The organism is Peribacillus sp. Bi134 (genome assembly GCF_918698065.1).
Taxonomy (GTDB): Bacteria; Bacillota; Bacilli; order Bacillales; family DSM-1321; genus Peribacillus.
The window spans coordinates 173,014-230,684 of sequence record NZ_CAKKLN010000008.1 but is presented as its reverse complement, the minus strand read 5'-3'; the positions used below and the strand labels follow the sequence as shown (position 1 = coordinate 230,684).

The 57,671-nt window shown below is 41.1% G+C and carries 55 protein-coding genes, 2 pseudogenes and 1 riboswitch (1 of these 58 running past the window's edge); of the genes and pseudogenes, 38 read left to right on the top strand and 19 right to left on the bottom strand.

Annotated features, from left to right (window positions below; genetic code table 11):
• The first annotated feature begins 114 nt into the window (after positions 1 to 114).
• From LQ188_RS19450 to LQ188_RS19440, 3 genes are all read left to right on the top strand, one after another.
• Positions 115 to 1,440, top strand: a complete 1,326-nt coding sequence (locus tag LQ188_RS19450) for an aspartate aminotransferase family protein (protein WP_101224905.1) — start codon at positions 115 to 117, stop codon at positions 1,438 to 1,440.
• Positions 1,441 to 1,452: 12 nt separating this feature from the next.
• Positions 1,453 to 2,892, top strand: a complete 1,440-nt coding sequence (locus LQ188_RS19445; protein WP_290370128.1) for an aldehyde dehydrogenase family protein — start codon at positions 1,453 to 1,455, stop codon at positions 2,890 to 2,892.
• A 215-nt stretch (positions 2,893 to 3,107) separates the two neighbouring features.
• Positions 3,108 to 4,628: an aldehyde dehydrogenase family protein gene (locus tag LQ188_RS19440; RefSeq protein ID WP_230177866.1), complete on the top strand. Its 1,521-nt coding sequence runs from the start codon at positions 3,108 to 3,110 to the stop codon at positions 4,626 to 4,628.
• Positions 4,629 to 4,975: 347 nt separating this feature from the next.
• On the opposite strand, the gene LQ188_RS19435 is transcribed toward LQ188_RS19440, so the two are convergent.
• Complete coding sequence (locus LQ188_RS19435) at positions 4,976 to 7,024, bottom strand: molybdopterin oxidoreductase family protein (RefSeq protein ID WP_230177865.1); 2,049 nt, start codon at positions 7,022 to 7,024, stop codon at positions 4,976 to 4,978.
• A 151-nt stretch (positions 7,025 to 7,175) separates the two neighbouring features.
• On the opposite strand from LQ188_RS19435, the gene putP reads away from it, so the two are divergent.
• The 4 genes from putP to megL all read left to right on the top strand — a co-directional run bounded on the left by putP (position 7,176) and on the right by megL (position 12,657).
• Positions 7,176 to 8,645: a sodium/proline symporter PutP gene (putP, locus tag LQ188_RS19430; RefSeq protein ID WP_230177863.1), complete on the top strand. Its 1,470-nt coding sequence runs from the start codon at positions 7,176 to 7,178 to the stop codon at positions 8,643 to 8,645.
• Positions 8,646 to 8,759: 114 nt separating this feature from the next.
• Positions 8,760 to 10,085, top strand: a complete 1,326-nt coding sequence (locus LQ188_RS19425; protein ID WP_230177861.1) for an ATP-binding protein — start codon at positions 8,760 to 8,762, stop codon at positions 10,083 to 10,085.
• Between the two features lie 47 nt (positions 10,086 to 10,132).
• The gene (locus LQ188_RS19420) at positions 10,133 to 11,269 is read left to right on the top strand and encodes a DEAD/DEAH box helicase (RefSeq protein WP_101224899.1); all 1,137 of its coding nucleotides are present in this window, start codon (positions 10,133 to 10,135) and stop codon (positions 11,267 to 11,269) included.
• A 212-nt stretch (positions 11,270 to 11,481) separates the two neighbouring features.
• The gene (megL, locus tag LQ188_RS19415) at positions 11,482 to 12,657 is read left to right on the top strand and encodes a methionine gamma-lyase (RefSeq protein WP_230177859.1); all 1,176 of its coding nucleotides are present in this window, start codon (positions 11,482 to 11,484) and stop codon (positions 12,655 to 12,657) included.
• Here megL and LQ188_RS19410 read toward each other — a convergent pair.
• Complete coding sequence (locus LQ188_RS19410) at positions 12,654 to 13,391, bottom strand: TspO/MBR family protein (protein WP_230177857.1); 738 nt, start codon at positions 13,389 to 13,391, stop codon at positions 12,654 to 12,656. The genes megL and LQ188_RS19410 overlap by 4 nt on opposite strands.
• 202 nt (positions 13,392 to 13,593) lie before the next feature.
• Positions 13,594 to 13,724, top strand: a riboswitch (FMN riboswitch).
• 146 nt (positions 13,725 to 13,870) lie between these two features.
• Here LQ188_RS19410 and ribE (LQ188_RS19405) point away from each other — a divergent pair.
• The 4 genes and pseudogenes from ribE (LQ188_RS19405) to LQ188_RS19390 all read left to right on the top strand — a co-directional run bounded on the left by ribE (LQ188_RS19405) (position 13,871) and on the right by LQ188_RS19390 (position 17,268).
• Positions 13,871 to 14,509, top strand: coding sequence for a riboflavin synthase (gene ribE, locus LQ188_RS19405; protein ID WP_101224897.1), 639 nt, complete (start codon positions 13,871 to 13,873; stop codon positions 14,507 to 14,509).
• Positions 14,510 to 14,527: 18 nt separating this feature from the next.
• Positions 14,528 to 15,166: pseudogene (gene ribB / locus LQ188_RS19400) on the top strand (3,4-dihydroxy-2-butanone-4-phosphate synthase); the annotation flags it as partial.
• A 77-nt stretch (positions 15,167 to 15,243) separates the two neighbouring features.
• A complete protein-coding gene (gene ribE, locus LQ188_RS19395) occupies positions 15,244 to 15,714 on the top strand; it encodes a 6,7-dimethyl-8-ribityllumazine synthase (protein ID WP_048685088.1) in 471 nt (156 codons plus the stop codon).
• 387 nt (positions 15,715 to 16,101) lie between these two features.
• A complete protein-coding gene (locus LQ188_RS19390; RefSeq protein ID WP_101224895.1) occupies positions 16,102 to 17,268 on the top strand; it encodes an oligoribonuclease in 1,167 nt (388 codons plus the stop codon).
• Between the two features lie 62 nt (positions 17,269 to 17,330).
• Here LQ188_RS19390 and LQ188_RS19385 read toward each other — a convergent pair whose 3' ends face one another.
• The 4 genes from LQ188_RS19385 to LQ188_RS19370 all read right to left on the bottom strand — a co-directional run bounded on the left by LQ188_RS19385 (position 17,331) and on the right by LQ188_RS19370 (position 20,983).
• Complete coding sequence (locus LQ188_RS19385; RefSeq protein ID WP_230177856.1) at positions 17,331 to 18,197, bottom strand: YihY/virulence factor BrkB family protein; 867 nt, start codon at positions 18,195 to 18,197, stop codon at positions 17,331 to 17,333.
• Positions 18,198 to 18,636: 439 nt separating this feature from the next.
• Entirely contained in the window at positions 18,637 to 19,863 is a 1,227-nt protein-coding gene (locus tag LQ188_RS19380) for a cation:proton antiporter (RefSeq protein ID WP_230177854.1), read from the bottom strand.
• A 6-nt stretch (positions 19,864 to 19,869) separates the two neighbouring features.
• Entirely contained in the window at positions 19,870 to 20,367 is a 498-nt protein-coding gene (locus tag LQ188_RS19375; RefSeq protein ID WP_101224892.1) for a cation:proton antiporter regulatory subunit, read from the bottom strand.
• Positions 20,368 to 20,419: 52 nt separating this feature from the next.
• The gene (locus tag LQ188_RS19370; RefSeq protein WP_101224891.1) at positions 20,420 to 20,983 is read right to left on the bottom strand and encodes a tyrosine-type recombinase/integrase; all 564 of its coding nucleotides are present in this window, start codon (positions 20,981 to 20,983) and stop codon (positions 20,420 to 20,422) included.
• A 195-nt stretch (positions 20,984 to 21,178) separates the two neighbouring features.
• Between LQ188_RS19370 and LQ188_RS19365 the strand changes: the two genes are divergently transcribed.
• A complete protein-coding gene (locus tag LQ188_RS19365; RefSeq protein ID WP_230177852.1) occupies positions 21,179 to 21,325 on the top strand; it encodes a hypothetical protein in 147 nt (48 codons plus the stop codon).
• A gap of 235 nt (positions 21,326 to 21,560) precedes the next feature.
• On the opposite strand, the gene LQ188_RS19360 is transcribed toward LQ188_RS19365, so the two are convergent.
• On the bottom strand, positions 21,561 to 22,133 hold the full coding sequence (locus LQ188_RS19360) for a VanZ family protein (protein ID WP_230177850.1): 573 nt from the start codon (positions 22,131 to 22,133) through the stop codon (positions 21,561 to 21,563).
• Positions 22,134 to 22,175: 42 nt separating this feature from the next.
• Complete coding sequence (locus tag LQ188_RS19355; RefSeq protein WP_230177848.1) at positions 22,176 to 22,598, bottom strand: hypothetical protein; 423 nt, start codon at positions 22,596 to 22,598, stop codon at positions 22,176 to 22,178.
• Positions 22,599 to 22,962: 364 nt separating this feature from the next.
• Here LQ188_RS19355 and LQ188_RS19350 point away from each other — a divergent pair, with 364 nt between their 5' ends.
• Positions 22,963 to 23,160, top strand: a complete 198-nt coding sequence (locus LQ188_RS19350) for a hypothetical protein (RefSeq protein WP_101224888.1) — start codon at positions 22,963 to 22,965, stop codon at positions 23,158 to 23,160.
• Positions 23,161 to 23,774: 614 nt separating this feature from the next.
• Here the strand turns inward: LQ188_RS19350 and mreBH are convergent.
• Positions 23,775 to 24,782: a rod-share determining protein MreBH gene (gene mreBH, locus LQ188_RS19345; RefSeq protein WP_101224887.1), complete on the bottom strand. Its 1,008-nt coding sequence runs from the start codon at positions 24,780 to 24,782 to the stop codon at positions 23,775 to 23,777.
• Between the two features lie 125 nt (positions 24,783 to 24,907).
• On the opposite strand from mreBH, the gene LQ188_RS26855 reads away from it, so the two are divergent.
• The 7 genes from LQ188_RS26855 (at position 24,908) to map (ending at position 29,887) form a co-directional block, all read left to right on the top strand.
• Entirely contained in the window at positions 24,908 to 25,036 is a 129-nt protein-coding gene (locus LQ188_RS26855) for a hypothetical protein (protein WP_286141446.1), read from the top strand.
• A 40-nt stretch (positions 25,037 to 25,076) separates the two neighbouring features.
• Positions 25,077 to 26,174: an AbrB family transcriptional regulator gene (locus LQ188_RS19340; protein WP_230177846.1), complete on the top strand. Its 1,098-nt coding sequence runs from the start codon at positions 25,077 to 25,079 to the stop codon at positions 26,172 to 26,174.
• Between the two features lie 349 nt (positions 26,175 to 26,523).
• Positions 26,524 to 27,315, top strand: a complete 792-nt coding sequence (motA, locus tag LQ188_RS19335; protein WP_230177844.1) for a flagellar motor stator protein MotA — start codon at positions 26,524 to 26,526, stop codon at positions 27,313 to 27,315.
• The gene (gene motB, locus LQ188_RS19330) at positions 27,308 to 28,063 is read left to right on the top strand and encodes a flagellar motor protein MotB (protein WP_101224884.1); all 756 of its coding nucleotides are present in this window, start codon (positions 27,308 to 27,310) and stop codon (positions 28,061 to 28,063) included. Before motA ends, motB begins: the two co-directional genes overlap by 8 nt.
• A gap of 49 nt (positions 28,064 to 28,112) precedes the next feature.
• Positions 28,113 to 28,388 (top strand): late competence development ComFB family protein, encoded by a 276-nt coding sequence (locus LQ188_RS19325; RefSeq protein WP_230177842.1) that lies wholly within the window; start codon positions 28,113 to 28,115, stop codon positions 28,386 to 28,388.
• A gap of 130 nt (positions 28,389 to 28,518) precedes the next feature.
• The gene (locus LQ188_RS19320; RefSeq protein ID WP_076370894.1) at positions 28,519 to 29,034 is read left to right on the top strand and encodes a type 1 glutamine amidotransferase domain-containing protein; all 516 of its coding nucleotides are present in this window, start codon (positions 28,519 to 28,521) and stop codon (positions 29,032 to 29,034) included.
• A 106-nt stretch (positions 29,035 to 29,140) separates the two neighbouring features.
• A complete protein-coding gene (gene map / locus LQ188_RS19315; protein WP_101224883.1) occupies positions 29,141 to 29,887 on the top strand; it encodes a type I methionyl aminopeptidase in 747 nt (248 codons plus the stop codon).
• Positions 29,888 to 29,927: 40 nt separating this feature from the next.
• Here map and LQ188_RS19310 read toward each other — a convergent pair whose 3' ends face one another.
• From LQ188_RS19310 to LQ188_RS19295, 4 genes are all read right to left on the bottom strand, one after another.
• A complete protein-coding gene (locus tag LQ188_RS19310) occupies positions 29,928 to 30,170 on the bottom strand; it encodes a DUF2164 domain-containing protein (protein WP_063234700.1) in 243 nt (80 codons plus the stop codon).
• A gap of 11 nt (positions 30,171 to 30,181) precedes the next feature.
• Positions 30,182 to 30,697 carry a molybdopterin-guanine dinucleotide biosynthesis protein B gene (mobB, locus tag LQ188_RS19305; RefSeq protein WP_230177841.1) on the bottom strand — a complete coding sequence of 172 codons (516 nt, stop codon included), beginning with the start codon at positions 30,695 to 30,697 and terminating at the stop codon, positions 30,182 to 30,184.
• Positions 30,685 to 31,950, bottom strand: coding sequence for a gephyrin-like molybdotransferase Glp (gene glp, locus LQ188_RS19300; protein WP_101224881.1), 1,266 nt, complete (start codon positions 31,948 to 31,950; stop codon positions 30,685 to 30,687). Before glp ends, mobB begins: the two co-directional genes overlap by 13 nt.
• 97 nt (positions 31,951 to 32,047) lie before the next feature.
• Positions 32,048 to 32,272 (bottom strand): DUF1128 domain-containing protein, encoded by a 225-nt coding sequence (locus LQ188_RS19295; protein WP_034305672.1) that lies wholly within the window; start codon positions 32,270 to 32,272, stop codon positions 32,048 to 32,050.
• A 221-nt stretch (positions 32,273 to 32,493) separates the two neighbouring features.
• On the opposite strand from LQ188_RS19295, the gene LQ188_RS19290 reads away from it, so the two are divergent.
• Positions 32,494 to 32,886, top strand: coding sequence for a YtxH domain-containing protein (locus LQ188_RS19290; protein ID WP_101224880.1), 393 nt, complete (start codon positions 32,494 to 32,496; stop codon positions 32,884 to 32,886).
• A gap of 16 nt (positions 32,887 to 32,902) precedes the next feature.
• Positions 32,903 to 33,742 carry a YihY/virulence factor BrkB family protein gene (locus LQ188_RS19285; RefSeq protein ID WP_101224879.1) on the top strand — a complete coding sequence of 280 codons (840 nt, stop codon included), beginning with the start codon at positions 32,903 to 32,905 and terminating at the stop codon, positions 33,740 to 33,742.
• 236 nt (positions 33,743 to 33,978) lie between these two features.
• Here the strand turns inward: LQ188_RS19285 and LQ188_RS19280 are convergent, their stop codons facing one another.
• Together LQ188_RS19280 and LQ188_RS19275 are read right to left on the bottom strand one after the other, a co-directional pair.
• A complete protein-coding gene (locus LQ188_RS19280) occupies positions 33,979 to 35,898 on the bottom strand; it encodes a heavy metal translocating P-type ATPase (protein WP_101224878.1) in 1,920 nt (639 codons plus the stop codon).
• A gap of 333 nt (positions 35,899 to 36,231) precedes the next feature.
• Positions 36,232 to 37,398 carry an MFS transporter gene (locus tag LQ188_RS19275; protein WP_101224877.1) on the bottom strand — a complete coding sequence of 389 codons (1,167 nt, stop codon included), beginning with the start codon at positions 37,396 to 37,398 and terminating at the stop codon, positions 36,232 to 36,234.
• A gap of 187 nt (positions 37,399 to 37,585) precedes the next feature.
• Between LQ188_RS19275 and cax the strand changes: the two genes are divergently transcribed.
• Together cax and LQ188_RS19265 are read left to right on the top strand one after the other, a co-directional pair.
• Positions 37,586 to 38,644, top strand: a complete 1,059-nt coding sequence (gene cax / locus LQ188_RS19270; RefSeq protein WP_230177963.1) for a calcium/proton exchanger — start codon at positions 37,586 to 37,588, stop codon at positions 38,642 to 38,644.
• A gap of 469 nt (positions 38,645 to 39,113) precedes the next feature.
• Positions 39,114 to 39,926, top strand: a complete 813-nt coding sequence (locus LQ188_RS19265) for a YfkD famly protein (protein ID WP_230177840.1) — start codon at positions 39,114 to 39,116, stop codon at positions 39,924 to 39,926.
• 36 nt (positions 39,927 to 39,962) lie between these two features.
• Here LQ188_RS19265 and yfkAB read toward each other — a convergent pair whose 3' ends face one another.
• Positions 39,963 to 41,090 (bottom strand): radical SAM/CxCxxxxC motif protein YfkAB, encoded by a 1,128-nt coding sequence (yfkAB, locus tag LQ188_RS19260; protein WP_230177839.1) that lies wholly within the window; start codon positions 41,088 to 41,090, stop codon positions 39,963 to 39,965.
• A gap of 149 nt (positions 41,091 to 41,239) precedes the next feature.
• Here yfkAB and LQ188_RS19255 point away from each other — a divergent pair, with 149 nt between their 5' ends.
• Both LQ188_RS19255 and LQ188_RS19250 read left to right on the top strand, forming a co-directional pair.
• Positions 41,240 to 41,425, top strand: coding sequence for an SE1561 family protein (locus LQ188_RS19255; protein WP_101224874.1), 186 nt, complete (start codon positions 41,240 to 41,242; stop codon positions 41,423 to 41,425).
• A 290-nt stretch (positions 41,426 to 41,715) separates the two neighbouring features.
• Positions 41,716 to 43,284, top strand: coding sequence for a fumarate hydratase (locus LQ188_RS19250; protein WP_101224873.1), 1,569 nt, complete (start codon positions 41,716 to 41,718; stop codon positions 43,282 to 43,284).
• A gap of 47 nt (positions 43,285 to 43,331) precedes the next feature.
• On the opposite strand, the gene LQ188_RS19245 is transcribed toward LQ188_RS19250, so the two are convergent.
• The gene (locus LQ188_RS19245; RefSeq protein WP_230177838.1) at positions 43,332 to 43,469 is read right to left on the bottom strand and encodes a hypothetical protein; all 138 of its coding nucleotides are present in this window, start codon (positions 43,467 to 43,469) and stop codon (positions 43,332 to 43,334) included.
• Positions 43,470 to 43,578: 109 nt separating this feature from the next.
• On the opposite strand from LQ188_RS19245, the gene LQ188_RS19240 reads away from it, so the two are divergent.
• The 6 genes from LQ188_RS19240 (at position 43,579) to LQ188_RS19215 (ending at position 49,334) form a co-directional block, all read left to right on the top strand.
• Complete coding sequence (locus tag LQ188_RS19240; protein ID WP_101224872.1) at positions 43,579 to 43,764, top strand: hypothetical protein; 186 nt, start codon at positions 43,579 to 43,581, stop codon at positions 43,762 to 43,764.
• A gap of 388 nt (positions 43,765 to 44,152) precedes the next feature.
• Positions 44,153 to 44,929, top strand: coding sequence for a delta-lactam-biosynthetic de-N-acetylase (pdaA, locus tag LQ188_RS19235; protein ID WP_230177962.1), 777 nt, complete (start codon positions 44,153 to 44,155; stop codon positions 44,927 to 44,929).
• Between the two features lie 122 nt (positions 44,930 to 45,051).
• Positions 45,052 to 45,936 carry a DNA-3-methyladenine glycosylase gene (locus LQ188_RS19230; RefSeq protein WP_230177837.1) on the top strand — a complete coding sequence of 295 codons (885 nt, stop codon included), beginning with the start codon at positions 45,052 to 45,054 and terminating at the stop codon, positions 45,934 to 45,936.
• On the top strand, positions 45,933 to 47,321 hold the full coding sequence (gene rlmD, locus LQ188_RS19225) for a 23S rRNA (uracil(1939)-C(5))-methyltransferase RlmD (protein WP_230177836.1): 1,389 nt from the start codon (positions 45,933 to 45,935) through the stop codon (positions 47,319 to 47,321). Before LQ188_RS19230 ends, rlmD begins: the two co-directional genes overlap by 4 nt.
• Before the next feature lie 395 nt (positions 47,322 to 47,716).
• A complete protein-coding gene (locus LQ188_RS19220; protein ID WP_101225034.1) occupies positions 47,717 to 48,679 on the top strand; it encodes a tRNA-dihydrouridine synthase in 963 nt (320 codons plus the stop codon).
• Between the two features lie 127 nt (positions 48,680 to 48,806).
• On the top strand, positions 48,807 to 49,334 hold the full coding sequence (locus LQ188_RS19215; RefSeq protein ID WP_230177834.1) for a DUF1456 family protein: 528 nt from the start codon (positions 48,807 to 48,809) through the stop codon (positions 49,332 to 49,334).
• Between the two features lie 149 nt (positions 49,335 to 49,483).
• Here LQ188_RS19215 and LQ188_RS19210 read toward each other — a convergent pair.
• Positions 49,484 to 50,381, bottom strand: a pseudogene (locus LQ188_RS19210) (3-hydroxyacyl-CoA dehydrogenase).
• A 287-nt stretch (positions 50,382 to 50,668) separates the two neighbouring features.
• Between LQ188_RS19210 and LQ188_RS19205 the strand changes: the two are divergent.
• Positions 50,669 to 51,937: an S-adenosylmethionine decarboxylase related protein gene (locus LQ188_RS19205; RefSeq protein WP_101224866.1), complete on the top strand. Its 1,269-nt coding sequence runs from the start codon at positions 50,669 to 50,671 to the stop codon at positions 51,935 to 51,937.
• A 435-nt stretch (positions 51,938 to 52,372) separates the two neighbouring features.
• On the opposite strand, the gene LQ188_RS19200 is transcribed toward LQ188_RS19205, so the two are convergent.
• Positions 52,373 to 52,513, bottom strand: coding sequence for a hypothetical protein (locus LQ188_RS19200; protein ID WP_202190642.1), 141 nt, complete (start codon positions 52,511 to 52,513; stop codon positions 52,373 to 52,375).
• Between the two features lie 375 nt (positions 52,514 to 52,888).
• Here LQ188_RS19200 and LQ188_RS19195 point away from each other — a divergent pair, with 375 nt between their 5' ends.
• From LQ188_RS19195 to coaA, 5 genes are all read left to right on the top strand, one after another.
• Positions 52,889 to 54,079, top strand: coding sequence for a glycine C-acetyltransferase (locus tag LQ188_RS19195; RefSeq protein WP_101224865.1), 1,191 nt, complete (start codon positions 52,889 to 52,891; stop codon positions 54,077 to 54,079).
• A gap of 44 nt (positions 54,080 to 54,123) precedes the next feature.
• Positions 54,124 to 55,083 (top strand): L-threonine 3-dehydrogenase, encoded by a 960-nt coding sequence (locus LQ188_RS19190; RefSeq protein ID WP_101224864.1) that lies wholly within the window; start codon positions 54,124 to 54,126, stop codon positions 55,081 to 55,083.
• 328 nt (positions 55,084 to 55,411) lie between these two features.
• The gene (locus LQ188_RS19185; protein WP_101224863.1) at positions 55,412 to 56,806 is read left to right on the top strand and encodes an amino acid permease; all 1,395 of its coding nucleotides are present in this window, start codon (positions 55,412 to 55,414) and stop codon (positions 56,804 to 56,806) included.
• A gap of 178 nt (positions 56,807 to 56,984) precedes the next feature.
• Entirely contained in the window at positions 56,985 to 57,278 is a 294-nt protein-coding gene (locus tag LQ188_RS19180) for an RNA polymerase alpha subunit C-terminal domain-containing protein (RefSeq protein WP_101224862.1), read from the top strand.
• 96 nt (positions 57,279 to 57,374) lie between these two features.
• Positions 57,375 to 57,671: the beginning of a type I pantothenate kinase gene (coaA, locus tag LQ188_RS19175; RefSeq protein WP_101224861.1), read on the top strand. 624 nt of this gene lie beyond the right edge of the window; 297 of the gene's 921 nt are visible here — the first part of the coding sequence; the start codon lies at positions 57,375 to 57,377; its stop codon lies off the right edge, out of view.

Here is a 57,671-nt window from a genome sequence, read left to right as displayed (position 1 = left end):
ACCTTTAATATAAGGCTCATATAATTTGGCATGCATCTTGCTATATCTATATATATAAATATAAAAAATAAACTAGCTTGAAAAAAATCCATACATGAGAAGGGTGTTTTTTACATGATTAAAGAGACTACGGGTATTCAGGAATTAATCGATTTGGATAAAAAGCATTTTATCCATCCGACTACGTCAATTGAGCAACAGCAGGCAGATGGTCCAAGTTTCATCTTTAAGGAAGGAAAGGGAATATATCTTACGGATGTAACGGGTAGGACTGTCATTGATGGCATGGCTTCACTTTGGAATGTGAATATTGGACATGGACAAGAAGAGATGGCTGATGTCGCAAAGGAACAAATGGCGAAGTTAGCTTTCACCTCAAGTTTCGCCACTTTCAGCAATGAGCCGGCAATCCGTTTAGCGGCCAAAATCGCTTCCATCGCTCCTGGGGATTTGAATGCAGTTTTCTTCACTTCAGGTGGATCGGAGTCGAATGATACGGCAATCAAGCTTGCTCGACATTACTGGCTTTTGAAAGGGCAGCCTAACCGTCAAAAAATCATTTCCCGCTCGAAATCCTATCATGGAGTGGCAATGGGAGCCACAAGTGCGACTGGCCTGAAGCCGTTCCGAGACTTCACGAATTCAATCGCACCGGATTTTTACCATGTGGACGGTTCTTCCATTGAGGAGTTGCGTAAGGTCATAGAACAGGAAGGACCGGAAACGATTGCGGCATTTATCGCTGAACCGATTCAAGGGGCCGGCGGCGTGAACCTTCCTCCTGAAGGCTATTTTAAAGAAGTAAGGGAGATTTGTAATGAATACGGCATTTTAATGGTGACGGATGAAGTCATTACAGGTTTCGGAAGAACAGGGACTTATTTTGGGATTGAACACTTTGGTGTTGTACCTGATATGATGTGCTTTGCAAAAGGTGTGACAAGCGGATATGCACAGTTAGGCGGGGTCGTCCTGAATGATAAGATGCATCAGGATTTCATTGCCCTTTCAAAAGGCACGCTTTTACACGGCTACACATACAGTGGCCATCCTATGGCTTGTGCGGTTGCTTTGAAAAATATTGAAATAATTGAACGTGAAAACCTGATAGAAAACTCGAAACAGCGTGGTGAAGAGTTGCTTGCCGGCTTTAAGAAGCTTCAAAGCAAACATCCGATTATTGGTGATGTCAGGGCACTTGGATTAATTGGAGGCATCTCCATCGTAAAGGACAAACAAACAGGCGAAGGCTTTGAGACTCAGCTTGCTCCAAGGCTGGTTGCTGAAGCGGCTAAGAATGGTTTGATTTGCCGGTCTGTTACGTTTGATCAAGATACACTCGTATTCGCACCGCCTTTAATCATTACTAAATCGGAAGTCGAAAGAATAATTGAAATCCTTGATGAGACATTTACTGCTGTCGAAAAAGAAATTTTATAAGAGGTGAAAGTGATGGTCATGACTGAAACGCTGAAAAAGAAATTATTCATTAATGGTAAATGGCAAGAAGCTGAAAAATTCACGACACTAAAGTCTCCCTATAGCGGGGAAGTTCTAGCGGAGATTCCTTCGGCAAGCCTTGAAGATGTCGAGTTGGCAATAGAATCAGCCTATCAAGCTAGAAAATCAATGGCAGCTTTACCTAGTCATAAACGTGCTGCCATACTTGAAAAGCTTGCGAGCCTTTTGGAAAGCCGCAAAGATGAGGCAGCTGAAATAATTGCTAAAGAGGCAGCGAAACCGATTAAAACGGCAATGGTTGAAGTATCCCGGACGATTGCCACATATAAATTTGCAGCAGAGGAAGCAAAACGGATTCATGGAGAAACATTGACGATGGATGCTACAGCTGACGGAGAAGGAAGAATAGGATACACAGTCCGTGAGCCTCTAGGTGTCGTAGGTGCGATTACGCCTTTTAATTTTCCGATGAACCTGGTTGCCCATAAAGTAGGCCCGGCGATTGCTGCCGGAAATACACTTGTCCTGAAACCTGCGAGCCAAACACCGCTATCTTCGCTATTCCTTGCTGAACTATTAGCTGAAACGGATTTGCCGGCAGGTGCGTTTAATTTAGTTACCGGAAGCGGCTCGGTAATCGGTGATAAATTAGTCACAGATTCACGGGTAAAGAGCATTTCGTTTACAGGAAGTCCGGCTGTCGGAATCGGGATCCGCAATAAGGCCGGGTTAAAGAAAGTGAGTCTTGAACTAGGTTCGAATGCGGCTGTCATCGTTGATAAAGGGATCAATATCGATAAAATCATCCAACGCTGTGTATCCGCAGCATTCGCTTTTCAAGGGCAGGTCTGTATTTCCTTACAGCGTGCATATGTTCATGAAGAGGTATATGATGAGTTCGTCAAAAAATTCACAGAAGCAACGAATGGCTTGAAACTTGGAGATTCTTTGGACCCATCGGTGGATATTTCGGCATTGATCAGCGCTGGCGATGTACAGCGAAGCCTGGATTGGATCGCTGAAGCTAAACAACACGGTGCGATTGTTGCAGCAGGAGGCAAATCTGAAGGAAATATCCTGCATCCAACTGTGTTGCTGGAAGTGGATGCAATGCTTAAGGTATCTTGTCAGGAAGTCTTCGCTCCAATTGTTTTGATCAATAAGGTTTCTTCCGTTGAGGAAGCGATTGACTTGGTCAATGATTCCGAATTCGGATTGCAGGCCGGGATTTACACAGAAAATATCAATCTGGCTCTTTCTGCCGCAGAAAAATTGGAAGTCGGCGGTGTTATCATTAATGATATCCCAACTTACCGTGTCGACAACATGCCATATGGCGGAGTCAAAAAAAGCGGAACTGGCCGCGAGGGGCTGAAATATGCAATTGAAGAAATGACGGAAATGAAATTGGTCATTATTAACCGGAATTAATCAGAAAAGAGGTGAGCAGCTGCTCATCTCTTTTTTCTATGAATCTTGAAAGAGTTTGGCCCATGAGTTATGCAAAAATGAATAGGTAATTCACCACTGAATTTAAATGAGACAGGAAAGGGCAAAAAACCGTGAGTTACCTAATATTTCAAACTGGCATGAATCTTGCTCATATAATATATAGGTAGATAACTTAAAACCGAGGAGGAAATTACATGCAGGAAACTTTGCAAAATAACAAGAAAAAAGAAGGAACGGGAGCACTGGACTTAAAGATGTTCATCAATGGGGAATGGGTGAATTCGACTTCAGGCGAGAAGAGGGATGTATTGAATCCGGCTACAGGGGAAGTTATTGCCAAAGCTGCGGAAGGAACACAGGAAGATGTGGATGCAGCGGTCGAGGCAGCAAAATATGCTTTCTATGAAGGTGGTTGGTGGGGAACTCCTGCAGTGGAAAGAGCTCGCATTTTATTCAAAATAGCCGACAAAATAGAAGAAAAAGCTGAAGAACTAGCTGCGTTGGAAACATTGGATAATGGGAAACCATTGCGTGAGGCTCGTTATGATATCGCTGATTCAGCAGCCTGTTTTAGATATTATGCAGGATTGGCTACAAAACCGACAGGTCAGACTTTTGAAGTTCCTGACGGCCAGCAAGCGATGGTCGTAAGGGAACCGATCGGTGTATGCGGTCAGATCGTCCCATGGAATTTCCCTCTAATGATGTCAGCCTGGAAACTGGCTCCGGCGCTTGCAGCAGGAAATTCCGTTGTATTCAAACCATCTGAGATCACTCCGGTGACAGCGGTCAAACTATTTGAAATCATGGATGAGGTCGGATTGCCAAAGGGTGTCGCAAACCTTGTTTTGGGAGCGGGGCCAGTTGTCGGACAAGCCATTGCCGAACATGAGGAAATCGATAAAGTAGCCTTTACAGGAGGAACGGCAACAGGACGTAAGATCATGGAGGCTTCACTGGGTAACCTAAAGAAAGTGACATTGGAGCTCGGCGGGAAATCGCCTAATATCGTATTTGCGGACTCTGACTTTGAGACTGCAGTTGATTATGCTCTATATGGGATTTTCTGTAATCAAGGACAAGTGTGCTCAGCAGGCTCCCGTTTGTTGTTGGAAGAGTCCATTTACGATCAGTTCATTGCAAGTCTTACTGCGAAGGCGAAAAAGATCAAAGTAGGTTCAGGTTCTGATGAAAACAGCCAGATGGGACCTATCGTTTCAGAAGCCCATATGAACAAAATATTATCGTATATCCAAATCGGAAAAGAAGAAGGTGCCAAATTAATCGTCGGTGGAAATCGAATTAAAGAAGAAGGCATGGATAAAGGTTACTTTGTCGAACCTACTATTTTTGTTGATACGACACCGGACATGCGGATTGTGCAGGAAGAAATTTTTGGGCCGGTGCTTGTCGTTCAAAAATTCAAGGATGAAGCGGAAGCTCTTCGACTTGCCAATGATACGAAATATGGCTTAGCGGGAGCGGTGTTCACGAATGATATCGCAAAAGCATACCGTGTCATTAAAAAAGTGCGTGCAGGCATCACTTGGATTAACTCATATCACCCAACTTATAACGAAGCTCCTTGGGGAGGGTTCAAGCAAAGCGGAAATGGACGCGAACTGGGAACTTTCGGTTACGAAGCTTATACGGAAGTGAAGCAAATCAATAACAACTTGGATATCCAGCCAACAGGCTGGTTTGATGAAGAGTAAATAGCTTGACGAAAAGGCTGTTCCTTAGGGAACAGCCTTTTTTGTGGATCGCAGATATATTTCTGAAATCGGAGATATATTCAGGGAAATCGCAGATAAAACTCCGAAATTGCAGATAAAATGCCGGAATCGGAGATAAAACTCCGAAAATCGGAGAAATAGTCCGAGAATCGCAGATAAAACTCCGAAAATCGGAGAAATAGTCCGAGAATCGCAGATAAAACTCCGAAATTGCAGATAAAATGCCGGAATCGGAGATAAAACTCCGAAAATCGGAGATATAATCCGAAAATCGGAGATATATTTCAAAGAATCGCAGGTATATTCAAAGATTGCTCAAGGTTGATCTACTTTTGTTGGACTTTTTCAAGGTCCACCCGTCCTGAGAAGAAAACGGCGCCATTCCCCATATCTGCGAGCCGATCTGGGGTAAGGGAATTAATGTGTTGCTTTGTTTCGGGCGTATTCTGCCACAAGCCTTGGCTGACAAGAACGCCTGGTAACACATTTTCTCCAGGAGCAGCGGTAAGCAAACATTCACCGCGATCGTTCCAGATTTTAACGATATCTCCGGGTGCTATCCCCATTGTTTTGGCATCAGCGGCATTCATGTGCAGTTTTGGTTCCTTTTCCATGGAGATATGTTTGGCATTATTTGAAAAGGTTGAATTCAAGAAATTGTGATTAGGTGCCGGTATGAATAAAAATGGCAGGTCGCTGTCTTTAATGATGGGTGTATATGTTGGCAAAGGCTCGTATCCATCCCGCTTCATCCTTTCGGAATAAAGTTCGATTTTACCGCTTGGTGTCGGGAGTTTGCCTGGGAACATCGGCCGCATTTTGGCTTTGAGAAATTGATTCCTCGAAAGGGAGTCATAGGTGATGCCTTCCAAATGCGGGTTGTCGGGAAAATCCAGCGCCTGCCGTATCATATCTTCCTCTGAATCTCTAAATGCTTGTTCCTCAAATCCCATTCCAACAGCCAACAGTTTGAACAATTCAACATTCGATTTAGATTCGCCATATTTTTCGACTACAGGTTTTTGTATTTGGACGTAATTATGCCAGTATGAATTATAAAAATCCTCCGTTTCATAAGATGACGTGGCAGGAAGGACGATGTCGGCAAACATGGCCGTTTCGGTTAAGAATAGATCATGGACCACTGTGAATAGATCTTCCCGCATTAGACCCTCCTGTACCTTATTTGCATTTGGAGCGACAAGTGCTGGGTTGGAGCCGTAAACAAACATGGAGCGAATCGGGTTTTCTTTTTCCAGAAGAGCTTGCCCGATTTGGTTCATATTAATGGTCCGGGTAGCTTTATTTTGCAATAAATCCGGACGTCTTAAGGCATTTGTATTAAACGCGAGATATCCTGAATTCCCTTTGATGGCTCCGCCGCCTTCCGCCATCCATTGGCCGGTAAGGGCAGGCAGGCAGGCAATGGTGCGTACTGCCATGCCTCCATTGTCATGGTGCTGCAGGCCATTGCCTATCCGGACGAATGATGGACTGGTCGTGCCGTACATCCTGGCTAATTCATATAAGTCATCAATTGGAACTCCAGTGATCGCGGAGACCGTCGCAGGGTCATATTGGCGGACGTGTTCGCGCAATTCAGCAGCACCCACTGTGTATTCATCGAGAAAGGCCTGGTCGACTAGATTCTCGGCATATAGGATATGCATTAATCCGAGGGCGAGCGCACTATCTGTACCAGGCAGAATGGGAATGAACCAATCCGCCCACTTGCCTGTTTGGTTTTTATGTACGTCAATGACAACTACTTTGGCCCCGTTTTTTCGGGCTTGCTGGGCAAGCGTTACTTGGTGCATATTTGTGCTCACAGCGTTAATGCCCCACATGATGAAAAGTTTTGTATGAATCGTTTCTTCTGGGTCGGTGCCGAATGAACCACCCATTGTATAGCTGTATCCGACTGAGCCGGCCGCGTTACAAATGGAGCGTTCAAGCATGCTTGCACCGAGCCTGTGGAAAAAACGGCGATCCATTCCTTCAGCGCTAAGGTTGCCCATGTTTCCGTAAAAGCTGTAGGGAAGTATGTTTTCCGGACCATGCATATCGATCAGGTCTTTCCATTTGGAAGTGATTGTGTCAATGGCCTCTTCCCAGCTGATTGGAGCGAATTTCCCTTCTCCTTTCTGACCGATGCGCTTTAATGGCTGTTTTAAGCGATTTGGGTCATATAGACGGGCAGTCATGTTGCGGACTTTGTTGCAAATATTCCCTTTTGTGACTGGATGATCAGGGTCTCCTTGAACTTTAATGATTTTCCCATCTTTTTTGTGCAGCAGTAAACCGCATTGATCAGGACAGTCAAGAGAGCAAACAGAGGGAAAGACTCCATCTGGCTGATTGATATAGGATTGCATGGCGTATTCCTCCTTATAATTTAATCTAATAAAATGAATTTTCTTAATTATATTGAAAGTGAAATCGGTGAAAGGTGCAAGAACTTCTTAACATATGTTTTTTTTTCTGATAAGCTTACTAGATGAAAAATTAACCTAGGGGGATTCATTTTTGGATTACGGAATAATAATATCAATTGGAATATACATGGCAGGCATGCTGTTAATTGGTTATTTGGCCTATCGGAAAACGGCAAACTTAACCGATTACATGCTTGGCGGACGGAACTTGGGCCCGGCTGTAACTGCATTGAGTGCAGGTGCTTCCGATATGAGCGGCTGGCTGTTGATGGGTCTTCCGGGTGCAATGTACATAAGCGGATTGAGTGCTGGCTGGATTGTCGTCGGCCTGTGTGCAGGGTCTTATTTAAATTGGCTATTCGTGGCACCAAGACTTCGGACATATACGGAATTGGCCGGTAATTCGATTACGATTCCCGACTTCTTGGGAAATCGGTTCAAGGATGGCTCCCGGGTCTTAAAAGTGGTATCGGCATCGGTCATTTTAATTTTCTTCACCTTTTACACATCTTCAGGCATGGTAGCAGGCGGTGAGCTTTTCCGCACGGCTTTCAATTTGGATTACCGGTGGGGCATCTGGCTGACAGCGAGCGTCGTTATTCTTTATACATTATTCGGCGGATTCCTGGCTGTTAGCTGGACGGACTTCGTACAAGGTACGATTATGTTCATTGCCTTAATTCTAGTCCCGGTTGTCACAATTGTAAATATTGGAGGCTGGGATCCCACTTTCAATGAAATAAAATCGATCAATCCGAATTTATTGCATGTTTTTGAAGGAACATCGACCATTGGCATCATATCTCTTCTGGCATGGGGGCTTGGTTATTTCGGGCAGCCTCATATAATCGTTCGATTCATGGCGGTTTCATCTGTTAAAGAATTGAAAAGCGCACGGCGAATCGGTATGGGCTGGATGATTTTTGCCATCGTCGGAGCGATGTTCACCGGGTTGGTGGGGATTGCTTATTTTAACCTGACAAGCAGTCCTTTAGGGGAAAAAAATGCTGAGTCCGTCTTCATCATTTTAGCAAAAGAACTGTTTCCTTCCCTAATTACTGGCTTTTTGTTGGCTGCGATTTTAGCCGCGGTCATGAGTACGATTGCATCTCAGCTGTTAGTATCGGCAAGTGCCCTGACCGATGATTTTTATAAGCAGTTCATTCGGCCGAAAGCATCTGATAAGGAATTAGTGCTGGTAGGTCGGTTTGGTGTATTGGCGATATCTGCCATTGCCTTATTATTGGCGTTTAATCCAAGCGGTACAATCCTTAAATTGGTGGGTTATGCATGGGCTGGTTTCGGAGCGGCATTCGGTCCTGTCATTCTATTAAGCCTATACTGGAAACGGATGACGAAATGGGGAGCCCTGGCGGGAATGATTGTCGGTACGGCAACCGTGATCGTTTGGGATATGATCGATAAGTTCGCTGAAGTATACGAAATCATTCCTGGTTTCATTGCTGGTTCAATAGCGGTGATCGTTTGCAGCTTATTATCGGCCAAGCCTACAAAAGATATAGAAGAAGAATTCAATCAAGCCATTAAAAACCTCTCTTGATCATTGAAGGTCCAGTTAAAATGCTCTGGATTTTTTAGCTATATAAAACAATGATTGCAATATATATGGTACAATATCGATAGAGTCCTTATGTTGAAAACATGAGGGCTTTTTTTGAGTGATTTGGGAATAATAAACCAAAAACAATACAAAGGAAAAAATATGAACCAATCTCATAAAATTGCATGTAAAGTGGCTTTTATATATATAACCATTGGAGTCTTATGGATTGTCGTTACGGATTACATCTCTATGACACAGGCAAGGGCAGATGTTCAGATATATGCAATGTTTCAACATTCCAAAGGCTGGATGTTCATTTTCATAACCGGGCTTTTCCTATACTTCATAATCAGGTATTGGACGGGGAAAATGTTGAGGTCCCAACAGGAATTCATTCTGAAGGATGAACAGTATCGGTCGCTGTTCAAGCATAACCCGGATTGTGTCCTTGAGCTGAATCTCGAAGGAAATGTAGTTTCGCTAAACCCGGAAGCTGAGAAACTGTTGGGGCATAATAGTGACAATTTGAAAGGCCAGAATGCGAATCATCTCCTCAACTGGAATGAAAGTGAAAAAGTATCTGAATTCTTTTTACAGTCCCTTCAAGGGGAGGCTGTTAAATTCGAAACGACCATCCAGAATAGCAGTGATGAAAAACGGATAATCCGTGTGACCTTTTTACCGATCATCGTTCACGCGGAAATGCTAGGGGTATATGCAATTGTTAGGGATATTACTGAATTGCGGCGCGAAGAGGAATTGATGATCATGTCTGAAAAGCTATCTGTTATCGGACATCTGGCTGCCGCCGTCGCACATGAGATAAGGAATCCACTTACATCGTTAAAAGGATTCGTACAGTTAATGGATATGACCCAGGAAGTAAACCCGCAGCATTCCGATATCATGTTGAAGGAAATTGACCGAATCAATATTATCTCAAGCGAACTTTTGGTTCTCGGGAAGAAACAGGATGTCGCATTTCGCAGGATCGATCTTGCCGACTGTTTACAGCAGGTTTTCACGTTGATGAAAGCAGAAACGAATTTGAATAATATCGAAATGGGGTTCAGGGTTAAAACTGCCGAACCGATTTATATTATGGCTGATTCAATTGAACTTAAACAGTTGGTAATCAATATCATAAAGAACAGCATTGAAGCGATAAAGGATAATGGCGAAATTGAAATTTCACTGCAAATCATCGATGGACAAGCTGTAGTCAGCGTGAGTGATAATGGCATGGGAATGGGGCCCGAGCGTCTTGAACGGATTGGTGAGCCTTTTTACTCAACGAAGGAAAAGGGCACAGGGATCGGGCTTGCAATCTGCCGGAAGATCGTTCATCGCCTTCAGGGGGAAATGGATTTTGAAAGTGAGATAAACAAAGGGACGACGGTTACAATTCGCATTCCGTTGACTACTGGACAAGAATAAATGGTACTATGAAAGATAGGAAAAGTTTTATATTAAAGGAGAACGATATGAGCGAATTACCCGCATTAATAAACGATAGAAAACCATATATACAAGAGGTCTGGAAAAAGTCCGGATTCGGACAACTTACCCCGATTCAAACGAAAGCAATTCCCGTGATTGTCGAGGGAAAAGATATCATGGCCGAATCACCGACAGGTACAGGGAAAACATTAGCATATTTACTGCCATTGCTGGAAAAGATAGATCCTGAAAAAAAATCGCCCCAAGCTTTGATTTTGGCATCATCACGAGAACTGGTCATGCAAATCAATGAAGAAATTCGCATTTGGTCAGAGGGAAGCGGCATTACGGGCGCAGCATTCATCGGCGGTGCAAATGTGAAAAGGCAATTAGACAAACTGAAGAAGCGTCCACAGGTGATTGCTGGAACACCGGGACGGATTTACGAATTGATTGCCCAAAAGAAATTGAAAATGCACGAAGTTAAGACGATAGTACTTGATGAAGGTGACCAATTGATCACTCCGGAGCATATGGGAACGATCAATAATATTATCAAAACAACGCTAAAAGACCGGCAAATCATGGTGTTTTCAGCGACCCTGCCGGAGGAAACGGAAAAAGCGGCCAGGGGATTCATGAATGAACCCGAAATGATCAAGGTTGATAAGCATGAAAAAATGGAATCAAAGGTGGACCATCTTTACTTTGTTGTTGAGAGACGGGAAAAGTCCAAGATTCTAGAGAAAATCACAAGACTTAAAGATGTGAAGGCCCTTGCCTTCCTGAATGATATAGCAGAGCTGAGCGTCTTACATGAAAAGCTGAGCTATAAAGGTATTGAAATGGGCGTGCTTCACGGCGAATCCAATAAAGTCGACAGGGAGAAAGCGCTGCGCAAGCTTCGTTCCGGAAAATCCCCGATGCTGATAGCAACGGATGTAGCGGCAAGGGGGCTAGATATAAAAGGCCTTACTGCGGTCGTTCATATTGATATGGCTGACAACATCGAACAATATATCCATAGATCGGGTAGAACTGGGCGTGCAGGTGCAGATGGCACTGTCATTTCAATCGTAACGGAAAGAGAAGAGCGAGAGTTGAAAAAAATGGCTCGTGAACTAGAACTGCCATTAACGAGAGTAACCTTCTATGGTGGAAACATCGTAGTCGATGAATGATTCGGAAAAAGGGACGGCCATGGCGGCTGTCCCTTTTTTACGAATGCCCGGGTAAATCCACCTGAACTTGTTCATCTATTGCCCTACGGAAATCATATCATCTTTACTAAATTCAGGGGTTCATTTATAGGTGATGACCATGAATGAAAACGCTTCCTTTATATAGGTTTTTGACATATGATAGCAATAGACATAGGTTAGGAGGAGACGGTATGACAGGAAAGTATAAAAAGTTTGAAACGGCAGTCATCCATGAAGGATATGACTCGAAGAAGCATTTAGGAAGCTTGGCAACACCCTTATTTCAAACCTCAACATTCACTTTCGAAAATGCCGAGCAAGGGGAGAGGCGTTTCGCCGGTATGGAAGATGGATATATATATTCACGACTTGGAAATCCAACGGTACATGTGCTTGAAGAAAAGATTGCCGCTTTGGAAGGCGGGGAAGCTGGCCTTGCTTTCGGTTCAGGCATGGCCGCCGTTTCAGCTGTGCTTTTTGCGTTAACGAAAACAGATGACCACATCCTATGCTCACAGGGGTTATATGGTTGTACATTTGGCCTTCTGCAGCTTATGAAAAATAAATACCGCATCACTCATGATTTTTGTGAGATGGATACAGAAGAACAGGTAAGGAAAATGATTCGGCCGGAAACGACCTGCATCTATGTAGAAACCCCGATCAATCCGACGATGAAAATGATTGATTTACAGATGGTGGTGAAAGTTGCGAAGGAACATAATGTGACGGTCGTAGTGGATAATACGTTTTCGACGCCATATCTACAGAGACCGCTTGAGTATGGCTGTGATATCGTCCTTCATAGCGCTACGAAATATCTTTGCGGGCATGGGGATGTCGTTGCAGGACTTGTCGTAGGTAAGAAGGAATTCATGAATCAGATAGCAGGGACTACACAGAAGGATATCGGTGGAATCATTTCACCTTTCGATGCCTGGTTACTATTGCGGGGGTTAAAGACCTTGCCTGTCAGGATGGACCGTCATTCGTCCAATGCAATGGAAATCTTTCATGAACTTAAGAAACATCCAAAAGTGAAAAAGGTATATTATCCAGGTGATGAAGCTTCACCGGATCATTATATAATGCAAAAACAGATGAAACATGGCGGCGGCCTTATCTCTTTCGAATTGCATGGCACAAAACAGGATGCACAGGAATTCCTAAATAAATTGAAACTAATCAAAATTGCCGTAAGTCTTGGGGATGCCGAAACATTGATCCAGCATCCCGCTACCATGACGCACTCTGCCGTTCCTGAAGATTCACGGAAACAAATGGGCATCAGTGACCAGCTGGTCCGTCTCTCAGTTGGCCTAGAAGCTTGGCAGGATGTCTGGCAAGATCTTCAGCAAGCATTTTAGGCTACCATATTCCTTCTACTTTTAATGAAGATGGTGATGGATACGATAAAAGTGATGACAGCCAGGATATAAGAAATGTCCGTAATTACCGGATAGCCGGAGCTATTTCGTATCCCGATGCCTATGAACGCCCAAACGAATACGAGAGGATAGCACCAATCCCGGTTTTTACCTGCAAAGACAAAAGCCAGGATTGTTGCTGCAATCAGCAGGACGATCGTCCATGTTGAACTGGAAACCCCAAAACCGTCCCATTTGATATACGTGAGGTAATAAGAAATGTCAGCGATAGTTGCAACACTTACCCAGCCTGTATAAACGGAAAACGGAAATAGGTCGAAAGGCGCACGCTTCACTTTTTTTACGTTAGTATAAATGACCATTAAAGTAGCCAAAAGAGCAATGATAATGAATACGGATAACAAAAAGTGCTCATAGTGCCAAGCCAAAAGCCAAGCGCCATTCAAGACACAGCTTAAAGCGAACCAAGGGAAGGATGCCTTATAGGCAGGGCTGTTTTGGTGTTTGCTTAAAAACTGCCTGAATACCCAGATGGCGAGCAGGAAATAGATCAAGCCCCATATGGAAAATACATATCCTGCAGGAGTGAAAAGGACATCAAGTTTATCGGAAATCTCTCCTGATGTCTGGCCGTTCAATGGCAGGTAATTAGCTAAAAAATTCATCGTGACGACGAACAGATAGAAAATCAAGTTGATGATGGAAATAAGCATAAGGCTTCCTCCTTATATGAATTGTGAACCTCTAACCCTATTCCACATATTTAGCCTGATTAACCTCTTTGGAGCACATCGGGGACTTTGGAGGTCGTTTTTCCATAAAGAGAGGAAGTTTCTGTAACAATTGAACCATTTAAGGTTAGAAATTTTACATCTTCACTTTATGGTGATAAAATATTCAAAGATTCATATTATTTTAGTCCTTCGGGGTCGGGTGAAAATCCCAACCGGCGGTGATGAAGAAATTCTAAGCCCGCGAGCCTGTTAAAGGCAGGATTTGGTGAGATTCCAAAGCCGACAGTAAAGTCTGGATGGGAGAAGGACGTGTGGAACCCAAGTGTATACGTACGCCTAATTTTTCAAAAATGAAAATGTTGGGCTTTTTAGGTATACAATTTTTTTCACTCATTTCTCCTGCTAACTCCTTAGGTCATCCTAAGGGGTTTTTTATATTTTATAAAAGGGGGAAAAACATGTTTACGGGAATCATTGAGGATATCGGTACCGTTCATTCCATGAACAAAGGAAAAAGCAGTATGGAGTTATCGATTCGTTCTGAAAAAATCCTTGAAGATGTTCATCTGGGGGATAGTATTTCAGTAAACGGGGTCTGCTTAACGGTAACGTCCTTCACTAAAAGTTTGTTTACGGTCGACGTGATGCCGGAAACGGTCAAAGCTTCCTCGATACGGACATTGAAATTGGGATCACCTGTGAATCTTGAACGAGCCATGAGTGCACAGGGAAGGTTTGGCGGTCATTTTGTTTCAGGTCATATCGACGGAACCGGAACGATCATCAAAAAAGAACGGAAAGAAAATGCCGTTTATTATGTAATCCAATTGGAAGAGGGGCTCAGTGCCTTTTGCATTCCAAAAGGATCCGTGGCCATTGATGGAACGAGCTTGACGATATTTGGGATCGAAAGGAACCTATTGACTGTATCACTGATTCCATTGACTCATCAGGACACCATATTGGGACAAAAAGCGGCTGGTGATATCGTTAACATCGAAAACGACATGATAGGGAAATATATAATACATCAAATGAAAAATGGCAATCCAAAACCAGGACTGAATTTAGAGTTTTTGGCAGAGCATGGATTCTAATAAAAGGGCGGTGTAATGATGTTCCATACAATAGAAGAAGCGATAGAAGATTTGAAGGCAGGCAAGGTAGTAATCGTATCCGATGATGAAGACCGTGAAAATGAAGGGGATTTTGTAGTGCTGGCCGAAAAGGCGACACCGGAAGCGATTAATTTCATGGCGACTCATGGACGTGGTTTGATTTGTACAACCATCACTGAAGAACTGGCAGCGAAATTGAAACTGCATCCTATGGTTGGAGAAAATACCGATCATCATGGCACTGCTTTTACGGTAAGTGTCGATCATAAAAGCACCTCTACAGGAATCAGTGCTTTTGAAAGGTCCTTGACCATCCTTGAGCTTCTTAATGAAGATTCGGTCGCTGAAGATTTCCAAAGGCCTGGTCACACTTTTCCGATAGTCGCAAAAGAAGGCGGCGTATTAAGGAGGGCGGGACATACAGAGGCATCGGTGGACTTGGCGAAGTTATGCGGTGCCGCTCCAGCTGGTGTCATTTGTGAAATCATGAATGAAGATGGATCAATGGCCCGGGTATCCGATTTAGAAGTCATCGCTGATAAATTCAACCTGAAGTTCATTACGATAGCCGATTTGATTCGGTATCTTCAACAAAATGATACTATCGGGAACCAGGAGCTTGAACTGAACATCCCGAAAGCTTGAGGATTTAAGTAATTACATCTTACAGAACAAAAAATTATATTGTTTTTTAAAATTAGGAGGAATTGGACATGGGGAAAACTATTGAAGCACAATTAATCGGATCAGGATTGAAAGTCGGTATCGTGGTAGGAAGATTTAATGAGTTTATCACAAGCAAGCTTTTAGGAGGGGCATTGGATGGCCTTAAGCGTCATGGCGTTGATGAGAATGATGTTGACATCGCTTGGGTCCCGGGTGCTTTTGAACTACCGTTAATTGCAAAAAAACTTGTGAATACAGGTAAATATGATGCGGTAATCGGTCTTGGAACGGTAATCAGGGGTGCCACTTCACATTATGATTATGTCTGTAATGAAGCGGCTAAAGGCATGGCTTCCGTTTCCTTGGAAACGGGTGTACCGGTTATCTTCGGTTTGCTGACAACTGAAAATATTGAACAAGCGATTGAACGTGCAGGAACAAAATCAGGTAACAAAGGCTATGAAGCGGCCGTTAGTGCAATTGAAATGGCCAACCTTGGAAAATTGATTGAACAGTGATTTGGTATAAGGAAGCCGCAGGGAATAACGTCCCTGCGGCTTTTTTTGATGTACCGGATCATTTGTCGGATTGGGTCTGGCTTTTTAAACCATTAAGCAATTCTCCAAAGTTCGTAAAATTCCTAGCCATTTGATCGATTAGTGAATGCTGATCTTCACCACGCAACCTCTTCAATGGAAAAACCTCGATTTCAAAGTAATGGACGTTATAAATTATGGAAAATAAAGAATCATCAGGGGGTTTTTCGAAAAAAAACGAACAAAAGCATCACGTAATGGAAGCATGATAAAATATGCGGATATGATTATGCTACAATTGTAAAGATTGCAATTGAAATTCATGTCTTTAGGGAAAAGTAAATTTATTAGTTACTAGGAGGGGTTTGTGTGTACCATCTCTTTACACATAATGATTTAGATGGAGTCGGCTGCGGCATTATAGCTAAGCTGGCCTTCGGAGAAGAAGTAGTGGTAAGTTATAATTCAATTGGTCGCCTTAATCAGAACGTAGGAGCATTTCTTGAGCAGGCCAAGCTTGAAGATACATTGATCGTTACTGATCTATCGGTTGATGAAGATAACGAAAAAATGATTACTCAGTTTGTGGAAGATGGAGGCAAAGCGCTGCTGATCGATCATCATAAGTCAGCATTGCATTTGAACGAACATGATTGGGCATCTGTAACTGTCGAACAGGAAGATGGTAAACAGACGGCAGCGACATCATTATTCTATCAGTATGCAGTTGAAAATAAATACCTGGAACCTTCAAGCATTGTCGCTGAATTCGTTGAATTGGTCCGACAATACGATACTTGGGAATGGGAAGTCAATAAAAATACAACGGCAAAACGATTGAATGACCTGTTTTTCATGATTCCGATAGAGGAATTCGAAATGAAAATTGCAAATAAGCTGTCTACGGCTGAAAGTTTTACTTTTGACGAAGTGGAGCAAACCCTTCTGAATGTTGAAGAGAGTCGGGTAGATCGGTACATAAACAGGAAAAAAAGAGAAGTCTATCAGGCTACGGTCGGTCCCCATACAGCTGGTGTGGTCCATGCAGAGTCATATCACTCAGAATTGGGTAATGAACTGTCGAAAGAGTTCTCGCATCTTGATTATATAGCGATCCTGATGGTTGGAAGTAAAAGAATCAGCTTCCGGACAATTCACGACGATATTGATGTTTCTGAAGTTGCTGGCAAGTACGATGGAGGCGGCCACCAAAAAGCGGCAGGTTGTACCATGTCCGAAAAGGCGTATAGCCAATATGTCGAAAAGACCTTCTTTGCCGAGCCCCTTAAACGAGACGCACATAAGAATCAACTGAATGTAAAGGAATCCCCAGAGGGCTGCCTATATTCAACGAGAGACAAACAGGACATATTCATCTATGAAGATGAAGAAGAGCAATGGATTGTTGAAATCAACGGAAAACAACAGAAAAAAACATTCGATACATTTATGGAAGCGGAAAAATACATGAAGCGGAAATACGCGGCATGGCTGGCCCATGATGAAAGATATGAAGAGTTTGTCAATAAAGGATGAATACGAAAGCGGCTGTCCGAATGGGACAGCCGCTTTTCTACCTTTTGTCGTAATTCATGATTTTATCTTTTAAGCGGGACAGGATGGACGATCGTGCGGGAGGGTTTTTTTGGAATGGAGTTTTGGCGATGAAGAATTGCATTGATTTCTCCGCCGATCACAAAAATCAGACCACTCAAATACAGCCATAGCATCAAGATGATGACGCCTCCTAAACTGCCGTAAGTGGAAGAATAGTTGGCAAAATTACTGACATAGAATGAAAATCCAAGTGATATTCCTAGCCAAAGTACAGTTGCGGTAACTGCCCCAGGGATGACATGTTTAATGGGAAAACTTTTATTCGGTGCAAAGCGATATAAAAAGGTCAGGACAAGTGATATGACCACAACCGCGATAACCCACCGTAATAAGCTGAATATTATTTGCGTTTCTTCAGGGATCGGAATGACTTGCTGTAATAAATCGATGATCACTTTTCCGAAAACGGGGAGACCCAACATGACGATGAATGCCACAACCAGTCCTAATGTCAATGCAATGGAAATGAAGCGGGCTTTAATGAAATTCCTTGTTTCTTCAACATCATAGGCGATATTCATGGAATGGATGAACGCATTCATTCCATTGGAAGCGGACCATATGGTGCCAAGGAAACCAAAAGTCAGTAAGCCTCCGTTCCGTTCAGATAATATGTTAATGATATTTTTCTCGATGACTTCCATCGTTTCCGCAGGCATGAAGGTTTTTATCGTGTCAAGGGCAGTCTGAATATCGATGTTCAGATAAGGTAATAAGGACAGCAGTAAAATGAGCAAAGGGAATAGTGCCAGTAGATAGTAATAAGCTTGTTCTGCTGCCAGTCCGGTCACACGATCTTCCTTTATTTCTTTAATCAGTTTCTTTGAAAATTTTATCGACTTATTCATCTGGGCATCACTCCTGAATAGTTACTTAGGTTATTGCTTCTTTTCCCTCTGCTCATATAAGTTAATCCTCAAAAGAAAAGAAATTGAAAGCCCTAATCCGAGCACTTGTAAAAGCTTGTGACAAATATGCCGGAATGATGGAGAGGTGAAGAAAAGGGCAAGGATGACCAACCTTAGCCAGTTCTTTTTTCAATGCCTTTTTAAAAAAAATTGCAGAAGTCGGGGAATGGCGAGTATAATGCCCGGGAAAATCAGGATTTAAGATTCGTAAAGCAAGCGACTAACTGATAAGCTTTCGATACTTCAAGCCTATCGATAATGCCAACACTACTGCTAGGTATGATTTTATGCCCTCTTTAAAACAAGTATAATAGCTAATTAAGTGATTTATTAAGGTAAACAGAAAAACGGCCAGACATTGTGGTCTGGCCGTTTTTCTCTATTGCACTTCTTTTCCCTGTTCCTTCTGAACCTTCGGAGAGGTCCATTTGAATACTTTATTTAGGATATTATAGATGTGTTTGGATTCTTTGGTAAGGATCGGCCCAAGAATCGCTAAGGTTAAAACATAAAGTGCCGCAAACGGGGTTAGTATAGGCATTAAACCGCCGGCAATGCCTAAGTTGGCTAAAATGATGGAGAATTCGCCGCGTGAAACGATCGTTAAACCGATGTTTGCGGAAGCTCTGTGAGATAAACCGGATTTGCGTCCGGCAATCATACCAGCTGCAAAGTTACCGATTATGGTGATGATGACGGCACCAAGAACCATCCAGACAGCTCCGCCAAGGGTAGTCGGATCGATACTCAAGCCAAAGCTGAAGAAAAATATGGCCCCGAAGAAGTCTCGAAAGGGAATGACAAGTTTCTCGATTCTGTCGCTATGTTCCGTTTCAGAAAAGACTAGGCCGAGCAGTAATGCACCAATGGCTTCCGCAACATGAATCGTTTCCGAGAAACCGGCAATGAAGAATAGTAATGCGAACACGACGATGATAAAAATCTCATCGGAGGATATATTGAATAATTTGTTAAGGACCCCAGATGCTTTCCGGGCGATAACGAAAAATATCAGCATATACCCAATCGCGATAAATGTAGAAAGTAATGTTCCCCAAACGGAACCAGAAGAGCTTAATACCAATCCGGATACGACTGATAAATAAACAGCGAGGAAGATATCTTCAAACATGATGATGCCAAGGATTAGCTCCGTTTCATTGTTACCGGTCCTTTTAAGGTCCACAAGCACCTTTGCCACAATGGCACTTGAAGAAAAACTGATGATACCGGTTAATATCAGAACCTCTTTCAATGGAAGACCGAGCAGGAAACCGTAAAGCAAGGCCATTCCCACGTTGATTAAAATGTAATAGGTTCCGCCTGTCACGATATTTTTTCCGGATTTCATGAGCTTTTTGACGGAAAATTCAAGCCCTAGGTAAAACAGAAGGAATAATATACCGACCCGACCGAGGAATGCTATGATTTCATCGCTTTCGATGAAACGCAGGTCAATTAATCCGAAGTGCGGGGCATGGGGGCCAACGAGCATCCCGATGATAATTAATAGTGGAACATTCGATATTTTGAATTTACCTGCTACGAGAGCGGCTAATGCCACTAGAAGTAGGGCAGTTCCCACTTCAAAGACTAAATGGTCCATATGAGCTTAGTCACTCCTTTCGTCGGTCAATAATTCTCTTGTGAGGTTTCGGATATCTTTTCTTTCACCGGATATCACAAGGGTGTCGCCTGTTTCGATGATGGAGTCAGGACCAGGATTATTCAGTTGTTTTTTTCCTTTTTTAGAATGGGCGATGACGGTCACGTTATAATTGCTCCTGATATCAATCGCACCGATCGTTTGATTGATGGCCTTTGAACCTGGTTCGACTTTGAACCATTCAATCACCAAGTCACCCAATGACATTTCAATCGTTTCAAGTGCTTGCGGTTTATAAACCATGCCGCCTATGATGGAAGCCATTTGCCGTGATTCCTGATCGTTAAGGGTGATGCTCGATATGACGTCCTCATGTTCATTATCAAAATGGTATAATTCCCGACGGCCGTCATCATGAATGACGATTACTAACTTTTCATCATTTCTCGTTATGATTTCAAATTTTTGGCCAATACCAGGAAGTTCACTTTCTCTAATTCTCACTGGAATTCCTCCTTAAAATGTTGGTTAGAGTTAATAGAAGATAGCAGAATGTTTATAAGTTAACGTCAATATTCGTCTTGAATTTCTTCTCCTTCGATATGCCGATGTATTTTAATGTCTCCGATGGACTGGAATGATGGTAATGCTTCTGTATCAATGCCAGTGACACTCCTTGTTTATAGGCATGGTAGCCAAAAGTTTTACGCATCGAACTTGCTCCGAATTTGCCTGTCAGCCCTGCACCTTCCACAGCATCATGGATGATTCGGTGAGCCTGTTGACGTGTGATCGGCTTTTTTGTCTTAGGGGAAAGAAATAAAAATTGACCTTCGATAACCTTTGAGCCTTTAAGGTATTCTTGTAAGGCGGTACGGACTTTCAGGTTCAAATAAATTTGGTTTACTTCGTCATTTTCCGTACGCTGCTCATAGAACTCCTTTATTTTGCCCGTTTCATCCAGAACGCTGGCGACGGTGATTTCGAGCATTTCATTTATCTTCATACCTGTATTGATGCCGAGTACAAACAATAAATAATCCCGACTGGAGTGAGAGCGTAAGTATGTTTTTATTTTGCTGATTTGATTGATATCCTTAAAGGCTTCTACATATTCCATAGATCTTCTCCTCTTACCAATGTAACATAATTATATTATAACACAAGTTATGTAACATTGCATGCGTTAAGTCCTATTAAGTCCTATTAAGGCTTCTCCAAAAAGCAAAGTACTGTTGAACCAAAAAAAGCTTTTTCTTATTCTCTACACAATCAAGTGAAAATATATCCGTTTCTTTTAAAAGCAAAAAGGGGTTTGTCTACATTTTTTTATGGCTTGTACAATGTGGGCGTGGTTGTAACGAGAGGCACTAAGCTTTCCAGAGGCGGTACGGGAGCCGCATCGGCTTTCAGCGAGGCTGCTGAAAAACTAAAGGTTTTGAATGAGTTATTGTTTTTTTAACAGAAATAGATCACTTCCTGTACGATAATGAACAGGAAGTGATCTATTTCTTTCATATTTAGTTACTTTTCTGCTTTGATTTTCGTGAAAATTCGTTTGAGGTTGACTGCGAAAATGGCTGTTGCTCCTTGAATTCTCATGCCAAATAGAGACCCGCTGATGATGCTTCATCATACCCGTGTCTGTGTAGTCGGATAACGATTTGAAATGGCGTTTTTCACAGGATAAATCGTTATTATGTATTATTGATATGTTTAACTATGGAATTAAACTTTATATGCCACTTTCTCACAAGGATATGAAACGTTAATTTAAATAACTTAAATAAAATGAAGTATCCTAATAATGTCCCTGATATATTAAAGATTACATCATCAATATCAACAAATCTGAAAGTATATCCTGCATATAAAGCTGTTAGTAGTTGACCTGATTCGAGAATTATTCCAGTTAATACACCAGCTATTAAAATTTTCTTAAATGAGGCTCTAAATAAGAAGGGTAATCCAAAGCCTAGTGGGACAGTCATTAAAATATTAAAAAAGCTCAATTTGGTAAATTCATATTTAAATGGGATTAAATTCATTTCTCTCCAAACATTTTGCCCCCCAAACGCTTCTCTTTGATCATCATCTACATAAATGGGAAATTGAGTGAGGTTTATAACATTACATAAATAAACATACATAATTGTATAGAATAAAAGATAGGTATGACTTTTTTTGAAACTTAATTTTAGTATTAGTGCCAAAATGATATATAAAATTATAAAACTGTAAAGAATCCAACCGCTGAAATGATAAACCATTTTAGAGACTCCTATCGAGAATTATAAGCTCTTTCCAGTTGTTTAATTTGATATTTTTCCTGAACCTTTTATATTTCTACCGTCATCAACTTTAAAAATTTGCAAATAATACTTAGTACCCCCACCTAGACCAGAATAGCTACCTGACACACTAGAAGAAGTACCATTTTTATTAGGTGCAGCTTTTATTGTACCAAAACTGTTACCTGAGGTCTTATTCCATAATTGATAAGTTATGGGGTTAGGACCTACAGGGCTAGGGTCAGAGCTATATTGATAATGTGTACCACTTAATTTTGCAGTTCCTTTATTTAATTTAAAATATTGACCGTTTTTACTTCCATCAACTAAACGAAGATTCATTGTAAAGCTATAAGCGTTAGTTGCTGCAAAAGCAAAAGAGGGCATTGCTATTATAATTGATAATATACATATCACTGAAACTGAAAATAATTTAGTTTTCAATAATTACACCCTTTCAGTTTTTTTATATGTGACCACATATTACCTATTTGTTAACAAGGACTATAGTATCGTAAATATCCACAATTTACGTCTCAATTTTGAAGTGTTCTGTTTCAGAAAAGAATAATAGTATAAAGAAATAAATGGTGAAATGATGTTTGAATATTTAATTTTATTTTAAAATTCATGGTGAATAATGATTGTAAGTTAATGAACAACAGATGTATTAAAGGAAGTGTTTGTAACGCAGATAAATCAAGTTTATCGAGTTGCGGTATAACCATGAAAAAACAATCTTTTACATAATCACTATGTTATTTATCAGCATACAATTTTGGTAGTAAAGAAATTAAGGTGAAATTTAATGATGTTGAGTGTTAGAAATCTGGGCTATGTGTCTAATATCAGTATTTATGATAAGCCTAAAAAAGTCGCAATTTTAGACAGCGTTATTAATGATCAGCAACCTGCATTAAATGGACAAATTGTTGCTAAATATGACGTAATTAAACAGCAAATGTTTATTATTTTCACGCTGACGAGAATGCAAAGAAAATTATAAGATTGATTACAAAATCGCTTTATGAGTGGGAAATGCCAAATTCACCTGAAGATTTGTCATTTTTTAAACAAGGAAAGTTTTGGTTTGGCTACTTCTTCGTATGAAAAACAATGCTATATTTATCCTGAAAATGATACCGAAGCTTCTAGGATTAAGGATATTGAAGGCTTAAGAATTCAAGAATTGGAAGATTTAACAAATGGGAGTTTTCCTTGATAATAAAATAAGGGTGAATCCTATATACCTTTACAAAGCATGAAAGGTTCTCAACTTAAATGTTGAGGTCTTTTTTCTTTGTATTGGATACGCAAAAAAGGTTGCTGGAGGACGGAGCTATGGGGATAGGCGTATCACCTTAGAATTACGTAACCAAGGTGCTCGCATCAAGTGTAATTTTGTATAGGATGAAACAAATCCTTCCATTCCATGTTTTAGATAGCGACCCATCTTTTCAGAGGGGATAAACCTCATGTCTTTCTTGGTTTTTTTCCTTCTAAGTACTCTAAAACTGCATTTGATTTTTGGTCTATCGTATATTTAGGAAAAAAACTGCACCTCCAATTGTTAGATGTTGTCTAACAATTGGGGTGCAGTTCAAAGATAGCCATTTATTTCTAGTATACGGCTTTTTGTAATTTGTGAATGACCTCAAGTGAAAGCCCGGTTCCGATGGCAACTGATTCAAGCGGGTTATCTGCAAGTTGGACTGGGACGACGATTTCATTCGTCAGCCATTCTTGTACCCCGTTGAGAAGTGCACCCCCGCCGGATAAGATGACACCTTGATCGACGATATCCCCGCTCAATTCAGGAGGACAATCTTCCAAAGTGGCCCTGATTGCTTCCAGTATATGGAGAAGCGATTCCTGGATGGCTTCCTGGACGTCAGTGGATGATATTGTAATTGGCTTTGGAAGACCCGTTACAAGATCGCGGCCCCTGACTTCCATGGTGATCACGGAATGTTCAACGAGTGCGTAGCCGATTTCTTTTTTTATTTCCTCGGCGGTTCTTTCCCCAATCAGCACATTATGTTTTTTTCTGACATACTGGCTGATATCTTCATCCAATTGATCTCCGCCAATTCTGATTGAATTGCAAGAAACGACGCCGCCATAAGAAATGATTGCGACCTCAGTCGTTCCGCCGCCGATATCAACGATGACATTGGCAACTGGCTCTTCGACAGGCAAGCCCGCACCTATTGCTGCTGCTACTGGTTCCTCGATAAGGTGGACCTGTTTCGCTCCGCAGCTTTTGACTGCATCCTGAATGGCCCTTCTCTCAACTGATGTGGAACCTGATGGTGTACAGACCACTACACTAGGTTTGCGAATCGATAATCCTAGGGCCTTACTTGCTTTTTTCATGATTTCCCGAAGCATTTGCGCGGTCACATCAAAGTCCGCAATGACACCATCCTTAAGCGGACGGATTGCCACAATATTTCCAGGTGTTTTCCCGATCATGTTTTTTGCATCCACACCGACTGCCAATACTTTATTAGTCTCTATATCAATGGCCACCACAGATGGCTCATTAAATACGATTCCTTTATTTTTACTGTAAACTAGCGTATTTGCAGTTCCTAAGTCAATGCCTATTTCTGTATTTGATAACATCTAGTCACCCCTCCATAAGAGTTTGACCCCTATATACTCATTCTACCTTTTATAACGAATTTGTGGGGGTGGGAAATCTAGTAAATAGTGGAAGTCACGTGCTGTTCCTTTCATAGAGCGAAAACATGATGAAATATAAAAATGCACTGGTGAGGGAGGCGCCCCAAGAACGGCAAATGTCCAATTGGCATCCTGACAATGGAATGTTGAAAACAAGCGTGGATGCAGCTTTGAATCCGCCTATTTTATGTTAAGATAAAGATGAAAATCCGCTTATATAAAGAAGGTAATTTTGTGAGTGTATATTTAATCGAGAGTAAGAGTTTTAGAGTCATCTTTACAGCTTTTCTAGCTTTCCTGGGTGGTTATGCGTTTGATAGCCTTGGAATATACCTGCCATGGATGCTTGGACCATTATTCGTCGTGATGATTGCTAAAGTGAAGTTAAGGAAGTACTTGTATTGGTCTAAAACCTTTAGAAGTACTGGATTGGTCATTCTAGGTTTACAACTGGGCAGTTCATTCACGAAACAATCGCTAAATGAGATGATTGAATATCTGCCTGTTATGCTTTTTACGACAATTGCAATCATTTCATTTACAGTGTTGACTGGATGGTTTGTCGGAAAGCGAATGAACTTATCCTTGAGCACATCGATGCTTGGCAGTTTTCCGGGAGGCCTTTCCCAGATGGTGGTCTTAAGTGAGGAAATGAAGGATAGTGATGAAACGGTTGTAGGTTTCATGCAAACACTGCGGGTCATCCTTGTGATATCCATTGTTCCTTGGATTGTGACCCATGTAATGTCAGTTGAATCAGGTGCGGTAATGGCCGTATCGGAGCGGCCGTTTTTCTTATTTGAATATGATGGGAAATTAGCCATCATGATGTTGGTAACATTGCTGATATTCATCTTCATCACAAAGAAAGCCAATTTTCCGCTCCCTTTTTTGCTAGGACCTCTCATGGCCGCAGCACTATTCAATTTAGCAGGCCCAGGTGCACCGCAGATTCCTGACTTTTGGTTGAACTTATCGCAATTGTTGATCGGCGCACATTTAGGCTACACACTGAAGGTTGATAACCCCCGACTTTTCAGAAAGATGTTCGGGGCCGTATTCGTCAGTAATGTCCTATTGATTGGATTTTGCTATTATCTTTCCATTCAGTTTGCCCCAATCCTATCTTTACAGGCGAACGAATTATTTTTGAGCATGGCGCCAGGCGGTGTCGCCGAAATGGCAGTCACAGCCATGTCGGTGCATGTGGATTTATCCGTTGTCACAAGCTTTCATTTATTCAGGATCTTATTCATTTTATTTTTTCTGTCACCCATCATAAAATGGCTGGCCGGAAGAAACCTCGGGAAACAAAAACAGGGACAAAGCTGACAGGCCTTGTCCTTTTTGCGTTAAGCGGAATTCACGAGTAAAATGCTGAACTCACGAGTAAACAGCCAAAATTCACGAGTAGAAACCGCCAAAACTCACGAGTAGATGCCCATATTCCAGACGTATTGAGATAATTTCGTACAAAACAGGCTGGTAATTCCGCTCTGAAAGGATATTGTACCTAAAATATTGAAATGTGCTGTTGGTTAAGCTCATCAAGGCAATAAAGTTGGTGGATTTTGTGATGATTTAGTGAAAATTGAAATCGAATAGTAAAATAATCCTCACTTTTTTTGAACTTCATCCGATATAAGGAGGAGACGAGACTTTAAATGAATGGGTGAGTATTATGGATATAACATCAGTTTTGGGCGTAGTTCTGGGTATCGTGGCCATCTTGGTCGGAATGGTGTTGAAAGGCGTTAGTGTAACGGCGCTGATAAACCCGGCGGCTATTTTGATCATTATTGTAGGGACGATAGCTGCTGTCGTAACGGCTTTCCCTTTGTCGGAATTAAAAAGACTACCAAAAATATTCAAGATTTTATTCTTTGAACAACAATTGACAAAGCCTGAAGATTTAATAAAAACCTTTTCTGAATGGGCGGTCATTGCCAGGAAAGAAGGCTTATTGGCATTGGAAAGCATTTCGGATCAGGTGGATAATACTTTTTTGAAAAATGGCTTGAATCTTGCAGTCGAAGGTCAAAGTGCCGATTATATTCGTGATATTTTAGCTGAGGAAATAGATGCGATGGAAGAACGTCATCTAAGCGCGGCAGCGATTTTCAGTCAAGCCGGTACATACGCACCGACGCTGGGTGTATTGGGTGCGGTAATCGGGCTGATAGCTGCATTGGGTAATATGGCCGACACGGAGGCTTTGGGACATGCCATATCTGCCGCGTTCGTCGCAACCTTGATGGGTATTTACACGGGGTATGTTTTATGGCATCCATTTGCCAATAAGCTAAAACGGAAGTCGCAGCAGGAAGTTCGAATCAAAGAAATGATGATAGAAGGTATTTTATCGATCATCGAAGGGGAAGCGCCACGAACGATTGAACAGAAATTAACATCATATTTGCCTGCTGGAGATCGTAAAAAGTGGTTAGAAGGCGATGTGAGAGAAGATGGCTAGGCGCAAAAAGAAACAAAGGCATGAAGAGCATATCGATGAATCATGGCTGGTTCCCTACGCCGATATCTTAACATTGCTTCTCGCGCTTTTTATCGTCTTGTTCGCTTCAAGTTCGGTTGATGCAGTAAGGTTCCAGCAGTTGTCCAATGTATTTAACCAGGTTTTTACAAGCGGAACGGGTTTTATGGATTTTCCAAGTGATTCCCCCAGCAATGAGCCAACGTCACCTGAACAAAGAACAGGTGCGGAAGATCTTGAGAAGCTAGGGAAAAACGAGCAAGAAGAACTTACGGAAGTTCAGGAGCGTGTAAATGCCTACATCCAAAAGAATGATTTAACGAATAAATTGGGAACGAACCTAACGGATGAAGGCATGTTGATTTCAATTAGGGAAAACGTGCTGTTCGAATCGGGTGTGGCTGAGGTGAGAAGTGAAAACCGAAAAATCGCTAAGGAAATCTCAGATCTACTAATCATGGATTTACCCAGAAACATTATCGTAAGCGGACATACAGATAATATTCCTATAAAGAATTACCAGTATGAATCCAACTGGGATCTGAGCGTGATGCGATCCGTGAATTTTATGAAGCTTCTCCTCGAAAATAAAGAGTTGGATCCCGAAATGTTCAGCGCTAAAGGACATGGGGAATTCAAGCCGGTTGCTTCCAATGAAACGAAAAAAGGAAGGGCGAAAAACCGGAGAGTTGAAATCCTAATTGTTCCACGGACAGCGATAAATGAGTGAGTGAAAACCTGTCAAGAATGGACGGGTTTTTCTTTTTTAAGGAGATTATATGGAAAGAGAATATACAAATGTGATGGAAGAAATCGTTGTGACTTGGGTGCAGGTTTTAATGTCAGGTATGGAATACCAAACATTTTGTTCATGCGGTAAATGTAAAAATGACATCATCACATTATCATTGAATAACCTGCCTAATTACTATGTAACCACGGAAGAAGGGCGGAAAAGGATATTTGGAAATTTGAATACAGAAGAAAACAGGAAATGGATCAATAAAAGAATCATCAATGCGATACACGTTGTTGGCCAGTATCCTAAACATTGATTTGCTTTGGGGATAGGCTAATGAAATTTAGCACTAACATTAATTATGTGTTTTATTTATGGTGGCAGAGGGAACATAAATAAAGTGCAAAGTATGTTCATTCGATCAAAAATTGAGGAGATGAATTATTATGGGTAAAAATATCGCATGTGTAGTAACGAATATGTTTGAGGACTCGGAGTATAGTGAACCGGCAAAGGCATTTGAAGAAGCCGGCCATACGGTAACGACGATTGAAATGATAAAAGGGAAAACAGTTAAAGGGAAACAAGGGGAGGTAGAAGTCGAGATTGATGAAAGCATCGACTCAGTGAAACCGGAAAATTTCGATGCATTATTCATCCCCGGTGGGTTCTCGCCTGATCAGCTGCGTGCTGACGAACGCTTCGTATCTTTCGCCAAATCGTTCATGGATGATAAGAAGCCTGTATTTGCAATCTGTCATGGACCGCAGTTGCTGATTACAGCCAAAACACTTGAAGGACGCCATGCAACAGGATATACATCCATTAAAGTCGATATGGAATATGCAGGTGCAACATATTTGGACAAGGAGGTTGTTGTTTGCGGCAACCAGCTTGTAACCAGCAGGACACCTGAAGATCTTCCGGCATTTAACCGGGAATCGCTCAATCTATTGAAATAATGAAAAATCCCGGCAGCTGCCGGGATTTTTCATTTTAAAGGATTCATATACTTTCATCTTTGCAGTAAAATAAAAGGAGAGACGAATAAAAAAGGAAGTGTCACAATTGATCGTATTAAAATCTGCACGTGAAATTCAAGCGATGCATGAATCGGGTAAAATTTTGGCAGCTTGTCATAGGGAGATAGCTAAGTTGATTGTTCCTGGGGTGACAACATGGGAAATAGAAGAATTTGTTGAAGGATTCTTAAAAAAACATGGTGCGAAGCCGGAACAAAAGGGTTACAAAGGGTATGAGTATGCGACATGTGCCAGCATAAATGAAGAAATCTGTCATGGTTTCCCTCGTAAGACCCCTTTGAAAAATGGAGATATCGTAACGATTGATATGGTCGTCAATTATAACGGGGCCCTTGCCGATTCAGCCTGGACGTATACGGTCGGTAAGGTTTCAAAGGAAACCGAGCATTTGGTTCATGTGACGAAGGAATCTTTATATAAGGCGATTGAAGTATGTGTGGAAGGCAATCGGATTGGAGATATTGGTCATGCCATACAAACATATGTCGAGGCGGAAGGCTTCTCTGTCGTTCGTGATTTCATTGGGCACGGGATAGGAAGTGTCATTCATGAAGAGCCGCAGGTTCCGCATTATGGACTGCCGAATAAAGGTCCGCGTCTTAAGGAAGGCATGGTATTCACCATCGAGCCAATGGTAAACGTAGGTACATATAAAGCAAGCCGGGATCCGAATGGATGGACGGCATCCACTGCAGATGGGAAATACTCGGCTCAATATGAGCATACGATTGCCATTACGAAAAACGGTCCGCTTATTCTGACCGAACAATGAAAATGAAAAAACAGCATCGATTATGATGCTGTTTTTCATTTTAATCAATTGGCCGTTCCAATGAATACAAATCTTCTTCGATATTTCCTAATCTGTCCTCAATGACTTTTTTAGCATCTTTGATACCTTCATTATAAATAAATGGAGCAATATTTTCGAAAATGAACTGTAAGTGATTTTCAGCAGCGATTTCTCCGATTTCCTTGCCATGTTCCTGATACACATATTCTTGGATACTTTCGATCATCTTGCGGCGTTTTTCTATGGGAAATTGAATGAACATTGTGCCCTCCTTCATATTTGTTCTAAAAACCATGTAATGAATGAATCTGAATCCAAAGGGAATACGGGAACTGAAGCATGATTCCTGGTTCGTTCCAGACATTCGGGCCAAGCCACTGCTGCTTTGACATTAGTAAGCCGTTCCAATAACACGAGGTCACTTTCTTCCTTGATTAAAATGACCTTAGGAAAGTCCTCTTGCTTATAACCCTCAATTAAAATCACATCAGGGAGAAATAGACACAGTAATTGAATCAGCTCAGTTATAGGGGCTTCACCCTTGAAATTCCCGAGCAGCTCGATTGTTCCATCACCTTCAACAAGTGAAGCTGCCGCCCCAGCCTGAAAGTGTTTATTGGAATCCTTCATACCGTTAACATACGGTTTTCCGCCATGTCCATGATGTTTTAAAACGGCTGTCTCTAATTTGGCTTTGCGAAGCTTTTTGATAATATTCGTTATGAAGGTCGTTTTTCCTCTATTTTGGTAGCCAACCACCTGAAAAATAAAAGGCTTCACCAAGGCCATTTGCATCCTTCCTGGTCATCGAGGAGCAGGATGTCCACGAAATCTCCCGTTTGGAAACCACGGGTCCCCCCAGGTAAGACGGTCAGTGAATTGGCACCTGCCAAGCTTGTTGTAATATTGGATTTATCCACACCGCTAGGAATTACCTTCAACTGGCCTGATTCGTAAAATAATCGGGTCCGAAGCAGACGTGAGAATGGATTGGGCTTTAAAAAGTCTTCTGCCAATTGGGCCGTCTCTTTTCGTAAATGCGGATGTTCCGAAAACAGCATGGTGCGGATGATCGGTCTTGCAAATAGTTCAAAGCCAACATAACTGGCGGAAGGATTGCCGGATAAACCGAATAAAAATTTGTTATTATATACCGCTACAGTCGTCACGCTGCCGGGGCGCATGGCCACTTTGTTGAATAAGACTTCAGCACCCATTTTTTGATAAATATCCGGGAGAAGGTCAAAATCACCGACAGAAACCCCTCCAGTTGTAATGAGCAAATCCACTTCCTCCAAGGCAGTTGAAATGGCCTCGTAACTTAATTCGAATTCGTCCTTAAGCTTTCCATAAAAGCGGACATCTCCTCCGGTCCTCCGAATTTGGGCGGAGATGGCATGTGAATTGCTATTACGGATTTTCCCGGGCTGCAACGGTTCGTTAACATCAAGAAGTTCCGAGCCTGTAGCGAATAATCCGACGACAGGTTTCTTGGCAACTGGGACTTCGGCATATCCGAATGTTGCCAGCAAGCCGATGATCCCTGGATTGATCGTTGTTCCTTTTTTTACAAGAACATCGCCTTTCTTTGCATCCTCTCCTTGAAAAGAAACGTTTTCGCCTTCCTTAAGTGAGCGTTTAAATGATATGTACTTCTTTCCGTCCTTTTCGAATTCCTTTGTGAGCTCGAGCATGATTACGGCATCACACTCAGCTGGCATCTGAGCTCCAGTCATGATTCTCGCCACTTGATTTTTTTGTACAGGGACAGTCGGTACCATCCCCGCAGCCAGTTCTTCAACCACTTCGAACTCAAGAGGGTTATTTATGGAACCCTCTGCCGTATCCTTGGACCTGAGGGCGAATCCATCGTATGGAGAGCGGTTAAAATGCGGAACATCATTTGTAGCTACAATATCTTGAGCCAAAAAACGGTCTTGGCTTTCCTTGAGGGGAATCAGTTCCGCATGTCCTATTAATTTATGCTTCATCACTTTTTCCACTGCTTCCGCAATACTGATGGGTGTTCTTCTTTCTAACATGCTTACAACTCCTGTCAGTTTTCAATTTCTATATCAAATGTATCAGAATTATTTTAAAAATGAAAAAAATCCTCACCGGTACGGGAGGATTTGAATGTTACTTATTACGCAGTCTTCCAAGTTCCTCGGCGATCGCTTCCATTTCACGGACACTGAAATTCGTTTTTTTCATCACCATTGTATAAATATCGTGCAGCTCTTCGTACATTTCGATATCAAAATGGGTTGATTTGATTGCACCGAAGTTCATCACTTTTAATTTATCCTTGATTGCTTCGATCATAAACTCGACACTTTCGGCTGTGTTTTGCGTTAAATCCATTTCCCTCATCCTTTCATACGTTCCTAAATTATTTTCATCTTTGCATGATTATCGCTGGAAGTCAATGAATATTACGAAGCTTGATCCCCAATATCCTTGGTCATCTCCACGTTTTAAACTGAGGGAGTTTGGGAAAAGATAGGAAAAAACTTTTTTAAACATTGTATAATGGAGATAGCTACCATTATCCATCAACTAATATATGACGAGGAGGAGAATATATGAGCAACATTCGAGAAGAATATAAGTGTGTCAAGAAAAGTAAATTTATGCAAGCGGTCTTTATTGGTGCGTTAGCAGGGGCTGCGATAAGCCTTTTTGACAAGGATACGCGTAATTCTGTATTGGAAAACAGTAAAAGCTGCATGAGTAATATGAAGGAATTCGTGAAGAATCCCAATGGGGTGCTTACACAAGTACGTGAAACATCATCCAAGGTCCGTTCCACTGTTGAAAAAATTTCCGATGATGTATCCTTCATTTCCCAAAAGGTGGAGGAAATGAAAGATATTCCATCGCAAGTTGCCCAAGTGGTGATGGAGACGAAGGAAGTTTTTGCTGCAGAGCAAGATGAGTCATCTTCAAGTCACCATGAACGGATTTCCTTAAATTAGAAAATGGGGTGGAGGTATGGCCAATAAAAAAGAATGGCTGAAAGGCTCATTCTTCAAGACTTTCATAAAACGGTTACAGATGGATGATGTGTCGGGGCTTGCCGCACAGCTGTCTTATTTCTTCTTACTTTCCTTGTTTCCGTTACTTATTTTTTTATTCACCTTATTGGCCTATCTGCCATTTTCCCAAGAAGATATATTAAATACCGTCCGTACATATGCGCCTGACGATTCGATGAAAATCATTGAGGCCAACCTATCTGAAGTAATGGAAGCGAATGGGACTTTATTGTCGTTTGGTGTCATCGGAACGATATGGTCGGCATCGAATGGGATGAATGCAATCATTAAAGCATTTAACCATGCATATGATGTAAAAGAAAGTCGAACTTTCTTTATTTCCCGGGGAATGTCGATTCTGCTCACATTAGCGATGATTTTTGTTTTTATTGTCGTTTTATTGCTGCCGGTATTCGGAAAACAGATCGGAGTATTCCTATTTGCCGAAATTGGACAATCCGATGAATTTCTTATGATTTGGAACCAGCTTCGCTGGGTAATAAGTACGCTTGTATTTTTAATTGTGTTCACGATCCTTTATTGGATTGCCCCCAACATAAAGCAAAAATGCATAACCGTACTGCCCGGTGCTATCTTTGCAACGGCAGGATGGAGTCTTGTTTCCTTTTTGTTTTCTTTTTATGTGGAGAACTTCGCTAATTATTCCGCAACATATGGGAGCCTTGGAGGGATCATCGTATTAATGGTCTGGTTTTATTTATCAGGGCTCATCATCATACTGGGCGGGGAAATAAATGCGCTCATAAGTGAAAGGCAAAAACCAGAATGTGCATGAGCTTCCTGGAGTTCCCGTAATAGCGGACTATCATGCTGCAGATACTATTCAAGAAATAACAACTTTTGATGAGGAGGAGTTCTTTCATGAGTAAAAAGGATGGCAGCACAAAGCAAAAAGGAAAAAATAAAGGTTCGAACCATAAAACATCAGGTTCTGCAAATGGTAAGAACGGATATCACTAAATTGAAACGATCATAAAAAAAGGGAGCCTTGGAGGGCTCCTTTTTTCATGTTTAGTTTCTCAAAAGTCTTAAGCTGTTCAGTATAACGAGAATTGTGCTTCCTTCATGTCCAATGACGCCGTATGGAAGGTCAAGGAATTGAAGGAAATTGGATGCGATCAGGATCATGATGACCGAAATTGAAAAGATGACGTTTTGTTTGATGATTCGATTCATCTTCTTGGATAATTTGACTGCTTCCGCGATGCGCGGCAAGTCATTCTTCATCAGAACAACATCCGCTGTCTCCAAGGCAACATCCGTGCCTTCACCCATTGCAATTCCCACAGATGCCGTTGCTAGTGCAGGTGCATCATTGATGCCATCCCCAACCATTGCTACAGTGCCAAAATGTTCTTTCAGCCTTTTCACTTCAGTCACTTTGGTTTCTGGCAGGCATTCGGCAATATATGCATCAATGTGGCTCTCCGACGCAATCGCTTTAGCCGTTTTTTCACCATCGCCTGTCAGCATGACGGTATGGATGCCCTCCTTTTTCAAAGCTTCGATGGCTATAATGGTTTCTTCACGCACGACATCTTTCAAAGTGAGAATACCGGCAATCCCTTGATCATCCTTTGCATAAACGATTGTCTTGCCTTGTTCAGCCAATGTCAGTGCAATGCCATTTTGGAATCGTTCTGCTTCACTGCGACCGACGAAATCAGCTTTTCCGACTTTCCAAAGCACGCCATTGATGTATGCTTGAACCCCATTGCCTGAGATATCTTCCATGTTATCCGGTTTAATGATGTCTCTTTGCAATTTCGTTTTGGCATAACGTACGATCGATGTTGCCAAAGGGTGGTTTGAATAATTTTCAACAGATGCAATATGAAATAAGAAATCATCTTCGTTTAAATCTTCGCGGATAATGACATCCGTTACCTCGGGTTTTCCTTTTGTTAATGTACCTGTTTTATCTAAAGCAATTGCCTGCAGGTTACCTAGATTCTCAAGATGGATGCCGCCTTTAAATAAAATGCCATGACGAGCACCATTTGAAATGGCAGATAGCGTTGCTGGCATAATAGAAGCCACAAGTGCACAAGGTGAAGCGACAACGAGCAGGATCATCGCCCTGTAGAATGTTTCGGTCCAGCTCCACCCCAATATGAAATGGGGTACGAACATCATCAAGCCGACAACGGTCAATACCACTTTTACATAAGTACCTTCAAACCGTTCAATGAACAGCTGGGAAGGGGACTTTTCACTTTGTGCGGATTGAACGAGAGTGATTATTTTTTGAAATAATGTTTCACTTGCTGGTTTGGTGATTTCCACGGTAATCGTACCACGGAGGTTAACCGTTCCGGCAAATACTTCATCATCCAATGATTTGCTTACCGGTATGGATTCACCAGTGATGGCGGCTTCATCGATATTGGTACGGCCGTCCGTGATTTTTCCATCTGAAGGAACTCTCTCACCTGGTTTCACTAAAATCAGATCTCCGACATGCAGCTGTGAAACGGATACGGTTTCTTCATATCCGTTAGTGATGCGCAGTGCTTCCTCAGGCTGTAAGTCCATAAGTGCCGAAATTTCTTTATGGCTTTTATTCATCGTGTATGTCTCAAGGGCACCGCTTAAAGCGAAGATGAAAATCAATATGGCACCTTCCGTCCAGTATCCGATGACCGCAGAACCGATGGCCGCAAAAATCATCAGCATCTCAACATTCAATTCCCGGTCGGCAATCGTATCTTCTATTCCTTCTTTTGCTTTGGCATATCCGCCAATCAAGAAAGAAGCTAAGTATATGACGATGGAAGTGGACTCCATTCCGTTCTTTGAAAGGGCCCATCCCATCACTATTAATAAACCGCTGAACAATGCAGCAAAAAGTTCTAGATGAGGTTTTGCTTTTTCCAACCAAGTGGTTTGGCATGAAGCCGGTTGGGTTAAATGTTTAGTATCTGTAGTCATAAGATTCCCTCCCACATTCTTCTCTATTTTGTGTAAATGATATAGATTATCATTTGTGTGATATCTAATTGAGAAAGATAATCAACGTCATTTCTCTGGATAAAATATGAAAGCTGCCACCAAAATTGCGATGACAGCAATGTTTTCAAAGGTTTTTAAACGTAATGTCCCTTTTGTTATTATTATAATACCACATATCCTATTCGGAAATAAAGAAGAATGATTCTAATCTAGTAAAATATATAAAGTGCATCCTAACCAAATATTCAGCCGCTATTGAGAAATACCATTCAAATTGAATAATAAAAGAAGTAGTCCAGATAATAAACTATACTAAATAACTGAAGCAGGCATTTTCTCCTTAAACAAGGCCAACGAAATGAAGACAAGGAAAAGCATGATGCTGATCATATAGAAAAAATTCCCGCCTTGTATATGTTCAATGACAAGGCCGCCAAAAAACGGACCGCTGATGCTGCCGAGGCTAAAGAAGATACTGCATAATAAATTTCCAGCAGGTAATAGGTTTCGAGGCAAAAGGTCTGCCATATAACTGATTCCCAGCGAGAAAGTCGAACCAACCATCATTCCGCCAAACATAAAGCAAATGAAAAGACCAAGCACTGAATAAGAATAAATCCCTGCAAGAGTGAATATGGCAAACCCGGAAAAAAGTATCGTCAGCAAGGTCTTTCGCCGGCCAAAACGGTCACTTATCATCCCCAAGGGAATCTGGGTAAGCAGGGTCCCCGCGGAAAATGCCGGGATGATGATGGATACTGCGGTTAAATCGATTCCGGAGCGCAGGGCGAATACAGGGAAATTGCTATTCAATGATGCTTCAAGCACGCCAAATGTGAACGGAAGTAAAAAAGCGACCCAAGCTATGCGGCTAACTTTCGTAAACCTTTTGAGTGTGCCAAAGAATGATGTGTTTTCAGAATCATCCTGTTCAGGGAGCTCATTTCCAATAAGGAAAACAGTGGACCAAGCTAGAAGGCTAAGTATGGATGTGATGATGAAAGGTAAAGACTGATTAATCTCGAGAAGCTTCGTCATCATCGGGCCAACCATGAACCCAAGACTGAAGAAAAGTCCATAAATGGCAAGATTCCTTCCGCGCTTCGTTTTTGGTGAAATGGCAGTGATCCATGTCTGGGTAGCAAAGTGAAGTGTATGATCGCCGATTCCAATGAAGAAACGCAGGACGAACCAAAACCAGAATGATTTCCAAACAGGAAATAATGCAAGCGATAGAATGACCGTTATACCGCCAAATAATATCAAAGGCTTATAGCCGTATTTACGGAGCGGGGCTTCCATAAAAGGAGAAATCAACAGAATTCCAAGATAAAGCGAGGCTGCATGAAACCCGTTTAGGGATGAGCTAATTCCGTCATTTTCAAAAATGATGGCAATGATCGGCAGAAGCATCCCTTGAGAAAACCCCGATATGCCGACAATTAAGATTAAAACGCTAAAAAGCAATTTATTATTCATAAAATCAAGTCTCCTAGAAATGTATACCTTCTTGATGTTACATCTTAGGAAGAGGATTAAGCAATAGAAATTTGGGTAAATATTGACAAGAAGAGAGAGGATGATAAAATTTTCCTTTGTCATCTCCCGAAGATTATGTATGATAGTTTTTGTTACATAAAGGAATTATAGGATTGTGAGGAGAAGTATCGTGAATAAAATATTTTTTGGGCTTGTCCTGTTAGGCGTCCCTATATCAGTCATTGGGTCATTAGTGCATTGGCCGAGCGTGATCATGTTCATCGTATATTGCTTAACCATCGTTGCGCTAGCAGGATTCATGGGCCGTGCGACTGAAAGCTTAGCGATCGTTATGGGACCAAGGATTGGCGGTCTCTTGAATGCAACCTTTGGAAATGCAGTGGAATTGATCATATCCATCTTTTCATTAAAGGCGGGGCTTGTGGGGGTCGTGTTGGCTTCTTTAACTGGTTCCGTATTAGGAAACTTATTGTTGGTGGCAGGACTTTCATTCTTTGTCGGAGGGACTAAATACAAACGGCAGAAATTTAATGTATTCGATGCGAGGCATAATGCCGGTCTATTGATTTTTGCAGTTATTGTAGCCTTCGTCATACCGGAAGTATTCACACAAGATATGAGTGAATCACGTACGATGTCGTTAAGTGTAGGAATTAGCATTATTTTGATCTTATTATATCTTGCTGCATTATTCTTTAAATTGGTTACTCACCGTGGGGTATATCAGCATACGGAGAAACCCGAGGAACATGAAGAGGAAGTACCGGAGTGGAGCAGGAAAAAGGCAATTATTATACTTGCTGCCGCTACATTGGCCGTTGCGTATGTATCGGAGAAACTTGTTCATACGTTCAGCGAGGTGGGGGAAACCTTCGGATGGTCGGAGTTATTCATAGGTGTCATTATCGTTGCAATCGTGGGTAACGCGGCAGAGCATGCGTCAGCCGTCATAATGGCCTATAAAAACAAAATGGATGTCGCAGTGGAAATTGCCGTTGGTTCCACACTTCAAGTAGCGATGTTCGTAGCTCCTGTACTCGTACTTATTTCATTAATGTATCCAACTCATATGCCGCTTGTTTTCACAATGCCAGAACTGATATCAATGGTTACAGCAGTCTTTCTGATGATCATGATTTCGAATGACGGGGAAACGAACTGGTTTGAAGGCCTTACCTTATTGGCCGCTTACTTCATCATGGGAATTGGATTTTACTTATTATAAGAAATGCAGGCCTTCCGATGCGGGAGGTCTTTCTTTTTATATAATTCAAAAATAAAAATGACTCTGCTCAGGTTAGATTTAGCAGAGTCATTTCTATATTAGTAAATTACCATTCATAAGTCATTCCAAAATTTTTCATCATGCTTTTGTAAAAGTTGAGAAATATTCTAGAGTGTCACACCATCCTTTTACATCAGATTTAAGTATAGGCGAATTCGTTTTCTGTCATCCTTTAAAAGGGTGTCATGGATTGTTCGATAAGCATACCTCCTGAAGGTTTAATAGGTATGAACGATTTCGCCTCCTTTTTATAATGTAAAATAAGTATAACCGATTTAAATAAAAAAGTAAATATTCTGAACTTTACAAATTCATTACAAAATCGAAATAAGAATGAAATGTATAGAATGTTAGCTAAAAACAAAATCTATAACAAAATGATTGAACCCCTCAAAAGGAGTGCGACAGCATGAGAAGAACTATTCTTATTACGATGATTGCCCTAATTGCCTTTATTCAGGCGAATGTAAGTTTTGCAGCTGATATTCCAGAAGGCAAAGCAAATCCGAATATGGTGAAAATCCCACCTTCCGTTTTGAATATTGCAAAGGAGAATACGTATCCGAACCCAACCCAGGATCTTCCGATGCTGCAGCCGAGTAAGTTGGCCGAACAATTGATCGATTCGTCGGATATCAAGATTGAAAATCCAGAACTCATCCATATGTTGAATGAATCGGCAATTGCAAAAGCTCCGCTTGCTTTTGGTTACAGGGCGACGATTTACCTTGGCCATTGGGCATTGAATTATGAGTCTTCGGAATCGGCGCCAAACTGGGAGTACCAAAAAATCAATACGAATTACTACGATAATCGCGGCGGTGAGGTTCCATACAGGATCCGTTATGTCCAGGAAAGTCAAAAGGCAGTGAGTGGCGGTCTTACAGCGAAAATCCCTAAGGCAGAGGATGTTCAAAAGATGATGCTGTTAAAAGCCACTGAGAAAACGAATTTGCCGTTGGCTTTTGAAACGATCATCGGAGCTGGTACAAAAAAAGATGAAGTATACAATGTTGCTTCTAATAGGATAGGTTACTTATCCAGTTATGCTTCCGCCGTCAATGAAAAAGGGAAGATCACATATGGGGAAGTGTATTTGAACTTAAAAGGAAGTAAAAGAACCATTACGATAAAGAACATCACTTCACAAGGCATCGGTGCATGGATACCGGTTCAGGACCATGTTTCCTTCAGCTTTACAGTCTCGCAACAACCCAGGTAAATTGAAAAACTCGCCGGAATGGCGAGTTTTTTTTCTTCATATGGTTGACTTCCTGATCCTGAAGTCCTCCTTCGGGTAGTATGCATTTTTGACGAGAACATTCGGGCCTAGGCATTTGACTGCCGGACAATGGCAATTCAATTCATTGGCGAGTTTCGAATTCATCCATGTTTCATAGGATTCGGTCAAAGGTTGGTCTTTGATATTCCCTAATGTAGGCGCGTCACCGAAATCGGTCACGATCACTTCCCCGGTAAAAATATTGATGTTCAACCGGGAACGTCCATCAGGGTCATTACGAACAGTTACTTTATGTGAACCATAAAGGCGTTGAAGCAGCTTTATATCCTCTTTACTGTTATTGCAAGGATAAAATGGCAGGGTACCGAAAAGCATCCAAACATTTTCATCACGGATATCAAGCAAATGATGAATCGCTTCACGCATTTTGTCCAATGATAAAGTTTCAAGTGCCGAAGCGAAATCGCTTGGATACATCGGATGAATTTCGTGCCTTTGACATCCCATTTCATCGACAATCTGTCTGTGAATATGCTCAAGATGCGGCAATGTCCGTTTATTAAGCATCGTTTCTGCAGAAACCAGCACACCAGCCTTGGTCAGGGCACGGGAATTTTCAATCATTTTATCGAATAATTTCTTTCGCTGTTCCCGAGATGGTTTTCGGTCCATCATGGCAAAGCCGATATCAATGAATTCATCGATCGTTCCCCAGTTATGTGAAATGTGCAGAACATCCAAATAAGGAATGATTTCATCATACCGTTCCAGGTCAAGGGTCAAATTGGAATTGATTTGTGTCCGGACCCCGCGGCTACGGGCATATTTCAATAGAGGCAAAACATAATTCTTCACTTGTTTTCTTGAAAGCATCGGCTCCCCGCCAGTGATGCTGAGCGAGCGAAGCAAAGGGATTTCATCGAGGCGCTGAATCAATAATTCCAGTGGCAGTGCATCCGGGTCCTTGGGCTGGAGTGTGTAACCGACGGCACAATGCTCACAACGCATATTGCAAAGGGTGGTGGTGGTGAACTCCACATTGGTAAGGCTGAGCTTTCCATATTGTTCAACGTCCATATATGCTTCCCAAGGGTCATACTTGGGTGTAATTGGTGTTAAAAGATCTTGCTTGATTATTGACATATTTAAAACTCCTTACGTAATAATGCACTAACCCATTATGAACAATGGGGACAAAAAATGTCAAATGGCGGAGAGTGCATTTATAGCTTGCCATTGCACTTTCAAGCAGATTTCGTTACGATGAAAGAAGAACGGAAGGAGAGTGCCTCATGGGAAAATCCATTACAGGTAAAAACGAACAATTAACATACTTAAAAGAACGCCTCACGATGTTCATGGAAGTTCTTGATCATATCGAACCCGAAAATACGGAGTTGGAAGATATAGACCGTTTGATCGGCATGTTAGATGATTTGGAAGGCAAAGTGGAACAATTCAAAACCCGCGAAGATTAATATCTGTTTCGATAGTATGACTTTTTCAATGTTAATATTCATGAAGGGATGACGGGAATACTGCGTCATCCTTTTTTTAATGGAAATGATTGGTGATTAAATTTAATTCATGGGTTATTTCTGGCGGGTTTGCTCATTTCTCTCCAAATTGCTTTTCATTATGAAAAATAATTACTTGTTTTCGAAAGATTATGTTAGATGTATAATAAAACGGGTGTTGTATCATTCGCTATTTATAGAGAAGCAGGGAAATGATTAAATCTAGGGGAAATAAGAGGGGGAAGAGAAATTTGGATATTCAAAAATTCCAAGAAAGTATGTACAGTCTTATCGTTGAAACTTCAACGAATCTTCCAAAGGATGTTCGTCGTGCGGTCAAAAGTGCAAAACAACGTGAAAATGCAGGTACTCGTTCTGCATTGAGCCTGACCACTATCACGAATAATATTACAATGGCTGACGACAATGTATCACCGATTTGTCAGGATACTGGTCTGCCGACTTTCAAAATAAAAACTCCAGTTGGCGTGAACCAACTTGAAATAAAAAAAGCAATCCGGAATGCGATCATCTTAGCGACAAAGGGCGGAAAACTTCGTCCAAACGCAGTTGACTCTTTATCGGGTGAAAATAGCGGGGATAACCTTGGGGAAGGTCTTCCTGTCATTAAATTCGATCAATGGGAAAAAGACTATATTGATGTTCGTCTTATCTTAAAAGGCGGCGGCTGTGAAAATAAAAACATCCAATACAGTCTGCCTATGGAGCTTGAAGGATTGGGAAAAGCGGGCCGTGATTTGGACGGAATCCGTAAATGTGTCCTTCACTCTGTCTACCAAGCACAAGGACAAGGCTGCAGTGCCGGCTTCATCGGAGTTGGTATCGGAGGGGACCGTTCATCCGGATATGATCTGGCTAAGGCTCAACTTTTCCGCAGTAATGAAGATGTGAATCCGAATGAAGACCTTCGTAAACTTGAAGATTACATCATGGATACAGCTAATGAATTGGGAATCGGCACGATGGGCTTTGGCGGCGAAACTACGTTGCTTGGATGTAAAATCGGTGTCATGCACCGTATTCCGGCAAGCTTTTTCGTCTCCGTTGCTTACAATTGCTGGGCGTTCCGCCGTTTAGGAGTGAAAGTCAATCCGGAAACAGGCGAAATCAATGAGTGGTTATATCAAGAAGGGGAGAAAATCGACTTTGCTTTGGAAGCAGAAAAAGCAGCGAAGGATGAAGTGGCAGCCGCTGCAGAATCGGATGTTGAAGCTTCCCGTGAAATCACCCTGCAAGCACCAATCACGGAAGAACAAATCCGTGAATTAAAAGTTGGTGACGTCGTTCATATTAACGGCAGAATGTATACAGGCCGTGACGCCATCCACAAGCACTTATCTGAAAATCCTGCACCAATCGACCTAGATGGACAAATCATCTATCACTGTGGACCGGTTATGCTGAAGGACGAAGAAGGCAAATGGCATGTAAAGGCTGCCGGACCGACAACAAGTATTCGTGAAGAACCATACCAAGGCGATATCATGAAACGATTCGGCATCCGTGCAGTTATCGGTAAAGGCGGAATGGGACCAAAAACACTAGAAGCACTAAGTGAGCACGGCGGCGTTTATCTAAATGCAATCGGCGGGGCTGCTCAATATTATGCAGACTGCATCAAATCCGTCGAAGGTGTGAACTTCACTGAATTTGGTATTCCAGAAGCAATGTGGCATCTGAATGTTGAAGGATTTACTGCCGTGGTTACCATGGATTCACATGGAAACAGCCTGCATAAAGACGTTCAGCAATCTTCATTGGAAAAATTGGCGCAATTCAAAGAACCAGTATTTAAATAAATGTATGCAAAAGACGCTCGCCAAACGGTGAGCGTCTTTTGCATAGCTTACTCCTCTATTTCCGGCAGTGGATCGATCCTTGATGCATCCTCTAAATTCAATCCACTTTTCACAAAATGAACAAACACTCCACCACCTAAACCAAGACAACCAACAAAGCCTAAAGTGATAACCCATTCCAGCATTTCATTCCCCCCCTGCTAATGTATATGAAAAAAAGGCGAAAATTACCTCAAAAAAGTACAATCTTTTGGAAAGGTCGCACATACATTAGAAGAGAAAGGGGGGATTTTCATGCAGAATAACTACTTCTTATTCTTTATGGCCATGCTAACCGGTTTTGCTTTCATCAAACTTCCTGTGGCAAACACGATTTTCTCCGGACTTGAAACATTCCTTGACGTAATCGGAATTGTAATCGTTCTCATTTTCGCTATCGCCATTATTTGGAAGGCGGCACAAGCGCTATTTAAAGGATAAACAAAACATGGAGGGCCAATCCTTTTCGGAGGAGAGGCCCTTTTTTGCGTCTGATTATAGACACTAACGAACTAATTCGGCCTCCGGGGCGTTTATTTGATCCAGAGCGAAATTTATACGGCTCAAGAGCGAAAAATCGACCTGTGGCGAGACCAATTCGCCCTAAATCGGCAGAAATTCGACCTACGGAGCAAAAAATTCGACCTATGGCGGCAGAAATTCGACCTACGGAGCAAAAAATTCGACCTACGGCGGCAGAAATTCGACCTACGGAGCGAAAAAATCGACCTACAACGAGATCAATTCGACCTTCACAATATCATGCATATAAATCTCCATGTTCCAAACAATAAGAAAAAAGAACATGGGGGATATTCCAATGAAAAAAATGGTGATTTTATCCGCTTTTATTTGCTTGATATGCTCTTTGGCAAGCCCGGCTTTTGCAGAATCCTATAACTGGGGTTTCAATAAAGGAAAAAATGGGACACCTGCCGATGCCGGTAAAAAATTCAATGAAATGCTGCCTGAATATGAAGCGATTTATAAGGGGGATACAAAGAAAAAAGTCGTTTATTTAACATTTGATAACGGTTATGAAAATGGCTATACGGCCCAAATTTTAGATGTCCTGAAGAAACATGGTGCTCCTGGAGCTTTTTTTGTCACGGGTCATTATTTAAAAACGGCACCTGAGCTTGTTGTCCGTATGGCTAATGAGGGGCATATCGTAGGAAACCATTCATGGAACCATCCGGATATGACCAGCGTGACGGACGATGTGATTCGCACGGAGCTTGAGCGGGTAAAAGAAGCAACGGAAAAATTAACGGGGCAAAAGGAAATGAACTACTTAAGACCGCCTCGTGGGGTATTTAATGAAAGAACGATGAGGATCGCAAAAAAAGAAGGATATTACCACATCTTCTGGTCACTGGCATATAGAGACTGGATTGTTGATCAACAAAAGGGTGCCGCGTTCGCACACGATGAAGTGCTTAAGCAGATTCATCCCGGTGCGATATTATTATTGCATACCGTATCGAAGGATAATGCGGATGCTTTGGACTCGATTCTGACGGATCTTGAAAAACAGGGGTATGCTTTCGGTAGCCTTGATGATTTAATGATTGAGAAGCAGTTGCCGAACCGAATGCTTTATTAAAGTGAGAAGCGGGTCCTGTAGAGATAATTCAGGTCCCGCTTTTATCCATTCTCCTCAATTTCAAGTAATGTTTCAGGAAACATGCTATAATACGTGGAAAACTGCTAAAGGATGGATCGCTTGTGTGGACAGAAAAATTACAGGTTCAAGGACCCTATAATTTCGATCTAGTTCTCGAACGATTATCGTTAGACCCACTTCAGGTAGTTGATTTCACTAACAGGACGGTAAAAGTTCCGCTATATATAGAAAATGAACCAATCGTTTTGCAGGTTCAAGCAATAGGAAATATCGATGAACCATCTTTTATCATCAAAGGTCATTCAGAGGTATACAAGTCAAAAGCGATCGAACGGTTAAAAAAGGTCTTTCATTGGCATCAGCCATTAGAAGGCGTTTCCAGGCATTTCCGGGAATCCGATTTGCGTGAAATCTTCGAAGAGCACCGCGGTACTGCCATAGTCTTGGACTTCGATTACTACAGTTGCCTCGTTAAATGCATCATACATCAGCAATTGAACTTATCCTTTGCCCATACGCTTACGGAACGATTCGTTAAAACCTTCGGCTACCAGATGGAAGGTGCCTGGTTTTATCCGACGCCGGAAACAACCGCCCAACTAAAAATCGAGCAATTGAGAGCCATTCAATTCAGCGGCCGGAAAGCGGAATACGTCATCGGACTTTCCGAGCAGGTCATTCAGGGCCATCTCAACCTTGATATAATGGAAAAGCTATCCGATCAAGAGGTTATGGATACACTAATAAAAATACGCGGTATCGGTAGATGGACGGCTGAAAACTTCCTGCTTTTTGGACTTGGCCGGCCGAACCTATTTCCTAAAGCCGATATTGGCATTCAAAATGCCTTGAAAATATTATATGGCTTACCGCAAAAGCCAACCCAAGAAGAAATGGAGTCCTATAGTGAGAAATGGGCTCCATATCTAAGCTACGCTTCCCTCTATTTGTGGAGAAGCATTGAAAAACGGAGTGAAAAGAAATGACAAACATTCAAGATACAAAACTGGAAGTGGATCAAACCCTTCCCCTTACGATTAAACGGCTTGGCATTAATGGAGAGGGAGTCGGTTATTTCAAAAAGAAAGTCGTCTTCGTCCCAGGAGCATTGCCTGGTGAAGAAATTGTAGCTTTGGTCACAAAGGTGCAGCCAAACTTCACCGAGGCGAAAATAAAAACCATCCGTAAAGAATCACCGCATCGCATTGCAGCGCCATGTCCGGTTTACGCTGAATGCGGCGGATGTCAGTTACAGCATTTAAGCTATGACCAGCAGCTTATCGAAAAGCGCGATATCGTCATTCAAGCGATGGAGCGCCATTCGAAATTCCCGGTTTCTTCATTAAATGTAAAAGAAACGATCGGTATGGAAGATCCTTGGAATTACCGCAATAAAAGTCAGTACCAAGTCGGCCAAAAAGATGGTAAATTGATTGCTGGCCTTTACGGCTTGAATTCACATAATCTGATCGATATCCCGAATTGCCTTGTACAGCATAAGGCAACAAATAAGGTAACACGAACAGTGAAAAAGATTCTAAAGAACCTGAACATCTCAATATATAACGAAAGAAAAAGAAAAGGTGTTATTCGTACGGTCATTACACGGGTAGGCTTTGAAACAGGTGAAGTGCAGGTTGTCCTTGTTACAGGTGCGGAGGAAATTCCACAAAAAGATCAGTTGCTAAAACAAATTCGGGACCAATTGCCAGAAGTGAAATCGGTCGTTCAAAACATCAACAACCGAAACACATCACTGATATTTGGCGAAAAAACGATTCACCTGGCAGGCGAAAAAGTCATCAACGAAACATTGGGTGACCTATCATACGAACTATCAGCGCGTACATTCTTCCAGCTTAACCCCGTTCAAACTGTTCGCTTATATGATGAAGTGAAAAAAGCGGCAGCCTTAACCGGCACGGAAAAAGTGGTTGACGCTTATTGCGGTGTAGGAACCATTGGTCTATGGCTGTCTGAAAATGCCAAGGAAGTCAGAGGAATGGATGTCATTAAAGAATCCATCGAGGACGCCAAGAAAAATGCTGAAAAACATAAACGCGACAATGTATACTATGAAACAGGCAAGGCCGAGAATATCCTTCCACGCTGGACCAAAGAAGGCTGGAAACCGGACGTACTTGTCGTCGACCCGCCAAGATCAGGCTGTGACCAATCATTACTGCAGACAATCTTGAAAGTAAAACCGAAAACCATAGTGTACGTATCATGCAACCCTTCCACTTTGGCCAAGGACTTACAAGAACTGAGCACTTCTTATCGCGTTGAGGCCATACAGCCTGTGGATATGTTCCCGCAGACGAGCCATGTAGAGTGTGTCTCGCAACTCATACTAAAAGAAGGAAACTAACGAATCGCTAGTTGCTTTTGTATATAGTTTTTACACTGATGTAAATGGATAAATATATTGGAATCATGTATTGAATAAAATACTGATTTTCTGAGAACATGTTTCTATTAAAACATGTTCTCCTATTTTTTATTCTTCTTCATAATGTAATTCTGGTGGGTTTGAGCTGTAAATGCGTTTTGGGTATTCAAGTCCGCCGTCAATTCCATTCGGACAGATTTTCCTTAAAATAAACATTGCCGATTTTCACAAATTATAAATGTCCAAAATGTACTTGTGTTTGATAAGGAGTTATTAAGCATGATATAAGTGTAAAAGAAGTGGAGCACTTGGCTTTTATATTTTTTGACCGAGAGTTTGAAGTTGTATCCATAGTGAGAGGATTTGAGTTTGAAATGATAGATAATTTTTGGCGTGATTTACCACGACCATTTTTTGTACTTGCACCAATGGAAGATGTGACAGATGTTGTTTTTCGTCACGTAGTAAGTGAAGCCGGTCGACCGGATGTATTTTTCACAGAGTTTACAAACTCGGATAGCTATTGCCATCCAGAGGGCATGAAAAGTGTGCGTGGCCGTTTGACTTTTACAGAAGATGAGCAGCCAATGGTGGCACATATTTGGGGGGATAATCCCGAATATTTCCGTCAAATGAGTGTTGGCATGGCAGAGCTAGGATTTAAGGGCATCGATATTAATATGGGCTGCCCTGTACCGAATGTGGCATCGAGAGGGAAAGGTAGTGGCCTAATTCTGCGTCCAGACGTGGCGGCAGAACTTATTCAAGCAGCAAAAGCGGGCGGACTGCCTGTCAGCGTGAAAACACGACTTGGCTATAATGATGTAAATGAGTGGGAGGAGTGGCTGACGCAAATTTTAAAACAGGATATTGCGAACCTTTCCATTCATTTACGTACAAGAAAGGAAATGAGCCAAGTAGATGCGCATTGGGAGCTAATTCCGGAAATCAAAAAATTACGTGACCGTATCGCACCAAATACGCTACTAACAATCAATGGAGACATTCCTGATCGTCAAACTGGACTGCAGCTTGCTGAACAATATGGTATTGATGGCGTTATGATCGGGCGAGGAATTTTTAAAAATCCTTTTGCTTTTGAAAAAGAGCCAAAAGAGCATAGCAGTAAAGAATACCTTGATCTTTTAAGATTGCAGCTCGATCTTCAAGATCAATATGCGGAAGTACTACCACGTTCAATCACAGGGCTTCATCGCTTTTTCAAAATTTATGTCAAAGGATTCCGTGGAGCTGGTGAATTAAGAAATCAATTGATGAACACGAAATCAACAGATGAAGTGCGTGCATTGCTTGATAACTTTGGAAAAGAATGTTGATGGGAGCAATAAGCAGAGTGATCCGGGAATCTGTAAAAGGTTCTCGGATTTTAATCTGCGTTTATTTCCATCCATTTGTGTAATAATGAGAGTACTGTGAATAGAGAAATACATAGGAGGTTTTTGGATGCATAATCATGATATATTAATTCGATTAAGATATGCGCTTGATATTAAAAATAAAGATATGGTAGAGATATTTAAACTCGGGGAGATTGAAGTGACAATGGAAGAAGTCATGCAGATGCTCACAAAACCAAAAGATGATTATTATGATGAATATGAAGAATATGATGATATGGATGAAGAGGAAGATGGGGTAACCTGCAATAACATGATGTTAGAGTCCTTTTTAAATGGTTTGATCATTTTTAAAAGAGGGAGACAAGAGCCAAAACCTGGTCAGCCTCAAAGTCAGGCACCGGCTGTAAAGATTAAGGAAAGTGTGAATAATATCCTCTTGAAGAAACTGAAAATAGCATTAACATTAACCAGTGAGGATATGATCGAAATTTTGGAAGAAGCAGGAGTCATGATAACCAAAGGGGAATTAAGCGCTATACTAAGAAAAGTGGGTCATAGGAATTATAAAGAGTGCGGAGATCGATACGCGAGGAATTTCTTAAAAGGATTAACTTTGAGATATAGGGGATAACACTGTAACATCTACATTATAAATCAGACCATGAAATCGTGAAAAGTACTTTTCACGATTTCATGGTCTTTTTCTTATGGACGATATTGAAGGGATATAAAGTGCAAATAGTAAAAAAAGAAGGCACTCTCAAGGCACCTTCTGAATCATTAACCTTTTAAAAAGTCTGTTTTTGCTAAATTGGGGTTTGGATATTTATAGAAGCCTTCTCCTGCTTCTCTTCCGATTTTCCCTTTATCGATATATTCTGTTTTCAATAAGTTAGCCAGCTTTTCAATATCTGGATCACCTGTCGCTTTCGCTTTTGCAAGTGAAATATTATAAGCGGTATTGATTCCTACCACGTCCAATATAGCGAATGGACCAAGAGGTGCCCCTGTTGCGACCATCCACGTTTTATCGATGGTTTCCATATCAGCCACTCCTTTTAATAAGAGCATTTGGGCAGCATCCAAAAGAGAACCAATAAGGAATTCAGAATATAGCCTGGCTGTTCTTTATGTAAAGGCAGAGGAACCATTCCAATCACTTTGCAAAATCAATCACTTCTTCGAAAACTTCACTATCCGTTCCAGGATGCTTCATGATTTCTGCCGTATTGTTTTTCCAGATTTCATTAGCGAAGTGCAAAGCGAGGAATTTTTTTGGACGGCCTGTTGCTTCGGCAAATTGGCTTGGTAATAATGTAGAAGAGTTCGTGGCAAAAATTGTTTTTTCAGGTGCCACTTTTCCTAACTCTGTGTAAAAATCGGTTTTGATTTGAACCACTTCCGGAATCGCTTCAATCACAAAATCAGCTTCGGCAACTGCCCCAGATAAATCACTGTGGAAAGAAATGCGGGCATAAGCAGCATTAAGATCTTCCTCCGCAGCTCCTATGTCTTCTTTATAGTAGGGCTTCAAATTAGTGATCCTATCTTTTGCACGTTCCAATGCTTCATCATTGATGTCATATACTGATACGTTAAATCCTTTGAATGCGGTTTGAAATGCAATCTGACTTCCTAAAACGCCGCTGTCGGCAATCGTGATATTCTGATAATTCATAGTCATTCTCCTTTATTTCTTTGGATATCTCTACTTGTTAATTATTGCACTTATCATGAAAATAGATGCAGGAATAGCTTTGGATATATATTATTTTCCCTTTAAGGGACCCGATAAAAGCATATTAAAACGTAACACCCCTTCTTAGATGCAGGAGTTTCTTCATAACCATTCCTATTATTTTGAATTGATGATAGCTTGTACGTATTGCTCATTTCATCAGTTGCCCATTGCATTTCACTCGTAACCACATAGTTTATAATAAAAAGGTTGGACGAGGTGCAAAAATGGATGATTACCAAAAAGTGATAACCATTCTTGGGAGTGCAGGAGGGGCCGCAAAATCAATACTTTCCATATTGAATAAATCAGCTATTGATAAAAAGGATCCAATCCATCTTTTTATATCCAGTTGTATTATTCACTTAATTGATATTAAACAAAAGGAAGAAAAATATTATCATGAATTATTTCCACAGCTAAAAGATCAAATTGTACTGCATCAATTTGATTTAAAAGATACAAAGCGGTTTATTAAGCATCTTGAAAGCACAAAAACATTATGTGTCATTGATCTTTCATGGGCGGATACGGTTGAAATGCTGCAATGCTGCGACGCATTAGGCGTTAATTATGTTAATTCCGCTTTAGAAAACACAATGATCGATGAAAATGAAGAATTATATTATGGGTTTCCTCTAATTGAACGGATCAGGCATTTTGAAAAGGTTAAAGATCAATTTTCCAATTCTACAGCTATCATTGGGTCGGGAATGAATCCAGGGGTGGTCCAATGGATGGCCATTGAGCTGCTAAAGAGTGATTCAGAGGAACGACCGCTTGGCTGTTACATTGTAGAGCATGACAATTCGTTTTTTAAGGACAAATCGAAGGCAAAGAATGACGTCATTTACACAACCTGGTCTCCCGAGTGCTTTCTGGATGAGGCTATTTCATGCTATCCAATGTTTATGAATCACCATACACCGCTCTTTTTATATGAAAATGTTTATGATGTCGAATTTAAGGTCAAATTAGGGGACAAACAGTTTTATGGTTGTTTAATGCCTCATGAGGAAGTATATACTTTATGTAAATTGTATGATATGGAAGGCGGCTTTTTATATAAGGTAAATGACCATACGACGGAGTTAATCCGCTCGAAACTGGATGACGCCGATCAATTATGGAATCATGACATGAAGGTTCTTGATCCGCTTGAAGCCGAACTTGACGGGGAAGATCTAGTTGGTGTCCTTATCGTTTATCAAGATAAGGAGCGTTATATGTATAATACATTAAAGAATCGCGATATCTTTTCCAAATACAAAACCAATGCAACATACTTTCAAGTGGCCTGCGGGATATATGCTTCATTATCGGTGCTGCTAATGGATCAAATCCCCAAAGGGGTATACTATGTGGATGAGTTATTGTTAAATACCAATAATCATTACGGTCAATATTTGACCTATTATATGACGAGTTTTGTAATTGGTGAAAACAATCATTCAGATGGTCCTTTACTTCACAGAATGAAAAAGATGAATCAATAATGTGAATTTTAAGTCGGCATCAGAATTGAGCTGGCTTAAATTTTCAACTAAAGTTGTGCACATTTTCCTTCTGAATGTGCATAACTTTTTTGTTTTTTGATCTGCTTTTTACGTGTAAGTTACGGCAATATCCGGAGCTGATCAGCAGCTCTTTTTTTATTGTTGTAATGCACTTTAACGTCCATTAGTACAATGTAAAACAGACAAAAAAGAGGATAATTAATGCCCTTGCAGACCATAGACAATTTCAGTTTTTTCTTTAAAAAAGTTTAAGAAATTCGCTCCCTTTCCGCCGACTATCTGCCAAGTCTCATCTGGAAGGGGGCACCAAGTATTGTTTTAAAAAGTGGTGAAATCACTTCGGTAAAATCGTGGAAGGGATTCGACAAGAGACCATTCCGGACTCCCTTTTTCGACAAAACTGAAAGAGGATAATCAATCCCCTTGGTTGACTTCATTTGTTTGTTCATCAGATTTTTGGACGATTTCTTTTAATTCACCAATGTCACCTTTTGCATTGATAATCTCAAAAATCTCATTTAGGCCTTCTGAGGTCTTTTCATTTTCCGTTTTCACAATACCACTCCTTAATTAGGTTAATGGTTAATGTCTCCAAAAAACCAGTAGATAAAACATCGGTTACATTGGAAAATTGATGAAATTCTCTTCGTATTTCCATTGATATAAACGCATTTCAGGCGAATGCTGATTGTAAAAACTACAAAAATTCAAATTTTTTTGTCCACACAATATGGACAACATTAAAATTATCAATTATTATGATTGTAATAACACTTAGTATAAAGGGATTTACGTTAATGTTGAGTGTGTTTATGGAGAAGACACGTGTATTTTTGGAAAAAAGGAAAAAAATACAATGTTTTTTTAAATAGGGGTAAAACATATAAAGATCCTGCATTTATTCCAACCATCAATGAGGGGGTATATTAAATGTCAAGTGAAATATTAAATAAATTTTTGAAAGAAAATTTGGAAGATTTAAAAGAAAAGGGGCTTTACAACGTTATTGATCCGGTGGAAGGTCCAAACGGTCCGGTAATCACCATTGCAGGCAGAGAGCTAATTAATTTATCATCCAATAATTATTTAGGTTTAGCAACAGATAGACGATTAATAGAGGCTTGCATAGAAGCGACTAAAACATATGGTGTTGGTGCCGGTGCCGTTCGTACGATCAACGGAACGTTAGATATTCATGTCAAATTAGAAGAAAAGCTTGCCGAGTTTAAACATACAGAAGCAGCCATTGCTTATCAATCTGGATTTAACTGTAATATGGCAGCGATTTCAGGAGTGATGGATAAACAAGATGCCATTCTTTCAGATGAACTGAATCATGCTTCAATCATTGATGGTTGCCGATTATCCAAGGCGAAAATTATTCCTTTTATCCATTCCGACATGGACGATTTACGGACAAAAGCACGTCAAGCAAAGGAGTCCGGATTGTATAACAAGATCATGATTATCACCGATGGGGTTTTCTCGATGGATGGGGATATTGCCAAGCTTCCTGAAATTGTGAAGATAGCTGAAGAGTTCGATTTAATTACGTATGTTGATGATGCGCATGGTTCAGGTGTATTAGGTAATGGTGCAGGAACGGTAAAACATTTTGGATTATCCGATAAAGTGGATTTCCAAATTGGTACATTATCCAAAGCCATTGGTGTTGTTGGAGGCTATGTAGCAGGAAAGAAAGATTTGATTGATTGGTTAAAAGTGAGAAGCCGTCCATTTTTATTTTCAACGGCTGCCACACCGGGAGCAGTTGCAGCTAGTATAGAAGCCATCGATATTTTGATGAATAGCTCAGAACTTCAAAATAAGCTGTGGGAAAACAGCGATTATTTGAAAAAAGGCCTAAAAGAATTAGGGTTTGATATCGGGGAGAGCGAAACACCGATTACGCCTTGCATTATAGGTGATGAAGCAAAAACGCAGCAATTCAGCAAAAGGCTGAATGAAGAAGGTGTGTATGCTAAATCCATCGTATTCCCTACCGTTCCAAAAGGAACAGGAAGAGTGAGGAATATGCCTACTGCTGCTCATACAAAAGAGATGCTGGATCGTGCAATTGCCATTTATGAAAAAGTAGGAAAAGAGATGTCGATCATATAAGAGATTGCTTGTTTCAGAGTTTAAAACATGGGGAGGGATTTTTGATGAAAAAGGTCTTGGTAACGGGGGCTTTAGGTCAAATTGGTTCAGAATTGACGCTGAAAATGAGAGAGATTTATGGAGCTGACAATATCATTGCAACAGATATTCGAAAAACGGACAGCGATGTTGCTCAATCGGGTCCATTTGAGATATTGGATGTTACAGATGAAAAAGCGATGTATAACATGGCAAAAAAACATGAAGTGGATACGATTATACATTTAGCCGCTTTATTGTCGGCAACAGCTGAAAAGAAGCCGCTTTTAGCTTGGCATTTAAACATGGGCGGATTGGTCAATGCTTTGGAATCTGCAAGAGAACTCGATTGCCAATTATTTACACCTAGTTCAATTGGTGCCTTTGGTCCAACCACTCCTAAAGATTGGACACCGCAAGACATCATTCAACGGCCGAACACGATGTACGGCGTGAACAAAGTATCCGGAGAATTATTATGTGATTATTATCATCATAAATTTGGGGTTGATACGAGAGGTCTTCGATTCCCGGGACTGATTTCGTATGCGACACCTCCTGGCGGCGGAACTACCGACTATGCAGTTGAAATTTACTATGAAGCGATTAAAAACAAGCGATATACTTCTTACATTGATAAGGGAACGTATATGGATATGATGTATATGCCGGACGCTTTAGCAGCCATCATTACATTAATGGAGGCAGATGCCTCAAAATTGAAACATCGGAATTCTTTCAATGTTTCTGCCATGAGCTTTGATCCGGAGCAAATTGCAGCCGAAATTAAAAAGCATATTCCGGAATTTGTCATGAATTATGAAGTCGATCCTGTAAGACAATCCATTGCAGACAGTTGGCCAAATACAATTGATTCAACTTGTGCGAAGGAAGAGTGGGGATTCAAGGCGGAATATGATTTGGAGAAAATGACGAATGATATGTTGTTAAAGCTGAGAATAAAGTCCCTTTTAGTAACAGCATAATAAACCTGCCAGCCGAATAAAAGAGTTGCAATACTCTTTTATTCGGGTTACTTTATACAGGGGAATTTTAATGTTTAAGGGGTGAGCTTTTATAAACGTTAAAAAGTAAGCGCTTTCTATGAAACCTTGAACAGAATTAAGAAATAACATGAAATTTTATGGTAATCTTTCCAACTGTCAGAATGCTTAAGAGTGAAGAATGATTTTATGAGGCAGCTTTAAGAAAGATAAAAAAAGTGGAGCCTGCTATATCATTTCTATACTAAATAGGGAGTGTATTAAGCATCTTGAAAAAATTTCGACTATTAGTAGTGTAGGGGGAAATGGAATGGCAAACAAAGATTTGAATAGGGAGTTGAAAGGTCGTCATATTCAGATGATCGCTTTGGGCGGAACGATTGGTGTCGGTTTATTTATGGGTTCAGCCAGCACGATCCAATGGACAGGCCCGTCTGTAATGTTAGCTTATGCGATATCTGGGCTTTTTATATTCTTGATCATGCGCGCAATGGGGGAAATGTTGTATTTGGAGCCAAGTACAGGTTCATTTGCGACATTTGGTTATAAGTACATTCATCCATTGGCTGGGTATATGACAGCATGGAGTAACTGGTTCCAATGGGTTATTGTCGGGATGGCAGAAATTATTGCAGTGGGGACGTACATGCAGTATTGGTTCCCTGATCTCCCTGCTTGGATTCCAGGTTTAATCGCAATGGTGATTCTTGGAGCAGCGAACTTAATTTCCGTTAAATCCTTTGGGGAAATTGAATTTTGGTTTGCATTGATTAAAATCGTGACAATCATTTTAATGATCGTTGCAGGTTTTGGACTTATCTTCTTTGGATTAGGTAACGGAGGGGAAGCCTTAGGATTATCGAATCTTTGGGAGCATGGCGGTTTATTTACAGGTGGCTGGAAGGGCTTCTTCTTTGCTCTTTCACTGGTGGTTGCCGCTTATCAAGGTGTAGAATTAATTGGGATTACAGCTGGTGAAGCAAAGAATCCGCAAGAAACGATAACGAAAGCGATTCAAAGTACCATTTGGCGTATTTTAATCTTCTATATCGGTGCAATTTTCATTATTGTAACCGTTTACCCTTGGGATCAATTAAGCGCGATTGGCAGTCCATTTGTTGCGACTTTTGCGAAGGTTGGTATCACGGCAGCAGCTGGAATCATTAATTTTGTCGTAATCACGGCTGCTATGTCTGGCTGCAATAGTGGTATTTACAGTGCTGGACGCATGCTTTACACATTAGGGATGAATGGACAAGCACCAAAATTCTTTGCTAAAGTATCTAATAGCGGTGTTCCTTTATTCGGTACTTTCGGAGTGATAGTCGGGTTAGCACTTGGGGTTGTATTAAGTTATATTGCACCAGAAAATTTATTTGTGCATGTATACAGTGCGAGTGTACTTCCTGGAATGATTCCATGGTTTGTCATTCTGATCAGTCAAATTAAATTCAGGAAAGTCAAAAAAGCTGAAATGCACAATCATCCATTCAAGATGCCTTTTGCACCTGTTACAAACTACCTGACCATCGCTTTCTTGGTCATGGTATTAATCGGTATGTGGTTTAATGATGACACACGCATATCACTTATGGTTGGAGTAGGTTTTCTGGCTATCGTTGTAATTAGTTATTTCGCTTTTGGAATAGACAAGCGTGTACAAGCCAATGCTCAGGCAGAGGCTAAGGAAGATAAAGTGGGTTAATCTATCATTCACTTTGGGTTTTTACAAAGGGTTGCTGCGGCAGCCCTTTTCCAATGAAACCAAAAGGGCAGTTCAGTTTTAACAAGAGATGATAAAATGGATTAAAATGATTACTTCATTGTGAAGTGTGAACTTTTTATGTTCGGATTAAAAATCTTAAGAAAAGGGGAAGTTGACAATGACAACTTCAAAGAAGAATATGAGGACTTGCGAAAAGGGACACAAATACTATAAATCCAGCGATTGTCCGACCTGCCCTGTATGTGAGCAGGAACGAAAACCGGACACCGGATTTCTTTCAGTGCTCTCGGCACCTGCCAGACGTGCATTGGAATACAATGGGGTAACCTCTTTACAACAGCTCTCAACATATAGTGAAAAAGAGATTTTGAAATTTCACGGTATGGGACCAGCTTCTTTACCTAAACTTAGGGCTGCTTTGGAGACAGGCGGGTTATCATTCAAAGATTAATCACTTTACGTGGATAAGGGATCAGGAACATCTTTTTTATGATCATCATCCTTGTTAAACTGATAGTAACTCTAAAAAGTGAGGTAACGAAAAATCATGAGTTCCTATACTCCCTATTTTGAATTCAATCGAGAAAAGTGGGCATCTCTGCGAAACCATACTCCTCTTCCTTTAACTGAAGAAGAATTGGATAACTTAAAAGGAATAAATGAAGAAATATCCATTCAGGAAGTAGAAGAGGTTTATTTGCCCTTGACTCGTTTGATCAATTTACATGTTGAAGCATCTCAGCAGCTTAACACAGCCACCACTTCATTTTTAAAAACTGATGTTAAAAAAGTACCTTATATCATTGGGATTGCAGGGAGTGTTGCTGTAGGAAAGAGTACGACA

Excerpts from the sequence above, each read along its gene's own strand:
- LQ188_RS19450 (WP_101224905.1), top strand. The coding sequence starts at position 115 with ATGATTAAAGAGACTACGGGTATTCAGGAATTAATCGATTTGGATAAA.
- LQ188_RS19445 (WP_290370128.1), top strand. The coding sequence starts at position 1,453 with ATGGTCATGACTGAAACGCTGAAAAAGAAATTATTCATTAATGGTAAA.
- LQ188_RS19440 (WP_230177866.1), top strand. The coding sequence starts at position 3,108 with ATGCAGGAAACTTTGCAAAATAACAAGAAAAAAGAAGGAACGGGAGCA.
- LQ188_RS19435 (WP_230177865.1), bottom strand. The coding sequence starts at position 7,024 with ATGCAATCCTATATCAATCAGCCAGATGGAGTCTTTCCCTCTGTTTGC.
- LQ188_RS19420 (WP_101224899.1), top strand. The coding sequence starts at position 10,133 with ATGAGCGAATTACCCGCATTAATAAACGATAGAAAACCATATATACAA.
- megL (WP_230177859.1), top strand. The coding sequence starts at position 11,482 with ATGACAGGAAAGTATAAAAAGTTTGAAACGGCAGTCATCCATGAAGGA.
- LQ188_RS19410 (WP_230177857.1), bottom strand. The coding sequence starts at position 13,391 with ATGCTTATTTCCATCATCAACTTGATTTTCTATCTGTTCGTCGTCACG.
- ribE (WP_101224897.1), top strand. The coding sequence starts at position 13,871 with ATGTTTACGGGAATCATTGAGGATATCGGTACCGTTCATTCCATGAAC.
- ribE (WP_048685088.1), top strand. The coding sequence starts at position 15,244 with ATGGGGAAAACTATTGAAGCACAATTAATCGGATCAGGATTGAAAGTC.
- LQ188_RS19385 (WP_230177856.1), bottom strand. The coding sequence starts at position 18,197 with ATGAATAAGTCGATAAAATTTTCAAAGAAACTGATTAAAGAAATAAAG.
- LQ188_RS19380 (WP_230177854.1), bottom strand. The coding sequence starts at position 19,863 with ATGGACCATTTAGTCTTTGAAGTGGGAACTGCCCTACTTCTAGTGGCA.
- LQ188_RS19370 (WP_101224891.1), bottom strand. The coding sequence starts at position 20,983 with ATGGAATATGTAGAAGCCTTTAAGGATATCAATCAAATCAGCAAAATA.
- LQ188_RS19360 (WP_230177850.1), bottom strand. The coding sequence starts at position 22,133 with ATGGTTTATCATTTCAGCGGTTGGATTCTTTACAGTTTTATAATTTTA.
- LQ188_RS19350 (WP_101224888.1), top strand. The coding sequence starts at position 22,963 with ATGATGTTGAGTGTTAGAAATCTGGGCTATGTGTCTAATATCAGTATT.
- mreBH (WP_101224887.1), bottom strand. The coding sequence starts at position 24,782 with ATGTTATCAAATACAGAAATAGGCATTGACTTAGGAACTGCAAATACG.
- LQ188_RS26855 (WP_286141446.1), top strand. The coding sequence starts at position 24,908 with ATGATGAAATATAAAAATGCACTGGTGAGGGAGGCGCCCCAAGAACGG.
- motA (WP_230177844.1), top strand. The coding sequence starts at position 26,524 with ATGGATATAACATCAGTTTTGGGCGTAGTTCTGGGTATCGTGGCCATC.
- motB (WP_101224884.1), top strand. The coding sequence starts at position 27,308 with ATGGCTAGGCGCAAAAAGAAACAAAGGCATGAAGAGCATATCGATGAA.
- LQ188_RS19325 (WP_230177842.1), top strand. The coding sequence starts at position 28,113 with ATGGAAAGAGAATATACAAATGTGATGGAAGAAATCGTTGTGACTTGG.
- LQ188_RS19320 (WP_076370894.1), top strand. The coding sequence starts at position 28,519 with ATGGGTAAAAATATCGCATGTGTAGTAACGAATATGTTTGAGGACTCG.
- LQ188_RS19310 (WP_063234700.1), bottom strand. The coding sequence starts at position 30,170 with ATGTTCATTCAATTTCCCATAGAAAAACGCCGCAAGATGATCGAAAGT.
- mobB (WP_230177841.1), bottom strand. The coding sequence starts at position 30,697 with ATGGCCTTGGTGAAGCCTTTTATTTTTCAGGTGGTTGGCTACCAAAAT.
- glp (WP_101224881.1), bottom strand. The coding sequence starts at position 31,950 with ATGTTAGAAAGAAGAACACCCATCAGTATTGCGGAAGCAGTGGAAAAA.
- LQ188_RS19295 (WP_034305672.1), bottom strand. The coding sequence starts at position 32,272 with ATGGATTTAACGCAAAACACAGCCGAAAGTGTCGAGTTTATGATCGAA.
- LQ188_RS19290 (WP_101224880.1), top strand. The coding sequence starts at position 32,494 with ATGAGCAACATTCGAGAAGAATATAAGTGTGTCAAGAAAAGTAAATTT.
- LQ188_RS19285 (WP_101224879.1), top strand. The coding sequence starts at position 32,903 with ATGGCCAATAAAAAAGAATGGCTGAAAGGCTCATTCTTCAAGACTTTC.
- LQ188_RS19280 (WP_101224878.1), bottom strand. The coding sequence starts at position 35,898 with ATGACTACAGATACTAAACATTTAACCCAACCGGCTTCATGCCAAACC.
- LQ188_RS19275 (WP_101224877.1), bottom strand. The coding sequence starts at position 37,398 with ATGAATAATAAATTGCTTTTTAGCGTTTTAATCTTAATTGTCGGCATA.
- LQ188_RS19265 (WP_230177840.1), top strand. The coding sequence starts at position 39,114 with ATGAGAAGAACTATTCTTATTACGATGATTGCCCTAATTGCCTTTATT.
- yfkAB (WP_230177839.1), bottom strand. The coding sequence starts at position 41,090 with ATGTCAATAATCAAGCAAGATCTTTTAACACCAATTACACCCAAGTAT.
- LQ188_RS19255 (WP_101224874.1), top strand. The coding sequence starts at position 41,240 with ATGGGAAAATCCATTACAGGTAAAAACGAACAATTAACATACTTAAAA.
- LQ188_RS19245 (WP_230177838.1), bottom strand. The coding sequence starts at position 43,469 with ATGCTGGAATGGGTTATCACTTTAGGCTTTGTTGGTTGTCTTGGTTTA.
- LQ188_RS19240 (WP_101224872.1), top strand. The coding sequence starts at position 43,579 with ATGCAGAATAACTACTTCTTATTCTTTATGGCCATGCTAACCGGTTTT.
- pdaA (WP_230177962.1), top strand. The coding sequence starts at position 44,153 with ATGGTGATTTTATCCGCTTTTATTTGCTTGATATGCTCTTTGGCAAGC.
- rlmD (WP_230177836.1), top strand. The coding sequence starts at position 45,933 with ATGACAAACATTCAAGATACAAAACTGGAAGTGGATCAAACCCTTCCC.
- LQ188_RS19220 (WP_101225034.1), top strand. The coding sequence starts at position 47,717 with ATGATAGATAATTTTTGGCGTGATTTACCACGACCATTTTTTGTACTT.
- LQ188_RS19215 (WP_230177834.1), top strand. The coding sequence starts at position 48,807 with ATGCATAATCATGATATATTAATTCGATTAAGATATGCGCTTGATATT.
- LQ188_RS19205 (WP_101224866.1), top strand. The coding sequence starts at position 50,669 with ATGGATGATTACCAAAAAGTGATAACCATTCTTGGGAGTGCAGGAGGG.
- LQ188_RS19195 (WP_101224865.1), top strand. The coding sequence starts at position 52,889 with ATGTCAAGTGAAATATTAAATAAATTTTTGAAAGAAAATTTGGAAGAT.
- LQ188_RS19190 (WP_101224864.1), top strand. The coding sequence starts at position 54,124 with ATGAAAAAGGTCTTGGTAACGGGGGCTTTAGGTCAAATTGGTTCAGAA.
- LQ188_RS19185 (WP_101224863.1), top strand. The coding sequence starts at position 55,412 with ATGGCAAACAAAGATTTGAATAGGGAGTTGAAAGGTCGTCATATTCAG.
- LQ188_RS19180 (WP_101224862.1), top strand. The coding sequence starts at position 56,985 with ATGACAACTTCAAAGAAGAATATGAGGACTTGCGAAAAGGGACACAAA.